Source organism: Winogradskyella vidalii, from assembly GCF_013403955.1.
GTDB classification, from domain to species: domain Bacteria; phylum Bacteroidota; class Bacteroidia; order Flavobacteriales; family Flavobacteriaceae; genus Winogradskyella; species Winogradskyella vidalii.
Map to the genome: position 1 here is coordinate 288,357 of NZ_JABFDG010000003.1, position 57,671 is coordinate 346,027.

Here is a 57,671-nt window from a genome sequence, read left to right on the forward strand (position 1 = left end):
TTCCTTTTTCTTCAACGGCTTTAACTGTAGTGTTTCCAAAGACAGCGATACGCGTTTCATTTTGTTTAAAATCTGGGAAATTATGAAATAAAGATTCTATGCCAGATGGACTAAAGAATACTAAAATATCATAAGTTACATTTGATAAGTCAGATAAATCGCTAATCACCGTTCTGTAAAAAGTAGCTTGTTTCCATTTGACACCTAAAGCATCTAATTTTTCAGGAATAATAGGTTTTACTTTATCTGTGGTTGGTAATAAAAAAGATTCGTCTTTATATTTTTTTATTGAAGGCATTAAGTCTTCAAAGGTTCGTTTACCAACATAAATTTTTCGTTTTCTATAAACGACATATTTTTGTAAGTAATAAGCTACTGCTTCAGATTGGCAGAAATACTTCATAGAATCTGGTACTTTAAAGCGCATTTCATCTGCAACTCTAAAAAAGTGATCTACTGAATTTCTACTGGTAAGAATTATAGCTGTATATTTACTGAGGTCAACTTTTTGTTGTCTAACATCCTTGGACGATACACCCTCAACGTGAATAAAGGGTCTAAAATCCACTTTGACTTTTTGCTTCTCTTGCAAATCAAAGTAAGGAGAGTTTTCTATTTTAGGCTCTGGTTGTGATACTAAAATTGTTTTTACTTTCATAAGTAAACTTTGGTGTTTTAAGCGTTATACTCCCTAATAACCTTATATAAAAGTACATAAGGCCCGATTTCGAGAGCGCAAAGATACAACAAAAAATAGAAAAAATTAGGAATTATTAACTTTTGATAACTTTTAAAAGCACTTAAAAATCCTATAAGGTTTATTATACAAACCATTGAAAACGCTGTGATAAGTATAATATCGGTGTAAGAATTGGTGTATAAAAGAAATAAATTGGCAACTAAGAAAACCAGACCAGAAAAATTCTTAAAAGTTGTTTTTTGAAATAGGTATTCATCAATTAAACTATCCATTTCAAAAAGGCTGCCTATAAGGCGTTCTAAAAGTGTTTTAATAATTATAACGGTAGAAACAACAAGTAATAGCTTTAAAAACGAAGCGAGCTCAAAATTAAGTGGTGTTATAAATGTGGTGTAAGCAAAAAATATAAAAATGCTAAGTGATAGACTTAAGTTAATAAATAGAAAACTATCAAACTGATCTATAAATTTTTGATCCTTTGTATAGATTTTTAAGTACTTAGAATTACCAATGACATACATAAAATCATTAAACCGTAGCGTATTTATATATTTTGCAGCAACAATAGCACATAATCCAATGATTGTGAATATCGTAAACCACTCGTGTGTAATATAATTTCGCATACGGCTAAATTATAAAGAAATTTGAGCTAATACCAAATAAAGTTTAAAATGAAGGCATAATCATATTTATCAAAAAAGTTAATTCAAGCATTTAATCCATTAAAAACTTTATTTTTGCTGAAACTCTAAAATGACTCTATAGGGTCTCCAAATGTGAATTAATGTCTGACGCAATTGTCATTATCCCTACTTACAATGAGATTGAGAACATAGAATCAATCATCAAAGCAGTGTTTTCTCAGGAAAAGAGATTTCATGTGCTTGTTGTTGACGATAATTCTCCTGATAACACTGCCAAATGTGTTAAGAAATTACAAGAAGAATTCAATGACCAACTGTTTTTACTTGAACGCCAAGAGAAAAGTGGTTTAGGAACAGCGTATATTTCTGGTTTTGAGTGGGCTCTTAAAAAATCATATCAATATATATTTGAAATGGATGCCGATTTCTCACACAATCCAGATGATTTAGTTCGGTTGTACAAAGCTTGTGCTTCGGGTGGAGCAGATTTATCAGTGGGCTCTAGGTATGTTAAGGGTATTACGGTTGTTAATTGGCCAATGTCTCGTATTATTCTATCTTACGGAGCTTCTCGTTACGTAAGGCTAATAACACGTATGAAAGTAAAGGATTCTACAGCCGGATTTGTTTGCTATAAGCGCAAAGTATTAGAAGATATTAACCTTAAGAAAATAAGATTTGTTGGTTACGCCTTTCAAATAGAAATGAAATTTAAAGCTTATAAAAAAGGCTTTAATATTACAGAAATACCAGTTATATTTAAAGATAGAACTAAAGGAAAATCTAAAATGAGCGGAAGTATTATTTCTGAAGCTATTTTTGGAGTTATTAGTTTAAAAATTATAAGTTTATTTGCCAAGTAAAAGAACATGAAGCAGCATACTCTCATTAAAAACGCAAAAATTGTCAACGAAGGAAAAATTGTAGAAGGTGATATCCTTATCGAAGATAATATTATAAAAAAAATAGACCTATCTATTAGTGTAAAATCTGCCGAGATGCTTGTTATTGATGCAGAAGGCGGATATGTTTTTCCTGGAATGATTGATGATCAAGTCCATTTTAGAGAACCAGGACTAACGCACAAAGCTGATATTGAATCAGAATCTAAAGCTGCTTTGGCTGGTGGTATTACCTCGTTTATTGAAATGCCTAATACCAATCCGCAGACCACCACTGTAGAAAAGTTAGAAGAAAAATTTGCGATTGCTGCTAATTCATCTTATGCGAATTACTCGTTTATGTTTGGTGGCACCAATGATAATTTAGACGAAATTCTAAAAGTTGACCCTAAAACCGTTGCAGGTTTAAAACTATTTTTAGGTTCTTCCACAGGAAATATGTTAGTTGATGATCCTGAAGTTATTGAGAAAATATTTTCGAGTACTGATATGGTTATTTCAGTACATTGTGAAGATGAAGCAACTATAAAAGAAAACCTAGAAAAGTATAAAGCAGAATATGGTGATGATATTCCTATGGAAAAGCATCCTATTATTAGAAGTGCTGAGGCTTGCTACTTGTCGTCATCTAAAGCTATAGAATTAGCAAAGAAAACCGGCGCAAGATTACATGTGTTTCATGTTTCAACAGGAAAAGAAACCAGTCTGTTTTCAAATAAATTGCCTTTAAAGGATAAGAAAATAACAGCTGAGGTATGTGTGCATCACTTATGGTTTTCTGATGAAGACTATGCCAAAAAAGGAAGTCATATTAAATGGAATCCAGCTGTAAAAACAGCAGATGATAGAGCGAAACTCTGGAAAGCTTTATTAGATGACAAAATAGATGTTATTGCAACCGATCATGCACCGCATACTCTTGAAGAGAAAAACAATCCTTATACTAAAGCACCTTCTGGAGGCCCTTTAGTACAACATGCGTTGATGGCTTTAATGGAAGCGCATCATCAAGGTAAGATTTCAGTTGAGAAGATTGTGGAAAAGGCGTGTCATAATCCTGCTATATTATTTAATGTTGAAAAACGAGGCTATATAAAAGAAGGTTATTTTGCAGATTTGGTGATTATAAATCCGCAAAGTCCTTGGACAGTTAATAAAAGTAATATCCTTTATAAATGTGGATGGTCACCTTTTGAAGGCAGTACGTTTAAAAGTAGAATTACCCATACTTTTGTTAATGGTCGTTTAGCGTATAAGAATTTTAAAGTTTTAGACGTTAAAGCAGGAGAACGATTAACTTTTAATAGATAAGATGTTAAAGCATATAAGTGTTATATTGGTGTTGTGTTTTTTGGTTTTGGCTTGTCATGGTCCTAACCGACCTAAAAAACCAGATAACTTAATTTCTAAAGCTCAGATGTCTGATCTTTTGTATGATTTATATCTCATTAATGCCGCCAAAGGTGTCAATAGAAAAACCTTAGAAACTAATGGTTTTGATCCAGAAAATTACATCTTAGATAAATATAATATTGATAGCATCCAATTTGCAGATAGTAATGCTTATTATACTTTTGATTCTGAAACTTACAATGAGATTGTAGAAACCGTAAAAGCTAGGTTACAAGAAAATAAAAAGGAGTTTGATCTTATAAAAGAAAAAAATAGTGATTCTATCAAAAAACGTCAGGATTCAATTAGAAACTTAAGAATAAAGACGAAAGATAAGATTAAGACTAAAAAAAGATTGGATACTGTTGGTTCTAGTAAACGACCTACACCTAGAGGTCGTTTAGAAATAGCTGACTCACTTCGTTAATAGATTTACGTATCGGTTTAAATTTAAAATTTAAGGTGTTTTTTAACTTTGAAGCATCGTATTTAGTGACACTAATTGCTGTTTTTGAAGCTTGTTTAGATAAACGTCTGCGCTTTCTTAAAAAAATATTCTGTAGCCTATCTAACCTCCAAAATACAGCCAATAACCATGGTTTTGCCTCTTTAGATGGTGGTTTCACATGTAAGGCCTCAGCAGTTTGGGTGAGGAAAGTTTTAAAATTTAGATTTTCAGAAACTAAAATATAACTCTCGTTTTTAATGGTACTGTTCATAAGTTGTTGCATCACACTTACAACATCCCAAACATCAACATAGCCTGTGGCACCTTTAGTATAGTATGGAAATCCATTATAAATACGTTTGAATATGCTGCCGCTGTTGGCACCATTCCAAAAGCCAGCACCTAAAATCACACCTGGATTTACGATAACAGCATCTAGACCTTCTTGTGTACCACGCCAAACTTCAAGTTCGGCACCAAATTTTGTAATCGCATATACACTATTGTCGTCTTCTTGATTCCATTCCGTACGCTCGTCTATTAATTTTTCTGGGTCAATATGGTGCCCAATAGCAGAAATAGAACTGACGTAGCATAATTTTTTAACTTGATGACTAATGGATAAGTTAACAATGTTTGCAGTACCTTTTATGTTTATTTTTCGAATTAGTCTAAACTTATCAGGTTCAAAAGATACCATAGCAGCACAATGATAGACATGTGTAATGCCTTTAAAAGCGTGTTGTAGTTGAGGTATATTATTAAGATCAGCTTCTACCCATTCAATACTGTTAAAAAGGGTATCAGCATCATCTGAAAAATAAGAAAACACATGCTTTACGCGTGCTAATGTTTTTTTACTACGGTATATTGCTCTAATAGGTTCGTTGCTTTTTAAAAGTTGAAAGAGCAAATGCGAACCAACCAAACCTGTGCCTCCTGTGACTAAAATCATAAAGCGAAGTTACGTTTTTTAAGCCTAATTTATAACTAGATTATAGTTTTGTGAATTTCTATCTAAATAATTTTTAACCGTAATAAATTGGTTAAAATTGTCTTTTGTGTTTAGCAAGGGAAACATATCTTTGTGCAAATCAAATTTGAAACTAAAAATACAATGGCAAATACATTTGTAGAAGAATTACGATGGCGAGGAATGGTACATGATATCATGCCTGGAACAGAAGAGCAATTAGATAAGGAGATGACTACAGCCTATATTGGTTTTGATCCTACATCAGACTCGTTGCACATTGGTAGTTTAGTGCCTATAATTTTATTGGTTCACTTAAAAAAAGCAGGTCATAAACCTGTTGCTTTAGTTGGTGGTGCTACCGGAATGATTGGTGATCCATCAGGAAAAAGTGATGAGCGTAATTTGTTAGATGAAGTCGCTCTAGCACATAATGTTGCAGGTATAAAAAGTGTATTATCACGCTTTTTAGATTTTAATTCAGCGGATAAAAATGCGCCGGTTTTAGTGAATAACTATGATTGGATGAAAGATTTCAGCTTTATCGATTTTGCAAGAGATGTTGGTAAACGTATCACTGTAAATTATATGATGGCTAAAGATTCTGTAAAAAAACGTTTTTCTGGTGAAGAAGGGAGTGTTGGAATGTCTTTTACGGAATTTACATACCAATTGATTCAAGGTTACGATTTTCATCATTTGTACAAAACCATGGATTGCAAATTGCAAATGGGAGGAAGTGATCAATGGGGAAACATTACTACTGGTACCGAATTGGTAAGACGTATGCACGATGGTGAAGATCAAGCAAAAGCTTATGCAATGACTTGTCCTTTAATCACCAAAGCAGACGGTTCTAAATTTGGAAAATCTGAAGGTGGAAATATTTGGTTAGATGCAGATAAAACTTCGGTTTATAAATTCTACCAATTTTGGTTAAATTCTAGTGATGAAGATGCTGAGAAATATATTAAGATTTTTACTTTTTTAGATCAGGAAACGATTGAATCTATAATTGCAGAACACAAAGAAACACCACATTTGCGTTTGTTACAAAAACGTTTAGCTGAAGAGATTACGGTATTTGTACATAGTAAGGAGGATTATGATAATGCTGTAAAAGCCTCTGCTATATTGTTTAGCAAAGACTTTAAAAATGAAATTAAGCAGTTGCCAGAATCTTTATTCTTAGATGTTTTTGAAGGAGTAAAAGATGCTGAAATTTCTGAAGCTGAATTTAACGAAGGTGTTGATATGATTGCTGCTTTAGCGGCTAAAACAAATTTTTTAAATTCTAATGGCGATGCACGTAGAGCGTTAAAGGAAAATGCTGTTGCCGTAAATAAAGTAAAAGTGAAAGAGGATTATATATTGTCTTCTGAAGACTTAATACATGATAAGTATATTATTATAAGTAGAGGAAAGAAAACCAATTTTATTTTAAAAGTGGTTTAACTTACTCTATTAAAAATAGATTTGGACCTGTTAAGTTTTAAAAACTTAACAGGTCTTTTTATTTTTTCGGCATAAAAAAAGTGCCCAAACTGTGTTTGAGCACTTCTAACCAATCAATCAACTAATGAAAATCTTCCTTTTTCATAGCAATTGTTAAGTCGTATTAAAATAAAGTTCCTTACAAGGCCATTAAATTACAACCTCTAATATCGGAATTGTCGAATCTTCCAATCACTTCAAACTCCCCGTTAGTATTAACTTTACCTAAATCTTGGGTAGCAATAAATGAACAGGAATTTATATTGGCCAAATCAATAACATTAATGCCACCCGTTTTATTTGGAGCTTGTATTGTTAAGGCATCTTCGGTATCGCGTGTTAAGATTTTCATCCATGGCGGACATTCAAAAACACCATGTCCTTTAGAATACGCCTGACTCAATAATTCGGTCATACCATATTCACTATGAATCTGTTTTACGCCAAAACCTGTTTGTAAAATTTGATGTAATTCTTGACGTATAATTTCTTTACGTCTGCCTTTCATACCACCAGTTTCCATAACTATGGTATGCTTTAATTTAAGTTGATAGGCTTCAACCAAGTCTAATAAAGCAAAGGAGACACCAATAAGTAGTGTTTTTTGCTGTTTAGCTTCAAGTGTTTTTAGTGTATTTGCTAATTCTTCAAGATTATTAAGATAGAAGCCACTTTCTGACTGTTTAGATTGGTTAATTAAATCATCAACCATATAAATCAATGATGAGCCATCGCGTTCTAAATAAGACGGTAATAAAGCTAAGACCACGTAGTCTTCAATGTTTCCATAAAAATGCTTAAAAGCCTTTAAATAACTTTCTTCATAAAGCTTTAAATCGGTCACTAAATGTTTGCTTGTTGTGCTTCCTGTGGTTCCTGAGCTAGAGAATGTTTTTTCAATAGTTTGTGTAGAACTCAAAACGTCTCGTGACTTAAAAAACTGAATAGGTAAAAAAGGAATGTCAGCAATCGTTTTTACATCAGAAGGATGTATGTAAAGTAAGTCGCAAAAGGAGCGATAAACTCTATTGTTTTTAAACTGAAATTTAAAAACTTCCAAAGCTAAAGCATCAAACTCAGCATTAGATTTTATGTTAAAAATGGCGTCTTTAGATATCATGCTGCAAAAATAACATAAAAAAAGACCTGACAGGTTTTTAAAGCCTATCAGGTCTATAATAATTATATCAAAAAGATACTTACTTAATCACTAATTTCTTAGTTGTAGACGTATTGTTTTGAGTAATTTTTACAATATAAACACCAGATTTTAAGTTAGACACATTTAATGTGTTGTTAGTTAAAGTTTGGTTTTTAACTTGCTTACCTAAGATATCAAAAACTTGTACGTTCATTACTTCGTTTGTTGTAGAAGAAATTGAAACAGAACCTGTATTTGTTGGGTTAGGGTATAAGCTAAATGAGTTAGCATTAAAGTTATTTACACTTAAAGCTTCAGCAATATCACTAGCATATCTTACTAGTAATTGGTATTCGCCATAATATTCAGCACCTAAACCAGTAACACTAGAAGCTGATGTAGGGATAGCTGCACCAATTATATCTTCATCGTCAAAAGAAGTTCTAGCATTTGTAACATCAGTTCCGTCTACTAAATCATAGTTTGTAAAAGCTTCAAAAGTTCCTGTTGCAGAAAAAGTAACATTGTTTACTGTAATCAATCTACTTTCGTAAGCTTCACCGTTGTTTATTAAATCAGAAGCACTAACAACGATTGGTGTAACTGTATTTCCTGTTGAAGATGCAGAAGCTACATTTTGAGTTGGTATAAATTGTAAAACGCCAGTATATTCATTAAGTGTTCCAGTAATACCTGTCATACCATCACCAATTGCAAAAGCAGTTGTGATAATTCCATCAGCATCATCAATTAAGATTCCTGCACCATCATCTTGAATGTATTTTTGGTTTCTTGTAGAGTTAGTTACAATATAAGAGATGATAGCTTCACCAGTTAATTCGTATATGTATTCTTCGCCAGTATTTCCTGCTCTTAATTCTGTGATGTTAGCAACTTGTGTTGTTGTTGTAGGGTTAGAAACACTAAAAGTTATTGTACTTGTGCTAATTGTACCAGTACCATCTATTAAATCTGCAGTAACAGTGTAAGATTCACCATCTGTAGTTGTTACTGTAAAAGGGCTAGATGCATTAGTTGTCTCAGTTCCGTTTACAGTAATAGTTACTGACTCTCCGCCTACTAAGTTACCTGTTGAAAATTCTACATCTACAGAAGTTGTACCAGAATCAAAAGTAGTATAATCACTTGGGCTAGTTATTACAACGCTTGGAGTTGTAGCTTCAATAATTTGTGCATTATCAATGTAGAATTGAGTTCCTGATACCCAGTTTGAACTTAAGTCGTAAAAACGAATACCGAAATCAAAATCTTCATCAGCTGCTGGCGTGTATTCAAAAGAAATAGTTTGCCATTCATTTAATATAGTTTCATCAGAATAAACAGAAGGTGTATAACCATCTCCATTAAATATTCTAGCTCTAGATTCATTATTAGTCGCATAAACATCTAAGCTCATAGTGTAAGTAACACCACCTGTTAAAGCTACTGTTTGTTTTATGTCAGTATTTGCTTGCTCAGTAGTTAAAAGATTTACACTTGCAGAACTACTACCTTCAGTAGTAAAAGTTGTATTTTCACTAAGGTCATCTGTGCTAAAATCAACTGTAGTCCAAGAATCTGGTACACCAGCTGTCCAGTTTTCAAAACCACCGTTAGCAGCTAAGTTTTGTCCATAAGTTGTAACACTTATTAAACAAAGTAATAAAAAGTAAATTTTTTTCATAATTATTTTATATAAAAGATTAGAACACAAATATAATAACTAATCCTCAGTTTCAATAATCCCTTTAGTTAATAGTTATCATTTTACAATAAGTTAATCTAGTAGATGTCAGGTGCTTCTAGTGATCAATGATTTATATTTTTAATGTTAGGGAATTGTTATCAATTCGATAAATATACAAGGGGTAATAGAGATATATCCTATATTTACAATCTATAAAATAGAACACCATTGAAAAAGAAAGATATTAAAATATTGTTAGTTGATGATGAGCCAGATATTTTAGAAATAGTTGGTTATAATTTATCTGCGGAAGGTTATCAAGTTTTAAAGGGTGAAAATGGATTAGAAGCTGTTGAATTAGCAAAAAAACATAAACCCCATCTAATTATTTTAGATGTTATGATGCCTAAAATGGACGGTATTGAAGCTTGTGAACGCATCAGAGAAATACCAGAATTAAGCGAAACAATCATTACATTTTTAACGGCACGTGGTGAAGATTACTCCCAAGTAGCCGGTTTTGATGCTGGTGCAGACGACTATATTGCTAAGCCTATAAAGCCAAAGGTTTTAATTAGTAAAGTTAAAGCATTATTAAGACGTTTTAAGGATGTTGAGAGTACTGTAGATAGTATTGTAAAAATTGGCGACTTAGTAATTTACAAAGAAGAATATAAAATTACGATTAAGGGTCAAGAAACAACTTTGCCGAGAAAAGAATTTGAATTATTATCTTTGTTGGCAACCAAACCTGGTAAGGTTTTTAAACGCGATGAAATTTTAGACAAAGTCTGGGGTAATGAAGTTGTTGTTGGTGGTAGAACCATTGATGTACATATTAGAAAACTTCGTGAAAAAATAGGCGATAAATCCTTTAAAACGGTCAAAGGTGTTGGTTACAAGTTTGTAGACTAATGCAAAAAAACAATCTGAGAAAAACATATAAATTCGCCATAAGGACATCGTTATATGTAACGATGTTCTCAACACTCCTTGTGAGTGTTTTTTTAGATTACTACCACACATTTAATTGGCAGGTGATTTTTTTTCCAATAATCTGTTTTCCGCTGTGTTTTTCAATTATACAATATAGAGTTGAGCGATTTATATATAGACGTGTAAAGAAAATTTACGATGATCTTACACTCTTAGAATCTACAAATTTAAGGCAACAACCCATCACTACTGATATGGGGACTTTAACGAGAGAAATTGATAAATATGCCAAAACCAAAAAGATTGAAATTGAAACCTTAAAAATAAGGGAAGAGTATCGTAAAGAGTTTATAGGTAATGTCTCTCATGAGCTAAAAACGCCGCTTTTTACAGTTCAAGGTTATATTTTAACTTTATTAGATGGAGGAATTGAAGATGAAAAGCTCAGAAAAAAATATCTCACTAGAGCAAGTAAAGGGGTCGAACGCTTAACCTATATCATTAAAGATTTAGATATGATTACCCAACTAGAAGTTGGTGTGATGAAGCTCGATAAAGAAAATTTTGATATCGTTCAACTGGTTCAGAGTGTCTTTGATCTTTTTGAAATGAAAGCCGCAAAAAAACGCATTACCTTAACTTTTGATATTAAGTATCATGAGCCTATTATGGTTTTTGCAGATAAAGAACGTATTCAGCAAGTTTTAGCAAATCTAGTAGTTAATTCTATAAAATATGGACGCGAAAAGGGAACCACAGAAATCAGTATAGAAAACCTAATTAAAAATAAAGTTATTGTTAGAGTCACAGATAATGGAGAAGGGGTTCATGAATCTAGCCATCAACGTCTGTTTGAACGTTTTTACCGTGTAGATAAAAGTGGTTCACGCAAAGAAGGCGGTTCGGGATTGGGCTTGTCTATCGTTAAACATATTATTGAAGCGCACGAAGAAAAAATATATATTGAAAGCCAACTAGATGTGGGTAGTGAATTTTCGTTTACCTTAGAAAAGTCTAAATAAGTCTTTGTAGTTACACTCAAAATCTTCAAAAGTAAATCCTTTATAGTCTTTAACTTGTTCTAATAACGCTATTGAAAACTCATCTTGAGTACAATAAGGAACAATGTCTTCTGCTTCTAACTTTTCAGCTAAATACACTTGTTCAAATTGTCCGGGTGTCGGAATAAAAAAGGCTTTCTTTTCTAATTTAGCTAAGTCCATAATCGTGGTATAACCCGATCGGCTCAATACTATTTCACTTTCATTTATTGCGGTTTCTAGTTCTGCACTCGTCATGTAATTGTAAATGCTCATGTTCTGATGTTGAGTGTTTGTTTGCTGCGACTCAACGACACCCTTTACAAAACAGATATTTCCTTTATAGGATTCTAACGCTTTAAATAATTTTTCTTCTAAAAAAGTACGTTGTGGTTCTGGACCAGAAAGCAATACTAAAAGCTGGTGTTTAATGGCTAAGTTTTGTTTTTTAAATCGCGATAAAGGTCCTAAATATTTTAAAGGCGCATCAAAATCTTTGACATGTCCTAAAACACCACTTAGGTTTTTTTCGCCTTCATAATCCGGAATCCAACAAGCATCAAATTTTGAAATGATATTTTGATGAATACTAGTACTTAGCCAAGTGGTGCTTCCGCTTAAAACTTTTAATTGATGTGTTATAAATACAGAAGGTACTTTTTTATGTCTTACACCAAAACGATTATCTGAAATGATGCCAGAAATCGTAGTCGTTTTAATAAAATGAGCAATAGCTTTTTCCTCCTTCTTTATCGTTTTTAAAAGTCTAGGGCTGTCTTTTATAAGCTTCAACTTAAAATGCTTAGATTTTTTTGAGTATTTTATTTTATACGAAGGTAGTTCAAGCGTTTGAAGCGTTGGAAATTCTTTTTTGAGTAATTCTAGCGCAACACCATCGCTGGCGATTATAGGTTCAAAATTAAACCGAATCAATTCATTGACAATCGGAATGCAACGTGTAGCATGACCTAATCCCCAATTTAAAGGCGCCACTAAAATTTTTTTCTTTGTATCCAACTTAGGTTCGTGTTTCTTAATTTTAGATTAGGTTGTATTAAACAAAGGTAAACCTAAAATGTTTGCTTAATTTTACCGAATTATTAATAAATCATAAATTAGTGGGAAGTAAAAACAAACTTAAACGCTTTAGAGAAAACGAAACCTTTCATAATGTGTATCAGCCAACACGAGAAGAATTGGTAGATGCGACTTATAAATTAAAAGGAAAATGGCAGTCAGAAGTTTTTAAAAACAACAACCCTTTGGTTTTAGAACTTGGCTGTGGTAAAGGAGAATATACTGTTGGTTTAGCGAAACGTTATCCTAACAAAAATTTTATAGGTATAGATATTAAAGGCGCACGTTTTTGGAGAGGTGCCAAAACAGCTATCGAAGAAGATATTTCCAATGCGGCTTTTATTAGAACGCAAATTGAACTGGTTGAATATATTTTTGAAGAAAATGAAGTTGATGAAATTTGGATTACTTTTCCTGATCCACAAATAAAATATCAGCGTACAAAACACCGAATGACTAATTTACAGTTTTTAGAGCGCTATAAAAAGGTTTTAAAGCCAGGTGGCTTAATGCATCTAAAAACGGATAGTGAATTCATGCATGGTTATACCTTAGGCTTGCTACATGGTGCCGGTTTAGAAGTGCTTTATGCCAATCATAATGTGTATAAATTAGAAGGTAGTCCAGAAGACGTTACTGAAATTCAAACATTTTACGAAAATCAGTACTTAGAGAAAGACAAAGCAATTACGTATATTAGATTCAAAATCAACTAAAATTTGAATATAACCGTTATTTTCTTTTTAGGGTTTATAGTAGCGCTTATTGGCGTTGTTCCGCCTGGGTTACTTAATATGACCGCTGCTAAAATAAGTCTTAAAGAAGGCGCAGCTCGTGGTATTATGTTTTCTACAGGTGTTTGTATTGTGGTGTTTATACAAACTTATCTAGCGGCTATCTTTGCAAGATATTTGTCTAGTCACCCCGATATTGTAGCGATTTTAAAGCGTGTCGCATTCGTTATTTTTGTGCTTATTACCATCTATTTTTTAGTGTCATCATCTAAGGAAAAAGAGAAAAAAGTACAAGCAGAAATAAAAAGCAAGCACGGCAGATTATTGCATGGTATGTTATTATCTGCGCTAAATGTTTTTCCTATTCCTTATCAAGCCTATATGACCATTACCTTAGTGTCTTTTAGTTGGATGAGTTTTGAGAGATTGAGTATTATTACCTATGTTACAGGAGCAGCAACAGGAACTTTTGTAATGCTTTATTTTTATATTTTCTTTTTTGATAAGATTAAAGACCGAAAATTTACGTCCCAAAAAAGCATGAATTTAAGTATCGGTATTATTACAGGGTTTGTAGCTCTAATTACGTTAATCAATATATTAAGAGATTTATAAATGAAACCTGAAACGCTTAGTTTTTTTGAAAAAGTGTATGATGTTGCCAAACAAATCCCTTATGGACGAGTAACGAGTTATGGTGCTATTGCTAAATATTTGGGTGCTGGCAAAAGCGCCAGGATTGTTGGTTACGCTATGAATGGCTCTCACGGAAAAGACGTACCTGCACACCGCGTTGTTAATAGAAAAGGGCTTTTAACAGGAAAACACCATTTTGAAGGTACTAATCTTATGCAACAACTTTTAGAAAATGAAGGCATAGAAGTAATCGATAATCAAATTCAGAATTTAGAGGTTGTGTATTGGGATCCTGCTAAGGAAATTCGATAGTAATTTAATGTAAAAGTGATGGGTTTACTATCCATTTCTATCCTTTTAAAAACACTATAATTAAGACTTATATACCAATTGCACAATTCAATTTATCTAGTTCTAATTCTAAACTTTTCTAAGTATCTTTGCATTTAGAATTAATCTTAATAAGAGGATGTTGAATCGATATTTTAGCCTCTATTATTCTCAAGTCTTTATTCAATATGAAATTAAACAAACAAGATATATTAAACGCACTAAAAACGATAACAGCACCTGGTGAAGGTGAAAATATGGTGGATAGTGGCGCCGTTACTAATGTGGTTACTTTTGCAGATGAGGTTATTGTAGATATTACTATAAAAAACCCAACACTGCAGGCACGTAAAAAAACAGAAGTAGAAATTTTACAAGCCATTCATAAAAATGTTTATGAAAAAGCAAAAATAAAAGTCAATGTCAAAGTTGATGCACCTGCAGCAGCGCCAAAAAACGAAATTAAAGGTAAAGCAATCCCTGGGATTCAAAATATTGTAGCAGTAGCTTCGGGAAAAGGTGGCGTTGGTAAATCTACAGTGACTGCAAATTTGGCGGTAACCTTATCTAAAATGGGCTTTAAAGTTGGCGTCTTAGATGCTGACATTTATGGACCGTCTATTCCCATCATGTTCGATGTGGCTAATGAACGCCCATTATCGGTAACCATAGAAGGGAAATCTAAAATGAAACCTGTTGAAAATTATGGTGTTAAAGTATTGTCTATAGGTTTCTTCACAAAACCTGATCAAGCGGTTATTTGGAGAGGACCAATGGCGTCTAAAGCTTTAAACCAAATGATTTTTGATGCCGCTTGGGGAGAATTAGACTTTTTGTTACTCGATTTACCTCCCGGAACAGGTGATATTCACTTAAGTATTATGCAGGCATTGCCTATTACAGGTGCTGTAGTGGTTAGTACACCTCAAAATGTAGCTTTAGCAGATGCTAAAAAAGGGGTGGCAATGTTTCAACAAGATAGTATTAATGTGCCTGTTTTAGGAATTATTGAAAACATGGCTTATTTTACACCTGCAGAACTTCCTGAAAATAAATATTATATATTTGGAAACCAGGGTGCTAAGCATTTAGCAGAAGATTTAAAAGTGCCGTTTCTAGGTGAAGTGCCCTTAGTGCAAAGCATTAGAGAGGCAGGCGATTTAGGAAGACCAGCTGCTATGCAAACAGGAACTCCTACTGAAGGTGCTTTTGAAGCCATTACAAGAGAAGTGGTGCAACAAGTGGTGGATAGAAATGAGGCCTTACCAGCAACAGAGGCAATAAAAATTACAACAATGGCAGGTTGTTCTGCTACAAATAAAAAGTAAAATGAATCCAGAAGAACTTAGATTGAATGTTGAAAAGGCATTAGACGAAATCCGACCATTTCTACAAAGTGATGGTGGTGATATTGACTTATTATCTATTGATGATGGTAAATTGGTGAGAGTTCAACTGGTTGGTGCCTGTACCTCATGTAGTGTCAATCAAATGACGTTAAAATCGGGTGTAGAGATGACCATCAAAAAATATGCACCACAAATTGAAAAAGTTATTAATATTGAAAAGGTAATGTGATATTTATCACATTCTGATTGAAATGACATTAGTAGTTTTGTTCCCATAATTAAAATATTGATTGAAATAACCTTATAGGTTTTAATAAAAATTGAAGCAGTAACCCTAGATTTATGCTTTACTAAATTGAAATTCCCATTTCCTTGGGCATTATTATGATTACAACAGACATCCTTATAATTGGCGCAGGTCCAACCGGACTTTTTACTGTTTTTGAAGCAGGACTTTTAAAACTAAAATGCCATTTAATAGACGCACTTCCACAAGCAGGTGGACAATGCACAGAGCTTTATCCTAAAAAACCGATTTATGATATTCCTGCTTATCCAGAAATTTTAGCAGGCGATTTAACGCATAAATTAATGGAGCAATGCAAGCAGTTTGAACCTGGTTTTACTTTGGGAGAACGTGCTGAAACCATAGATAAACAAGAGGACGGCAGTTTTATAGTTACTACAAACAAAGGCATCAAACATCAGGCTCCGGTTGTGGCAATTGCTGGTGGATTAGGAAGTTTTGAACCGCGTAAACCATTATTAGACAATATCGGTGATTTTGAAGATAAAGGCGTGGAGTACATGATTAAAGAACCTGAAATGTATCGCAATAAAAATGTAGTCATTGCAGGAGGAGGAGATTCAGCCTTAGATTGGAGTATCTTTTTAAGTGATATTGCTGCTAGCGTCACTTTAATTCATAGACGAAACGAATTTAGAGGGCATTTAGATTCTGTTGAAAAAGTACAAGAGTTAAAAAACCTTGGAAAGATAAACTTAATTACGCCAGCAGAAATTACCGCTATAAATGGAAACGATAAAGTTGAAAGTGTTGAAGTCACTAAAAAAGATGAAGCGCCATTTGTATTAGAAACCGACCACTTTATTCCGTTATTTGGCTTGTCACCAAAACTTGGTCCAATAGCGAATTGGGGGCTTGAAATTGAGAAAAATGCTATTAAGGTAGATAATTCATTAGATTACCAAACTAATATTCCTGGGATTTTTGCTATTGGAGATGTGAATACTTATCCAGGAAAATTAAAATTAATCCTTTGCGGTTTTCACGAAGCAACATTAATGTGTCAATCCGCCTATAAAATTATTAATCCAGGAAAACGTTATGTTTTAAAATATACAACCGTTGCTGGTGTTAATGGATTTGATGGCTCTAGAAAAGAAGCACCAAAAGCTGTTGTAAAAGCTTTTGATTAGATTCTAGTTTCCGTTCATAGTGTTGTATTTACTCAAAATAAAAAAACAGGACTTAGAGGTTTTAAAATTTGTGAGATCTCAATTAATAACTAATTTTACTCTGAGAATCTCAGTGTAAGCTCTGTGAGTCTCTGTGATATAATAAAATAAACTTCGCATTTTTGTAGAAACTAATCATGGAACAAGACATAAACATAACAATAATAGATCGCGAAGGTGTAAAACATCCAATTGAAGCACCTACAGATATGGCGATGAACTTAATGGAAGTAGTTCGCTCATACGAATTGGCTCCAGAAGGTACTATCGGCGTATGTGGTGGTATGGCGATGTGTGCCTCTTGTCAATGCTATGTGTTAAGTGACACCGAACTACCCGAAATGCAAGATGATGAAGAAGCGATGCTTTCTGAGGCTTTCTATGTAAAAGATAATTCGCGTTTAGGTTGTCAAATTCAAATGACACCAGAAATGGAAGGTTTAGAAGTAGAATTGGCTCCTGAGTCGTAACAAATTCCTGCGAAGGCGGGAGTCTAATCGTCAATTTGGAATTTAGGAGTTTAATATTTATTCATTTTTAAAATTTGAAGCTTCAATAAAATCCAAAGCACTTTTAAATCGATTGGCTTTATGAAGTAGGTCGCCTTTACTATTTACTACTAAATACGTAGGGAAGAACTGTATTTCTAAATCTTTATAGAGTGATTTATCAGTGCCAAATTGGTTGTAATTCGTCCAGTTATAATCATGTGTTTCTAAATAGGCTGCCCATTTGCTTTTGCTTCGATCGATGGATATTCCAATGATTTCAATATTTTGCTTTTTAGCGTAGTCGCTATACTTAGCGATGACTAGATGGTCTTTTATGCAAGGTGCACATTCTAGATACCAAAAGTCTAAGATGTAAATTTTGTCATCTTCTAGGGTTATTGAGGTTTGTTCACCAGTAATCGTATTAAAGGTGTACTCTGAAAAGTTTATCGTTGATTTGGATTGCATGTCAGATGTCATGTTCATAAAACACATTAGAACAACAAGTAAGATGTTATTATAGCTCATAAGATTTTTTTATTTTTTTAATTACTGTTTTTCTTAAAGAGATTACTCCGTTTTATAATCGGCTAACTTTGTTGGTCCTTCTAACAAAAACCGATCAATCTTTAAATTACCATCTTCAGACGTTATTATTTGCCATTTTATTAGCGAAATGGCTCCATTCTCAATTTCAAGACCAGTAATACTTCTTGGGTGAACACAACTTCCATCATTAAAATAAGCAATATCTCCAGGTTCTGGAAAGCGAGGTCGATGTGTATGGCCAACAATGGTGATTAAATTGTTGTTTTCAATAATCCAGCGTTTGGTTCTTTTTTCTATTTTAATGAGTTCTGTATAGTTTTTAGCAGGTGTTGTTGGGTCCGCGATTCCCATCACATTTAACGGTTTCCAAAGGATACGAACTAAAAAACGACTCCATTTCCAACAGTTGTAGTTCCACCAATCCGCTTGATGACCATGAGTTAGAAATAATTCTTGATTGGTTTCTGAATGTTCTAAAACAATCCCTTCATGATATTTAATATCACAAAATAAATCCTCATCATTACCTGTTTTTGGGTCAAAAAAGGAATATAAGTGTTTTTCAACATACTTTGGATCGCGATACACCATATCATGATTACCCCAAATCATGTGTAGACGCTCTTCATCATGAAATTGCTTCATTAGCATATAGACATTCTTATGCGCACTAAATATGGATTCAAAAGATAAATTTTCCCAAAGCTCATCACCATCACCAAGCTCACAATAGCTAAAACCTTCAAGATAATAATGTCTTAAAGCATGATAATAAATGTTACGATTATTGGCAAAATCATCTGCAAAACTATTATCACCCCGATGGCAATCGCTAAATAATATAATTTTAGAAGCGTTGTTAAACTTAAGGCGTTTAGCATGTTTATAAGCGTGATCTAATCTAGAGTTGGTAGACATTTGTTTGTTTTATACAGACACCTAAATTAAACAAAAAATGCCTCTCAAAAAGAGAAGCATTTTTATTTAAATTAACCTTTAGTTTATTTCTTATACAACGGGTCTACACCAATAGTGCCAACCAATCGGTCAATATAATCTGAAGATTTTACGGTCTCACATAATTTATTAGTCGCATGTAAACGAGAATTTAACTCCATTTCATCAACTAAAAGTTCATTTTTAGAATCTTTAATAAAGGCTTCTAGATAACTAATTTGAGATTTATAATAAGCAATATCTTTTTGCTGTTTTAAAACTAATCGTTCTTTGTACCAATCTGAGTTTACAACATAACTTCGGTCAAAATATTGTCTTAATTCTGGGTCGCTAATATCTTTGCCTTCATAATGACCATAAGCCATAATGTTTAACAGAATCTTTAACGGTGGGATAGCCGCTTCAATGCTGCCATCTTCAAAATAGTTTAAGGCTACTTTTTGCTGTGCTTCAACAATATTGTTAATTCCATCGACGTAATCTTCTAAATTCTGTAATTCAGGCTTTAGCATACGCTCATTAAATACAGCTGTAGGTTCATCAAATAGGCGATTTAAACACAGTAAAGAAAATCTTTTCGTAATTCTATAACCTAAACGACTCGCTAATACTTTTTTACCATTATGTTCAAAATCTTCAAGTTTTTCTAAAGATCTATTAGCAATTAAATTTTGAGGATCTCGATCTTCAGGAGCCATTCTTGCCCAAATCTCTGGGATTAGGAGACTAACATCATGATCTATTTTGTTCTCTGCACCAACGTAACCAGCTGCTGTACTAAAGCCGTTAGATTCTGTTAGGATATGTGATAATAAAGCATTGTTTAAATCGGTTGTAGGTGTCAACATATTAAACGGTGCTTTGGTTAGAGCCCCTTCAGTACCTGCTCCTGTAGTCGATGGCGATTTTCCTGTAAGACTACAAATAAAGTCCATAAATAACTCAGGCGTTTCTTGATAGTGAATTGGGTTATAAACCGCTAAAGGTCTAATACCAGCTTCGCGATCTGCTGGGTTATTTCTTCGGCCTGTTAAAACGGCATTGACCACATGAATAACGGGGTCCTCAGGCTTAATTCTTCTACACAAACGCACACCTATATCTGAAATATATGTTGCTTCAGATTCGTCATAGAATACATTAGGTTCTAAATAACGCGGGTTTTTTGTTGGTTCGCCATCTACAATTCTTGGATGAGATGGTAAAACAAACTGAATGTCATCATCATTAGAGTCAATAATTTCTTTGATAAAATCTTTGACCGGTTGTGTGTATTTATCGTAATTAATGGTGTCTTCATAAATCGCAATAGCATCTGCTTTAGTTAGCATTTCGTAATTGGTTAAGAATCTACCATCTGAAATGATATCTAATTCGGCTAGTTTATCATAGCCTCTAACAATAGCCTCGTCGGGTCTTTGAAATAAATGTGCTTCACAGTTGGTTAGCACTTTGACACTTTTATTAGGGTATTCTGGGTTTAAATTTTTAAAGCGTTCATTTGGAAGTGTAATCGATGCTGTAATATCATCTTCCGTTTGAATTTTCTCGCAGGCAGAGAAATCGGAACGTAATTTATTCAACATCCAATTCCCTTTTTGGTTAAAGCCAATTCTTACATAACTACCAACTACTGGTGTATGGTTATAATTTAAGGATGTTCCTTTAACACCGTTGATGAATTCTACAGACATCATGTCTTTCCAGTTAAGGTTAGCACCATGTGCTTGTCTGAATAAACGTTTTACAAACAATACTAAAGAACGAATATGAACCGGAATATTTTTTAGAAATTCATTGAATTCATCTGAATTTTCTTCGTTAGGTGTTAATAGTTTTACGGCAGAACCTAAGGTTCTTTTTTCACTTAAAAACGATCTTGATTTTGGTCTGTTAGGATCTTTAACTTTCCATCGTGTAGAATAATTAAATTCAATAATCTCGTCTGCTTTCTTAAAATCCTCATCGATATTATGAATGTTAAATGCATTATAGGTTATGGCATTTTGCATCGATTTTGAAATCTCTGATTTACCACCACCAGAAACCGTACATGGTTTATGACAAAATACGCCTTCAGGATAAGTTTCTATCATACGCCACAAATCAATAGAATTGTGTTTTTCTAATTTCAACTTATTTCCTGAGGGGTGGATATAGGTTTTAAAAGGTGATAAGGTAAGTTTTTGTTCTTTGCCTTTATGATTCCAGGTAATACTATTAGTTGCAGTATTGAAATAGGAAGATTCTGGAACGTAAATGATATTTGGATAATTTTTATCTATTGCATAATTTTCGGGCTTCACCTCAATGCGATCAGCTATTAAGGTTTTAATATCATCAAATGTATGGTCTAAGCCGTAGTATTTAGAGTAATCATTACAATCTACAGTTTCACCCATTACACGCCTAGCATAAGCAATAGCGCCTCCTGCATGTTCTTCTTCAGCTAGACCAAAAAGGTTAGCAGAGTAACTAATTTGTGTTTTTATTTCTTTTTTAGAATAACCATAGTAGTTGTCAGCAATTAAAGTAATAACCACACCTCTTTCATCTCTACAGGTAATTTTAAAGGCACTACCATTATTGTAAAGCTCGTTTTCATTAGTCCAACACATGCCATCTTTTTTCTGGCGTTCTGTAGCATCGTTATAATGCGGAAGTCCTACATCTTTTTTCTTTAGTGTCAATAATTGTGGTGCTAAAACGATACAACCTGTATGGCCTGTCCAATGTTCTGGGTCTAACGCAGCATCATTATGTGCTAAATTAGGATCGCCAGCATTGCCAAAAATAGATTCTACAAAATCTAAATTACTGACTAAATTACCAGGCGCAAAAAAACGAACCTCTAAGGATTTTTGAGAAAGAATCCCTTTTACTTCCGGGCAAACTACAGGTCGCAATAACATAGAAACCATCGTTTTTGCTTTGTCCTCTTGATTGGATGTAAAAGGTAGTATTTTTAAGTCATCTGAAGGATTGAAAGCCGCATGTAAAAAGTGTGCTAAAACGACCTTAGGAACTTCTTGTTTATCTAACGGAACAGGCAGTGGACCTTCTACGATATGAAAGGTGCCTTTAGTTGTTCTTTTATCGTGTAGTGGATTGTTTAAAATCCCTTGTTTTAGACGTGAGGACGTCACTAAATCACTTTCAAATGATGAGCCATCAGGTGGTAAACTTGCTTCTCTTGCTTGCCCTTTTTTTGATAAAATTAAGGTATCGTTAGGAATAATATACGATTTATCAATATTAACGTCTTTTAAATAGTCGTCTATAAAATTTTGAATTCTTGAATCTACAGGGCTAAGGTGACTAGCCAATAGTCTAGATTTCTCACGAATACTTCTAATTAAGCCATTTGATAATACTTCAAATTTAGGGTCGCAAAACTTTTCTGTGCTATCTTCAGTATCTTTAAAAGTAGGTTGCCCTATTGAGGCTAATTGTAAGTTGATAAATTGAATTAATTCTTTTCTTGCTTCATCCATATGCTTTAAACTATAGAAGTTTGATTAAAATCTAAATTTAAAACAAATTTATGATTCAAAAGAATTTTAAAACATGTCAAATATCATTTAATAGTTAAATATTAAGACTTATGTTGACTTAATATTTTATTTAAAAGCGTTAAGGCCAGTGATATCTAAGCCTGTGATTAATAGGTGAATATCGTGGGTGCCTTCATAAGTAATGACACTTTCTAGGTTCATTGAATGACGCATTATACTGTACTCACCAGTGATTCCCATACCACCTAACATCTGCCTAGCTTCACGTGCAATATTAATCGCCATTTCTACATTGTTTCGTTTTGCCATTGATATTTGTGCTGAAGTTGCCGTACCATTTTCACGCATTACACCGAGTCGCCAAGCTAACAATTGTGCTTTGGTAATTTCAGTAATCATTTCAGCTAATTTCTTTTGTTGTAGTTGAAATTGCCCAATTGGCTTGCCAAACTGCATACGCTCTTTACTGTAGCGCAAAGCGGTATCGTAGCAATCCATTGCAGCACCAATGGCACCCCAGGCGATTCCAAAACGTGCTGAATCTAAACATCCTAAAGGCGCACCTAATCCAGATTTGTTAGGTAATAAATTTTCTTTTGGGATTTTTACATTATCAAAAATAAGCTCACCAGTAGCGCTTGCTCTTAGTGACCACTTATTGTGTGTTTCTGGTGTAGAAAAACCTTCCATACCGCGCTCTACAACTAAGCCATGAATACGTCCATTTTCATCCTTAGCCCATACCACAGCGATTTCACAAAAAGGGGCATTAGAAATCCACATTTTGGCACCATTTAAAAGGTAATGGTCACCCATATCTTTAAAGTTAGTAGTCATGCCTCCCGGATTAGAACCATGGTCGGGTTCGGTTAAGCCAAAAGCACCAATCCATTCACCAGAAGCTAATTTAGGTAAGTATTTTTGTCGTTGTTCTTCATTTCCATATTTCCAAATAGGATACATTACTAGAGAAGATTGAACAGAGGCTGTGCTGCGTACGCCAGAATCACCACGCTCTATCTCTTGCATAATTAATCCATAAGAAATTTGATCTAAACCAGCTCCTCCATATTCTTCAGGGATGTATGGTCCAAAAGCTCCGATGTCAGCTAAACCTTGAATGATTTGTTTAGGAAATTCTGCTTTTTGAGCATACTCTTCAATTATGGGAGAAACGTCACGTTTTACCCATGCTCTTGCTGCATCGCGCACTAATTTATGTTCTTCTGTTAATAATTCGTCAAGGTTATAATAATCTGGTGCTTCAAATAAATCTGGTTTCATGGAATTGATTTTAGATGCTAAAGGCTATCGCCTGCGCTCAAGTTAATGGTAATTATTGATATAATAGGAGTGAAAATGCTTAGCTGTTTTCATTCTCGAATTTATATAAAATGAGTTACAAAAATAACGAAAACGATTGCGGTTTTACAATTTAATAAGTGTTTTTTGACAGCGCTAATTACTAGGATTTGTTCAGCAGAAATAAAAAATTATCGTAGCAATACGGTTAATGTCAATCCATTTTTTTTAATAAATACGCATAAGCTTCCATGCCTTTTGTGTGGTCAAAAACAACTTTTAAAACGCCTATTAAAGGTAAAGAAATAACAGCGCCAACAACACCCCATAACGCTGAGAATACAATGATACCGAAAATGGTAATAAATGGATTTAAATTGATTTCATCACCGATAATCCAAGGTGTTAATACATAATTTTCTACAAGTTGTGTTACTGAAATAACACCAATAACAATTAGTGCAGGTGTTGATCCAGCATATAAGTAGGATAGTAATACAGCAACGCCACCCCCAATGATATTACCAACGTACGGAATTATTGAAAATAGTGATGCAAATAAGGCTAAAAACAAGGCGTAAGGCACAGAGCCAAATAAAAACCCTATGTAATAAATAACAAAAAGGAATCCCATAATTTTTCCTTTACCCACAAAATAATTTTTAATAGTTTGAGCAGACTTCACCATTAGCGAACTTATTGCGGCTTCATTAGAAAATTGTTTTTTAAAGAAATTTATAAATTGCTTTTTTTGCATTAAGAAAAGGATAATATATACAAAGATGATGAGTGATTGCGAGAGTAGACTCATTATAGAGGATAAAAATGTACTCGCTAAACCTTCTGCTTTTTCAACCAATTCTTTATTACCTTCAATATAATCTTTGTAATTCCAATTTAACCGGTCGTTTGTCCATTGAGATAATGAATTGAGTTTTTCGTTTGCTTTATCTTTAATAGTAGACCAATCTTCCGCCATGTTGCTTATTTGTGAATTTAAAAGCCAAAAAATCAACAAAAATAATATCAGCATAAGTAGAACAGCTAAGGTAATTGAAGCCCAATTTGGCAACCCCCAACTTTTAAGTTTTTGAACGGGTATATCTAGTAATATTGCTATAATAGCAGCCACCAATAAGGGAATTACAAGGTCTTTTCCGTAGTAAAATAAAGCTATTATACCTCCACTAAGTAACAGTGTTTTTATTAAATTAAGTCCTGAAATCTCTATTTTTGGGGTGCTCACGAAAGATTTTTTTAAGTTAGATACTTAAAAATACATCAAAATTTTACAATCAACACAATTTTAGTCGTTATATATTGAATGTGGTCATGCTTAAAAACAGTGAGGAATTTTGTCTTTAAGTCAATACTTTATTTTAAAACCAATTACATTTTTAAGTAAAAATCTTTAGTTAAGTTGATATAAGCTTCGGTGTATTGATGACGGGCTGTTTCTATAATCAATTCTGAAGCCTCGGTTTTTGTTTCTTCAAAAGAAAATTCTAATAAACTGCGTTTTACCTCTGTTTCGGGGTTGCCTTTAACATGAAGCAACCGATTAAGCTGTAAACCATTTTTTGATGCTAATTTTATAAATTCGGCTTCCTCTTTATAGGGGATAATCACACAAAATAGGCCTGTATTAGATAATAGGTTGCCTGCAGCATAATTTAAGTGTTCAAAAGGCATAGCGTCATTAAAGCGTGCTAAATCTCTTGCGTCGTTAGCTGTTTTGTAATTTTCGGAATAGAATGGAGGGTTGCAAATAATAAGGTCGTATTTATCATCAATTTCTTCAACAAATTCTAATAGTGAAGCATGATAACAAAACAGGCGGTCTGCCCAAGGCGAGTTTTCAAAATTTTCAGCACATTGTTCGTAAGCATCAGCATCAATTTCTAAAGCTTCAATAGTTTCAGCATGACTTCTTTGTGCTAGCATTAAGCTCAATACACCTGTGCCAGAACCGATATCTAAAACAGAAAATGGATCGTGAGCAACAGAAGCCCATGCGCCAAGTAAAACGCCATCGGTGCCAATTTTCATGGCGCAACGGTCTTGATTGACTGAGAATTGTTTGAATTTGAATGGCTTCATTAAAAATTCCAAATGTTAAACACCAAAATCCAAAACGGATTAAGATTTGTTAATAATTGCAGATAATATTTTCCGAAGTTGTTCCGCTTCATTTATAAGGTTGACTATTTCTTTGTCGTCAGGATTCATGTCTTTTAGTAACTTTAACCATAAGACAGATTCTTTGGCTTCTTTTCTTGAGATTTTTAATCTAAATTTAAAATCTTTATCCTCAAGCTTTTCATTAGCTTCTATATAGTTTGCGGCAACAGACCCAGATGATTTTACTAATTGTTTTCCGTCTTCAATATTAGAAATACTTCTCTAAGCTTGAATCTACAATTGCGTGCAAACAAGTAAGTTCTTTCTTCTAAATCATAAACTTTACCGCCTGCCATAATCCTACTCTTTGGGATTTGTTATTTTCAATTTGGAATTTGTTAATTTTCAATATAAAGCTCAATCAAGCCTTCAGGTGTATTAACTTCAATGGTCTTATTTTCTCGGTCTACTTTAACTATAAACTCATCGTTCATAGGAATTAAAATTTCTGTGCCATTTCGGTCAATTTCGAATAAAGATTGTGCTGTGGTATCATTAATACTTTGTAGAACTCCTACATCTCCAAAATTTGTATCCTTAATGGTGAATCCTATAACTTCATGAAAATAAAATTTATTGCCTTCAAGCTTAGGAAGTAAATCTAACGGTAAATATAATTCGGTTTTTATTAAAGCATCAGCATCAGCTTCATTATCGACGTCTTCAAATTTTAAGCGTAGTAAATCCGATTTATGTAATTGTGATGTTTCAAGAAAGAAAGGGACTAAGTTCCCTCTTAAATCTAAGAATACAGCATCTAAATTATCATATAAATCAGGTTCGTCAGTATCTAGCTTTGCAAGGAGCTCTCCTTTGAAGCTGTATTTTGATACAATTTTTCCTAAATAAAAACAGTCTTCTTTTTTCATGACAAATGTATTGGTCATCCTGAACTTGTTTCAGGATCTCTTTCTAAGATAAATGAGATTCCGCTTTTCAGCGGAATTTGTTCAATGACGTATTTTGGAAAAAGCCAAAATACTATTTCACAAAAAAACCCAGACTAAACTAGTCTGGGTTAAAAGTATAAAAAAATTATTTTTTATTCTTCTTCGTTAGCTGCTGTTTCTTCAGTTGCAACATCTTCTGCTACTTCTTCTTCAACAACTGGTGCAGCTGCAGCGATACGTGCTTCATTTACTGCTTTCTCAGCTTCATGTGCTTTAGCTTTAGCTTCTGCATCGGCTTTAGATAAACCTTCAGTTTTTGCTTCAACTTTAGCCGCTTTTTCTTCTAACCAAGCGTTGAATTTTTCTTCAGCTTGCTCTTCAGTTAATGCACCTTTTCTAACACCACCAGCTAAATGGTTTTTTAACATCGCTCCTTTATAAGATAAAATAGCTTTTGCTGTGTCAGTTGGTTGTGCACCGTTTTGTAACCATTGTACAGCTCCGTTAACATCTAATTCGATAGTTGCAGGATTTGTGTTTGGATTGTAAGCACCTAATTTCTCTAAGTATTTACCATCTCTTTTAGAGCGTGAATCCGCTGCTACGATCCAGTAATAAGGTTTTCCTTTTTTACCGTGTCTTTGTAATCTAATTTTTACAGGCATAATAATTAATTAGTGAGGTTCTCGACCTCTGTTATTAATAATAACCTTCGCGACAAAATCATCTATGTCGTTTAGGCGGGCGCAAATATACTCTTTTTTTTTAATATAGAGGCTATTCATATCTTTTGTTTTTAACTGAAAATGAGACGAAAGGTGTAGGTGTAATATGCTTTGTATAGAGATATTTTAATGCTGTAATCTATGAAATAGCTGAATTATGACAAATATGAATGATTTCATGTGAAAAAAATGTAAATAAAATGAGTTATTATAGGGTTTTATTGCGTTTAAACGAAAAGAAAAATTCAAGATAGCGGCAATATGAAAAAAAATTATACTTTTGGCATTCTTGTTTCGTTATCATTGGAGCATAGATAAAATTTCTTTTTATTTTAAAATATGAAAAAACTAATACTCTTATCTCTTGTTTTTTTCACTGTTTTCAGTTGCGGTGATGAAGTCCAATTTAGTTCACCTGCATTTCAAGGGTCATATAATAATCAATTATGGAGAGCTCAAGCTTTTTCAGCAAGTATTAGTGAAACTGGTATTTTAACACTTACAGGAACAAATAATGTAGAGACTTTAGAGTTGATTCTGCCTACAGCAACCGTTGGAACTTATGTTTTAGGTGATGTTGAATCTATTGAGGCCAAATTTACCGCCGTAGATGGAACAGTTTATTCTACTAATAACCCAAGTAATTCTTTGTATCCTGATTATGGTGAAATAAGATTAAATGAAATTTTAAATAACACCTTTACAGGAACGTTTCGTTTTAATGCTTTTGATGCAACAGGAACCAATGTCGTTAATTTTACAGGAATAACAGAAGAAATAGATAGTGCAACGGATGAACCAATTTATGGAGGTATATTCTTTAAAGTTCCTTTGGTATCTGGTGCCATTCCTTCGGACCCTGTGGTTTGTGAGGATGTAGAGGATCTTGCTAATGTAGCTTTAGCCGCTTACGAAGCTTCAAATTCACCAGATTTAGAATTTATAATTAGAGCAGATGTAGAAGCGGCATGCCAAAACTATATCGCTGCACTTATTAATCAACGTAATTATTGTGGTGATGTTGATGGCGCCATACAAACAATAATAGATGGTTTAGGTAGTTGTGATATGTCTTGCGACGATGCAATCGCTAATGTAGAGGAAGCACAAACCCAATTAATTGTCGCTACTATCGGAAATTATTTTGAAAAATGTGCACAATACCAGTTTCATTTAGAAGAGCAAATTGATATTTGTGGTGATGACGATGGAAGTATCCAAGCCTTAATTGATACTCTAGACTGTGGTGATGATGATAATGATAGCATACCAAATGTTTTTGAAGACTTTAATGGTAATGGCGATTTTGAAGATGATGATACAGATAGTGATGGTATTCCAAACTATTTAGATAACGATGATGATGGTGATGGTGTCTTGTCACAATATGAAGCTGTAGATGAAAATGGTAACCCTGCGGATACAGATGGTGATGGCCAAGTAGATTATTTAGATAATGATGATGATGGTGATGGTATTTTAACCATAGACGAAAGTGCTGATCCAAATGCTGATGGTAATCCTGACGATGCTGTTGATACTGATGGTGATGGTGTCCCAGATTATTTACAGGCTTAAAAAAATAAAATTTTTATAAAAAAAAGCGTTGCTCTTCTGAGTGACGCTTTTTTTTTGTTAAATACACTTAAGTCTTTGTTAAGGGTGTTAATTTTCTTGATTTGTTCTGCTTTGAGCACTATATTAAAGCTGATGTGAAACAATACACATCCTAAAAGAATATATTGAAACGGATAAAATGATAAAAGATAAAATGAAGTTTTCAAAAGACATATCAAATAAATTAAACGAATTACTAGTCAAAAATTACGATGCAGAAAAAGGCTATATTAACGCTATAGAAAATATAGAGAGTGATAAATTAAAAATGTATTTTAAGCGAAGAGCCTCGGAACGTAGTGAATTTGCAAAAGAATTAAGAACTGAGATTTTGCAATACGGTGAAATACCAGAAGATTCAGGAAGTTTTAAAGGCGTCGTACACAGAAACTGGACAAGTTTAAAAGCCACATTTTCTTCCAATAATGAAGAAATGGTTCTTGAAGAAGCTATTAAAGGTGAAGAAGCTAGTTTAGAAGAGTACAATGAGTTACTCAAAGAGCGTAACTTGCCACCGAGTATTGATGCCTTATTGTTGAAGCATAAAAATGCAATTCAGTCGGCAATCAATACTGAAAAAGTTCACGAAGAACTCGTATCGTAAATATCATATTAAATAGATTTGAAAAGTCAGTCTAAATAGATTGACTTTTTTTATGTTCAAAACTCTTTTAAAGTTCACTTTAATAAGGTGCAAATTCTATGTAATTTTATAAGCTAATTTTTTTTGTCACACTGAGTGTAGTCAAATTGCTATTAACAACTTGGTTTTGAATGGCTTCGACTGCGTTCAGCATGACATTAATTTTTCAGTTTGCGCTTATGCGCCTTCGAGAGAAAAACCAATGCAACAATTTATGCTGAACTTATTTCAGTATTTGGTTTATAGTTCAGATTATAACTTTGAACTTTAAACTCTAAACTTTTGAACCTTAACGTATGTACTTAATATTCGATACCGAAACCACAGGATTACCAAAACGTTGGGATGCACCAATCACAGATACCGATAATTGGCCGAGGTGTATTCAAATTGCATGGCAATTGCATGATGGCATGGGGAATTGTATTGAACATCAAGATTATTTGGTGAAACCAGAAGGTTTTAATATTCCTTATGATGCTGAAAAAATACACGGAATTTCTACAGGATTAGCCGAAGAACAAGGCGTACCATTGGCAGAAGTTTTAGAGAAGTTTAATGCAGCTTTAGCGAAAACCAAATTTGTAGTCGGACAAAATGTAAAGTTCGATTTAAATATTATGGGGGCGGAATTTGTTCGTGAAGACGTCACAAATTCACTTCAAGAATTACCAGTTTTAGATACTTGTACCGAACATACCGCAAGTTTATGCCAAATTCCTGGTGGACGCTATGGGAAATTTAAGTTACCAACCTTAACGGAGTTACACGAATATTTATTCAACAAACCATTTTCGGAAGCACACAACGCTACGGCCGATGTTGAAGCAACAACACGTTGTTTTTTAGAATTAATTCGTCGTAAGCAATACACCAAGGAACAGCTTGATGTAGAGCCTGATTATTTTGAGAATTTTACGCAAGAAAATCCTGCTGAAATTCAGCTTATTGGTTTAAAACATATCAACCTTAAGAAAGAAAGTGCAAAGATTAATGCACGTCTTCAAAAAGAACAGGCCAACAAAGCCACACCAACAGAAGTAAATAAAGAGGCCGCTTCACAAATAAAGGATGTAGACTTTGCGCATTTGCATAACCATTCGCAATATTCCATTCTTCAATCAACCATTAGTGTAAAAGATTTAGTAGCAGCAGCAGCCAAAAAGAATATGCCTGCGGTTGCAATGACTGACCATGGAAATATGATGGGAGCTTTTCACTTTGTGAGTGCTGTTTCTGGTCATAATAAAAAGGTAAAGGCACAGCATGCAGAGGCCGAAGCAGCCGGATTAGAAAAGAAAGGAAAACTTATAAAACCAATTATTGGTTGTGAATTCTTTGTGTGTGAAAACCACGAAGACAAAACCCGAAAAGACAACGGTTACCAAATTGTGTTAATGGCAAAGAATAAAAAAGGCTATCACAATTTAGCAAAACTGTCGTCTGCAGCCTTTACCAATGGGTTTTATTATGTACCGAGAATTGATAAAAAACTGATTGAGAAATACAAAGAAAATTTAATCTGTCTAACAGGAAACCTTTATGGAGAAGTACCAAGTAAGGTATTAAATGTTGGTGAAAATCAGGCGGAAGAAGCCTTGTTATGGTGGAAAGAGACCTTTCAAGATGATTTGTATATTGAGTTAATGCGTCACAATCAGGAAGATGAAAACCGTGTGAATCCGGTGTTAATTCAATTTTCTAAAAAACATGATATAAAATTAGTCGCTACTAATAATACGTATTATGTTGACCAAGAAAATGCCAATGCACACGATATTTTATTGTGTGTAAAAGATGGTGAAAAACAAGCGACACCAATTGGTCGTGGTCGAGGCTATCGCTATGGTCTACCAAACCAAGAATATTATTTTAAGTCTTCTGAAGAAATGAAGGCTTTATTTAAAGATGTACCTGAAGCCATTGTGAACATCCAAGAGGTTGTTGATAAAATTGAACCTTACGAGTTGGCTCGTGATGTCTTATTGCCTGCCTTTGATATACCCGATGAATTTAAGCACAAAGATGATGAGGCTGATGGCGGTAAGCGTGGAGAAAATGCCTTTTTAAAACATCTAACTTATCAAGGTGCAAAAAAACGCTATGGTGAAATTACACCAAAAATAAAAGAGCGTCTCGATTTTGAGCTAAGCGTTATTGAAAATACAGGGTATCCAGGTTATTTCTTGATTGTAGAAGATTTTATTCGCGAAGCCCGTAAAATGGATGTTTCCGTAGGTCCTGGTCGTGGTTCCGCAGCAGGTTCAGTGGTCGCATATTGTTTATGGATTACTAATATAGACCCCATAAAGTACGATTTACTTTTTGAGCGTTTCTTAAATCCAGACCGTGTAAGTATGCCCGATATTGATATCGATTTTGATGATGAAGGTCGTGGTCGAGTGATGGATTATGTTATTGATAAATATGGTGCCAATCAGGTAGCGCAGATTATTACTTATGGTACCATGGCTGCAAAATCATCGATTAGAGATACTGCTAGAGTTTTGGACTTACCCTTAAACGAAGCCGACCATATTGCGAAATTAATTCCGTTGATGTCTAAACTCGGGAAAATTTTCGGTTTAGATGAAAAGGAACTCGCTAAGAAATTTAGAGCCGAAGATTTAGAGAAAATTAATGAATTGCTCAATATTTCCGATGGTGATGATTTACAAGCTGAAACTATTAACCAAGCTCGAATCTTAGAAGGTTCGGTTAGAAATACAGGAATTCACGCTTGTGGTGTTATTATCACACCAGGTGATATAACTAATTATGTTCCCGTTTCCTTAGCTAAGGATTCCGATTTATACGTCACACAATTTGATAACTCGGTTGTAGAAAGTGCTGGCCTGTTGAAGATGGATTTCTTGGGCTTAAAAACCTTGACTTTAATTAAGGATACGGTTAAGATTGTAAAGGCGAAGCACGATATTGATTTAGACCCCGATAGTTTTCCGCTCGATGATGTAAAAACATACGAATTGTTCCAACGTGGTGAAACCGTAGGAGTGTTTCAGTATGAATCGCCAGGCATGCAAAAACACATGAAGAACTTAAAGCCAACGGTCTTCGATGATTTAATTGCGATGAATGCTCTGTATCGCCCCGGACCAATGGAATATATTCCGAGTTTTATTGCGCGTAAACATGGTGATGAAGAGATTGATTACGATTTACCAGAGATGGAAGAGTACCTTCAGGAAACCTACGGCATTACAGTTTACCAAGAGCAAGTAATGCTTCTGTCTCAAAAATTAGCAGATTTTACTAAGGGTGAAGCCGATGTCTTGCGTAAGGCGATGGGTAAGAAACAAATTGCGGTTTTGGACAAGATGAAGCCAAAATTTATTGAGCAGGCAAGTTCTAAAGGCTTAGATGCCAAAAAGCTTGAAAAAATTTGGAAGGATTGGGAAGCTTTTGCAAGTTATGCTTTTAACAAATCGCACTCTACCTGTTATGCTTGGATTGCTTATCAAACCGCGTATTTAAAGGCGCATTACCCAGCAGAATATATGGCTGCGGTACTGTCTAATAATATGAATGATATTAAATCCGTGACCTTCTTTATGGAAGAGTGTAAACGGATGCGTTTGCCCGTTTTAGGACCCGATGTTAATGAGAGTTTTTATAAATTTTCGGTAAACAAAGATAATGCCGTGCGTTTTGGAATGGGCGCCATAAAAGGGGTTGGCCATGGCGCTGTACAGACCATTGTGGACAACCGACAAGAGGGCGGAAACTACAAATCTATTTTTGATTTTGCTAAACGTATCGATTTACGTGCTGCCAATAAAAGAGCATTCGAAGGTTTAGCCAATGCTGGCGGATTTGATTGCTGGTCAGACACGCACAGAGCACAGTATTTTGCTCATGATGGTGATGGTATCAGCTTCTTAGAAAAAGCCGTAAAGTATGGCGCAAAACATCAAGAAAATGAAAACTCAGCACAAGTTAGTTTGTTTGGTGAGGCAAGTGATGTGCAGATTGCAGAACCTGTAGTTCCACCTTGTGAGGATTGGGGTACTATGGAAAAATTATCGCGAGAACGTGAAGTTGTTGGGATTTATATTTCGGGCCACCCACTAGATGATTTTTCAATTGAAATGAAAACATTTTGTAATGGTGTCGTTGCGCATTTTAATAATTTAGAAGCCATTGTTAATAAAGAAGTCACCTTTGGTGGTGTCGTCACTGATGTGCAACATCGTGTTAGTAAACAGGGTAAAGGTTGGGCCATTTTTACGATTGAAGATTATACCGATAGTTTTGAATTCAGGATTTTTGGAGAAGATTATTTAAAGTTCAGACACTTTTTTGTCATCAATTCTTTTGTCTATGTGCGCGCTTTTGTTCGCGAAGGTTGGGTAAATAGAGATACAGGTAAAAAAGGCGAACCAAGAATTCAGTTTAATAGTTTCCAGTTGCTACATGATGTGATGGATACTTATGCAAAAAAACTATCGATACAACTTAATATTAGAGATTTAGAAAAAGATAAAATTAATGTGTTGTACGACTTAATTAAGTTTCATGAAGGCAATCAGACCTTAACTTTTGTGGTCTATGATAATGCTGAAAAAATAAAGGTCCAAATGCCTAGCCGAAAGAATAAAATTAAAATTTCTCAAGGCTTACTGAATAGTTTGAAAGAGAACGATGTGATGTATAAGTTGAATTAGATGTTTAGAGCGTAATAATTTAGACGGGTAAGTTAGTATGTTTTACAAGCTTAATTGATTTTAGTTTAAAATAATAGACAGACCTGTCTGTTTTTAAAAAATACTTTATATATTTGCATCATGAAACATGCCGAAGTAAAAAATAGAATTACAGAAACGGCCTCATTTTTATTTTATAAGAATGGGTATAATTCTACAGGTATCAATCAAATTATTGCGGAAGCAGGAATTGCTAAGGCAACGTTGTATAATCATTTTAAATCTAAAGAAGAGATTTGTCTGGCATATCTTCAGCACAAGAATATTAATTTTCTAGGTGATTTTGAAACTTTTACAATGTCTAAACCAAAAGGAAAAGAGCAAATCCTAGCAATATTCGATTTCCTTCAACTGTTTTATCAAGATAAAGATTTTAATGGGTGTTGGTGTATTAAAACGGTTTCGGAAATTCCAAAAGATAATGAGATGATCCGTAATGAAATTCAATCTCAAAAAAATGATTTTATTGCCATCATAGAAAATTTGATTACTAATAACTTAGAACAAGTAAAAAGTGAACAAGTAAATTCACTCGCAAGACAAATCTATTTACTTTACGAAAGTGCCGTTGGAGAAAGTCACTTGCATCAAGAGGATTGGCCTATTGTTGAGTCTAAAAATTTATGTGAAATAATAATAGCTTAAAAAAATTTGCATAAACTAAGACAGACTTGTCTGTCTACAATTAAAAATTAAAGAAAATTATAATGAAAGAATTTGAAAACAAAGTAGCCTTAGTCATTGGTGGAACAAGCGGAATAGGTAACGCCACTACAAACGCCTTATTAGAAGGAGGAGCAACCGTACATGTTGTAGGTAGAGATACTGATAAAATTGCAGACGCACCAAACTTAGCAAAACACACAGCAAATATCTCTAGTACAACAGAAGTGGATGCTTTAATCGCTAAAATTGATGGTTTAGATAACTTAGATTATTTAGTAAATGCTTCTGGGATTTTTGGTCCTAAACCTTTTTTAGATCATACGATGGAAGACTACAATTCGTATTTAGATTTAAATAGAGGCTTCTTTTTTATCACACAAAGTGCTGCTAAAAAAATGAAAGCGACTCAAGGTGGCTCTATTGTAAATGTGGGCTCTATGTGGGCAAAACAAGCTGTTAAAGCAACACCTTCTACAGCCTATTCTATGCAGAAAGCAGGTTTACATTCGCTAACACAACATTTGGCTATGGAATTAGCAGACGATAACATTCGTGTTAATGCAGTGTCTCCTGCCTTAGTGAATACACCTGTTTATCATGGTGTTTTTGGAGGTGAAGAAGCGGCTAAAGAAGCCTTAGTTGGTTTTAATGGTTTTCATCCTATCGGTCGTTTTGGAGAGTCGGAAGATGTAGCTAATAGTATTATCTTTTTATTGTCAGACAAGGCTGCTTGGGTAACAGGTGCCATTTGGGATACCGATGGTGGAGTTATGGCTGGTAGAAATTAAAAACTAAAAATAATTATGGAGCCATAATCGTAACTAATTTCGGTTATGGCTTTTCTATTTTATAAGTTTTAAAATTATTTTGAGACTTAAATTTGAATTTAAACTATGAAAAATCCAGTCCTAATCTTAAGTTTTGTTTTACTGTTTATATCTTGTAAAGACGAGGTAACATCAGAAATAGATCGTGTTTCTAAAACAACAACATCAAAGGTAACAAGTGAAGAATCAGCATTAAAATATAAAATATTAGAGGTTAATGGAATTAACATTGCCTACAGGGAAGCCGGAAATGTGAATAACCCAACCATCGTTTTACTACATGGTTTTCCTGCATCATCATTTCAATACCGAAAAGTGTTAGCACAATTATCTGACGAGTTTCATTTAATTGCACCTGATTATCCTGGTTTTGGTAATAGTGATTTTCCAGATGTTGAAACGTTTACTTATACGTTTGATAATATTGCGATTACTATGGAGTCCTTTTTAGAGCAAAAAAATATTAATTCTTATGCCATAATGATTCAAGATTATGGCGCACCTATTGGATTTCGTTTAGCCACAGAGCATCCTGAACATATCACAGCAATCATCAACCAAAACGGAAATGCTTACGAAGAAGGTCTAGGAGAGGCTTGGGCCGGCATAAAAGCGCTTTGGAAACATAGAACTAAAGAAACCGAAGAGGCGCTATTATCTGCTTTTTCTTTAGAAGGATTAAAGTGGCAATACACACATGGTGTTAGAGATATCGAGACAGTAGACCCTGATAGTTATAACTTAGATTTCTTAAGATTGTCTAGACCAAACGCACATGCTGTAAATTTAAATTTGTTTTATGATTATCAAAATAACGTGAAGCTTTACCCAAAATGGCAGCAATATTTAAGAGACTATCAGCCACCATTATTAATAGTTTGGGGTAAAAATGATGCTTTCTTTCCTGAAAGTGGTGCCGAAGCGTTTAAAAAAGATGTAAAAGACATTGATTATAACATTTACGATACGGGACATTTTGCGTTAGAAGAAGATGGTGATGCTATTATTGAAAACATTAGAATCTTCATGAGAAATCAGAATAAATAAGCCTTTATAATGAAACAGTTTGTACTAATTTTAGTGATTTCAATTTCTTTATTTGGGTGTCAGAATACATCAGAAAAACAGGAGAAACAATTCTTTTTACCGCCAGCAACGACATATAATTATATAGAAATTGATAGTGTAAAACTGTTTTATAGAGAAGCAGGCGATAAAAGCAAACCAACAATTGTATTGCTTCATGGGTATCCGTCGTCCTCGCATTCGTACAGAAATTTAATTCCTATGTTGGCGACGTATTACCATGTGATAGCACCAGATAATTTAGGTTCTGGTTACAGTACGCATATAGATCCAGCAACGACGACGTATACTTTTGATTTGTTAGCAGATTATACAGAGAAGCTAATCCATACACTTCAAATTAAGAACTATGTAATGTACATGCAAGATTTTGGTGCTCCTGTGGGTTTCCGAATGATGATGAAAAATCCAAAACGGATTGAAGCTTTAATTGTTCAAAACGCAAATGCTTATTTAGATGGTTTAACACCTAAACGGCAAGATTTTTTTAGAACGGCACAAACCGATACGTCGCAAGTTAAGCACGATTTTTTATATAGCTTAACAGGCGAAGATGCTATAATAAATAAACAGTATTTGTTTGATTTGGATGCTACAAATATTAATATACAAAGTCCGGATGCATGGACGCATGATTTAGCATTTCTAAGCTCTGAGAAAGATAGAGAAATTCAGGTTCAGTTATTTCAAGATTATAATACCAATTTAATTCAGTATCCAAAATGGCAAAAAATGTTGAGAGAGACCCAACCAAAAACCTTAATTACTTGGGGTAAAAAGGACCTGAAATTCAATTATAAAGGAGCGGAAGCTTATTTAAGAGATGTGCCAAATGCAGAGCTACACTTATTAGATGCAGGCCATTTTGCAGCAGAAGAAAAAACAAGAGAAATAGGAAAACTCATTATAGAGTTTTTGTTTCATAACGGTATAGAATAATAGACCTAAAAAAGTAAATAGTATTTGGAGCTTATAATTAAGTTTAAAGGCTTGTAGTTATCCTGAATTTGCGCAAAGGATGGAAGCAGCATCCTTTTTTGCCATTAAAAGCAAAAAAGATATAGCGGACAGCCTGGTTTAATGCGCCCAAAATCTTATATATAAGTCGTCTATTTAGCTATAACCAAAACATATACAGGCTTTGTAAGGTTTCATAAATATTTTGACTAATTTTGTAATTCCATTTAACGATGGAATAAAAGAGAAGTACAATATTAAAAAATAAATATTATGGCATTAGAAATAACAGATGCAAATTTTGAAGAAACAGTATTAAAAAGTGAGAAGCCAGTAATGGTTGATTTTTGGGCTGCATGGTGTGGACCTTGTCGTATGGTTGGACCAATCATTGACGAAATCAGTACAGAATACGATGGTAAAGCTGTAGTTGGTAAGGTTGATGTAGATGCAAACCAAGAATTTGCTGCTAAATATGGTGTTAGAAACATCCCTACAGTATTAATTTTTAAAGATGGTGAAGTTGTAGGTCGCCAAGTTGGTGTAGCTCCAAAGAATGCGTATTCAGACGCTATTGACGAGCTTTTGTAATAGCTACAATACAAGATGTTTAATCCTAAAAATAGACCTTAATATTTTTAGGATTAAGCATTAATTTTTTTTCTCTTCTTCGTAGGATTTTTTATAATTCATTATTTTTATAAAATTATACCTAATCCTACCTTATGATTTATAAAATCACTTTCTTTAAACTCCTTTTTTTAGCTTTTTTTTCGATTGGTAATGCTCAAATATCTTCAGTCGAAGCCATTCAAAATGCATTAAGCTCAGCCACAGAAGGTTCAATAATCACGATTGAAAATGGTACCTATAGTAATGGCGATTTTTCAATTGAAGCGAATGGGACTTTTACGAATCGTATAACTATTCAGGCACAAACACCAGGCGGAGTTATTTTTGACAACTGCCGTATAAAAATGGGAGGGACTTATATAACTCTGACAGGGGTTGTTTTTTCGGGTACTTATAATTTTAGCGAGTTTGGTGCTAATTCTTATGTAATTTCATTTAAAAATATTTCAGAGTGTTCCAATTGTAAAGTGTCTCAGGTTAAAATTGAAGACTATAATCCGCCTTCTAATACCAGTGATTTACGTTGGATTAGAGTTTATGGTCAGGATAACGAGATTAGTTACAATACCTTTATCAATAAAGACTGTCTGGGGTCTATGATTTTTAATCAGCGAAGTTCTGGTATTGAAGACCGCATGAAAATTCATCATAATTATTTTGCCTTCAGAAATCAGGTGGGTATTGCCGATGAATATAATGATGTTGACGTAATTAGAATTGGTGATAGTAGCCAGTCGTTATCTGATTCGTCTTCCGAAGTTTATGATAATTATTTTTACGAAGTTAAAGGTGGTGAACCTGAAATTATCGCCAATAAAAGTGGTAATAACCAATACTACAGAAACACATTTGAAAATTATTTAGGCGCCTTATCGCTTAGACATGGCAATGGATGTTCAGTTTATAATAACTTCTTTCTAAACGATGGTAAAGATGAATCTTACTTTAATGGTGGTATTCGAATTATTGGTGAAAATCATAAAATTTATAATAATTATATTCAAGGAACAAACGCTACAAAACAAAATTCGTCTAGCAAAGGTGGTGGACTAGGAGCTATAAATATTTCAGCAACGCAATCAAATAATGACCAACTTAGCGGTTATGGGCCAATTCACAATGTAATGGTCGTTAATAACACTATTGTTGATTGTGATTTAGGCATAAGAATAGGCGTAGATACTGGAGGTTCTGGTCAGAATGTAGCTCCCAATGATATTATTGTCGCTAATAATCTCATTGTAGATTGTGAGGTGTATGTAGAGACTGAGCGACCTGCAACCAATTCAGTTTTTGAAGGTAATTTGTATGATACAGGTATTGGAGATGCAGCAATAGGTTTTGCAATTGGCTCAGGGTTTTTGGAAAGTGAATTAAATACCGATGGCATTTATGCGATTGCTAATTCTAGTCCTGCAATAGATGGTTCTATAGGAACGCATGGTCAGGCTATTTTTAATGATGATGTTTTTGGCGGATTACGGTCAGGTGTATTTGATGTCGGTGCTCAAGAATATGGCGCTACAATAACAAACACCCCATACAAGCAAAGTGATGTTGGTGTGTCTGTAGGTTTCGGTGCTGCTGAAGGTCCAGTTTTAATGGCATCTGAATCTTTGTTGGTGTATGCAGGTCTTGGAGGCGATTTAAATGTTGAAATTATTACAGAGTCAGATACCAACTGGAATTTTGTGGATAATTTATCTTGGATTTCTTTAAGCAGTAATAACGGTGTAGGAGGAGACAATATTACCATTACAGCAACAGATAATTCTGATGGAACTGATAGAGAAGGAGCCATTACATTAACAGCAGACAATGGAGCAGCGCCTATTGTGATAAATATTACACAATCTACAGAAGCTTTTATTCCAGAAGAAATAGTTGTAGATGCTTCAGTTGGTGTAGGTACGGAAGAAGGTAAGGATAATGTAGCTACCGATTTTGCTCATGATGATGTTTATCCAATTACAAATGCCTATTATTGGTCTGCTAACCCAGAAGATGGGGAGGCTTCAATTACTTTCGATTTATCCTGTAACCACACTTTAACTGAAATAGGAATTCATTTTTTAAAATCTGATGAAAGAACAACTAATTTCGATTTGGCTGTTGCCGCAGATGGAAGTGACACATTTACGACAATTCTAGCGAATCAAGATTCTAGTATTGCGCCTCTAAGTGAGGAGCAATTGTTTAGCTTAGATAATAGCATTGCGCGCTATGTGAAAATCACAGGTTATGGTAATAGTTCTTCATCTTCAAACTGGGTAAGTATTGCAGAGGTTAATGTTTATGGTGATATAGCCTGTGATGATAGCTTAAGTAGTTCTGAATTTGAATTGCGTACAGCGAATCATATTCGTGTTTTCCCAGTGCCAGTTCATGGTGATGCATTAACGATTACTTCTTCAAAAATTGCCATTGGAGCTTTTGAAATATTTAACAGTTTAGGGCAAAATGTGATGACAATGCATGCAAATTATTCAAAAAATATAAGTGTAAATGTCGAGCAATTAAAACAAGGTATGTATTTTGTCGTTCTAGAAGGGCTTGGTACAGCAAAGTTTGTAAAGTATTAAGTCTAAATTTGAATAAGCACTATATAAAGCGCAATGAATTTACAACAAGAACTCAATAAAACAGGTGGATTTAAAAATCTTGAATTGTTAGCAAAACAAGTCGTAGAAGGTTTTATTGCCGGCATGCATAAAAGTCCTTTTCATGGATTTTCTGCCGAATTTGCTGAACATAAAATATACAATCCAGGAGAAAGCACTAAGCATATCGATTGGAAACTTTACGCTAAAACAGATCGTTTGTATACTAAGCGTTATGATGAAGAAACCAATTTGCGTTGCCATCTAATACTAGATAATAGTACATCGATGCATTATCCTGAAACGGCAGGAACTCAAGTTGATAATTTAAATAAAATTGCTTTTTCAGCTTTAGCCAGTGCCTCGTTGATGCATATTTTAAAAAAACAACGCGATGCGGTTGGTCTAAGTATTTATAGTGATAATTATGATTTTTATGCGCCAGAAAAGGGGAGCGAACGGCATCACCAGATGTTATTGCATAAATTAAGTGAGGCTGTAATTTCTAAACCTGAGACTAAAACTACTGAAACCTATCAATATTTACATCAGATTGCAGAAAAAATGCATCGTAGGTCTTTAATTTTTGTCTTTACTGATATGTTTCAAACCTCAGAAGATGACGAAAAACTCTTTGAAGCATTACGACATTTAAAGCATAATAAACATGAAGTAGTCTTATTTCATGTGTTTGATAAAGAAAAAGAACTTTCTTTTGATTTTGACAATCGACCTAAACGTTTCATAGATGTAGAGACCGGTGAGTATATTAATTTGTATGCAGATAATATAAAAAATAATTACCAAAAATCTGTAAAAGAATACTTTACGGACTTAAAAATAAAATGTGGTCAATACAGAATTAAGTATGTTGAGGCTGATATTAATGCTGGTTTTAATAGCATATTAACGACGTACATGATAGAGCGACAAAAATTTATTTAATTTTTTTACTTTTTTGTTTGTCAAATTGAAAATGCGGTGTATATTTGCACTCGCAATTATGCAACGGTCTGGTAGTTCAGCTGGTTAGAATGTCGCCCTGTCACGGCGAAGGTCGCGGGTTCGAGTCCCGTCCAGACCGCTAAAATTGCAAAAAGAAGCTTCAAGAAATTGAGGCTTTTTTTAAGCATTATTCCCACTTCAGGTGGTGGTATGAAGATGTTGTGTTGTTCTAGGAGGAATCCTAGAGTAGTTGTAAGATTCTTAACGATTGTTGAGGACTTACCAATGAAAGGCTTTCCTTTTTTCTGAATAAGAAGATTGGGATGCTTTTTTGTTTTATAGCCTTTTTTTTAATCATCACACACGACTTTTGGGAGTGATTCTTGTACAAAACAAAAGCAGAACATATTTTAATATAATTAAGGTTAGGGCCTTAGTATATTAAATGTCCTGCTTTTTCAATATTCAGAAACTATGTTTCTTAGAGCTAACACAGTTGTTTTGTATTTATGGTGCTATTAGTCTAATAGGCATCGGCATGAGAATTTAAATTCTGTATTAGGAGAGGCTGTCGCAACGTTTTCATCTGTAGCACTTAGAACAACGTTGTTTTGGTCAGAGGTCCACCAGTATCCTAAGCCTGGAGAATTTCCATAAGAACCAGATGGCGGAGGGTAGGTCGTCCAAGAGCCTCCAGGTAATGCTGAAAAACCAGATTCGTTTGTTGCTCCAGTGTTTGGCGAGCTCCATAGGGTTGTAGATTTCATTTTGCCTCCAGCGATGTCGCTTCCGCCAAGATTAGTCACTAGTTCCTCCCATTCAAAGCTACTTGGTAAGTGTGTGCCATCAGGACAGGCACTGTTTGCAGCTGACCAACTGTATAATCGACCGTAAGTATCACAATTTTCAGTATTATTGTCATAACATGCGCCGCTTCCAGAATCATAATTTAAATTTTCAGCAAACCAAGTTTGATTTCCAATGGTGACTAAATTATATTCTTTTCCGTCTCTTGGGTCAATAAAAATGGTGCTTTCAGAAGTGGCATTAAAAGTTACAGGAGTTTGAATGTCTGCGCCATTAGCTTTTTTAACGGTAACTTCAACCGTTTGTGAAGGTGATGCATTACCCAGAGTCCAAATAGCTTGCGCTAGACCATTGCCATCAGTCATTACAGATGTTACACTTTCGTTTTCTACGGTTCCGTCACCTTCAGTTATTGTATAATATACAGGAACATTACTAATTGGGTTTCCTAATAAATCAGTTACTTTAACAACTAAAGGGTTGGTTAATGCTTCTTCTTGAGTTCCGTTTTGGCCATTTCCAGAAATAATTTCTAATGTTTTAGGTGCACTCCAAATCGTATCTTCAAAATTGTCAGTTCTAGAATATGGGGTAATATTATGATCCATAATAGTGATTATAAAGCCTGTTGTTAAGTCTAAGCCAACCTTTAACTCTGAATCCCAATCTAAAGAGGGTGAAGCAACATTTAAAGTGAAATCTTCAGTCATTTTAGGTTCGCAATAGGGACCAATAACACTGTATAATTTTACAGTGACTTTAGGAGTGATAGTTAAATTTTGTGCCAGGTTAACTTCTCCATTAAAATTGATGTCTTTTGGGGTGAGGTCTGAGTCTAAATCAAAATTTGCAGTCCAAATATCATCTTCGTGTTTAATACTAGATGTAAATGAGTAATTGTTTGTAAAGCCAGAAGTCACTGAAGCACTAGCATCGATTCCGGCATTTAGTTCAGCAATAAGTTCAGTGTTTATGGTAACAATCACTGGAGCACCACCTAATAATATGGTGATTTTTTTGTCAAAATCAATTAATGTGGTGCTAAATTCAGGTAGATTTACACTTCCGCTTGCATTTAACAATAAGTCACAATCAATTTCAAGTGTTGCATTATCTGTTTCAAAATTAAAGTAATCTAAACCACCGAATAATGTGTAATCTGCTTTAAAGTGTAGGCTAGGATTAAATTTAGCAGTACCACTTGTTATTTTAAACGTTAAACCACTATTGTCGTAAAGTGTTGTATTTGAGAAGTTATAATCGACACCATCGTCCATTACAGTTACTCCATTTTTAGCGTAATTGATTGTGATTTCTGAGTCTCTTCTATTGCCTGATCTAGAGCTTTCAGAAATATCTGATGTAAACTCTAAGGAGGCATTGTTAAAAAGATCATCTAATGTGGCTTGAGTTGTCTCAAGTGTTAAACTATTTCCGTTAGTGTCTATAGAAACAATTTTCCTCAGGAAACCTTCGCCTTCATCACCAACTATAATGTCATCGATATTGACTTCTGGTGGGTCATTTTCAAATTCTAAGATATAAATACCGTTAGATAAGTCTGTTTCGGAACTTATAAGGTCAGAATTTTCATTAGAAATTACCACTACATTTTCTGCAACTTCGGCGTCCTGTTGATTGGGATTTTCGTCAGAGGTGGTATTGTTGTCATCTTTTGAGCATCCAAAAAACAACAGTAAACTAAAAAAAATAGCAAGATTTTTCATAAACTAATAAGGTGTTGGTTAATAAAGGGTTAAATTTAGTAAGGGGAGTCTTTGTATAAAATACCCAATAGTAGGTATATTTTGAATCGTTTAAAATTCACTAATATGAAGATGTAGTATTTATTGGACACTAAGTTAGTCTCAAAACAGAAAGTGCTTTTATAGTATGAGTTACTATTGGGCGTGTGTTGTAATTAGTTTATGGGGGCTTAATTGTTGATTATTAGTTATTTGATTTCGTATAAAATCAAACTAAAATCAAGGGTTTTATGAAAAAAAATGCCTGACTATTTTTAAAATAATCAGGCTGTATAATTAAAAACAATTAAAATTAATTAGATTTTAAAAGTAATCACAGGTCGATTAGCGTGATTTACCAAATCTTCACTTATACTGCCATTAAAGAAATGAGCAATACCTTGTCTTCCGTGAGTGCTAATACCAATGAGGTCGGCATTAATATCTTTAGAAAAATTTAAAATTCCTTGTTCTACAAAATTATCATTGTGTATAGTAATGGTATAATTGTCATAAGTCTCTCCAGAAATAAAATCATCAATTTTAGATTTTGCTTCGTAGGATGTCATAAAATTGCTAGAGGTGATGACTAATAGCAAATGTATTTTAGATCCAAAAGCTTTTGCAAATTTTACGGCTTGCTTGTAAGTTTCTTTGTTGTCGTGCTCAAAATCTGAAGCAAATACAAAATCAGAGACTTCAAAACTTTGGTGTTCATTTTTTATAACTAAAACAGGGACTTCGGAGTTACGAACTACTTTTTCGGCATTAGACCCTACAAACATCTCCATCATGCCTGTTGCACCGTGAGACCCCATTATTATGATATCAATATTAAATTCCTTACAGGATTCGTTGATTTCGTTAAAGGTTATGTCTGCTTTAACAATATCATGTACGGTAATACCTTGCAAATAATCTTGTTCTATTAGCGTTTTAAATCGTTTTTGCGCTAACTGCATAAAGAATAAAGCTTCTGGGATATCGCTTCTTACTTTTCCTTGATCAGTTTGTTGTAAAGGAATTTCCATCATGTGTAATAAGTATATCTCAGCACCATGTTTTTTGGCAAGCATGGCAGCTACTTTTAGGGCGTTTTCAGCTTGATCCGAAAAATCGGTGGGGACTAATATTCTATTCATTGGTATTGGTTTATGTTAGTTCTTTAAATTTAAGAAAATTATTCCACATTACATAGCTTGTATAAAAAATTAAAATATTGTACATTTGCACCGTTGTTTACTAAAAATAAATAAGCGAGAGGACGAAAAGTCCTCTCTTTTTATATTAAAAAATGTTTAAGAAAACAGTAGAAAACTTACTTCAAACGGCCTTAGACGAAAGACAAGATTTGTTTTTAATAGATTTTAGTCTCTCGGCAGATAACGCAATAAAGATTATTATTGATGGTGATAATGGTGTTTTAGTAGAGGATTGTATGTTTATTAGCAGAGCTATTGAACACAATATAGATAGAGATGAACACGATTTTTCTTTAGAGGTATTATCCTCTGGAGCATCAACACCTCTAGTTATGCCAAGACAATATCATAAACACATTGGTAGAAATTTAGAAATAAAGACTTTAGATAGTCAAAATTTTGAAGGTGAGCTTACTGAAGTAAACAACGAAGACGTGGTTTTAAGCTGGAAAGCCAGAGAACCAAAACCTGTCGGAAAAGGAAAAGTAACTGTGGCTAAAACAGCAACGGTTGCTTTCAGTAATATTAAAGAAGCAAAAGTTAAAATAAAATTTTAATTCATATCAATTATGGAAAATGTAGCGTTAATTGAATCATTTTCAGAATTTAAGGACGACAAACTAATAGATAGAGTTACCCTAATGGCGATTCTTGAAGATGTATTACGTAATGCCTTAAAGAAGAAGTATGGTGATGACGATAACTTTGATATCATTATAAACCCAGATAAAGGTGATTTAGAAATTTGGAGAAACCGTATCGTTGTTGCAGATGGTGAGGTTGAAGAACCAAATCAAGAAATCGAATTATCTGAAGCTCAAAAAATAGAGCCAGATTTTGAAGTTGGTGAAGACGTTGCAGAAGAAGTGAAGTTAATCGATTTGGGAAGACGTTCCATTTTAGCTTTAAGACAAAACTTAATTTCTAAGATTCACGAACACGATAACACAAACATTTACAAGCACTTTAAAGAGCTTGAAGGTGATATTTACACGGCAGAAGTACACCATATCCGTCACAGAGCAATTATTTTGTTAGATGACGACGGTAATGAAATTATACTTCCTAAAGACAAACAGATTCCTTCAGATTTTTTCAGAAAAGGAGAAAATGTAAGAGGAATTATTGAAAGTGTTGAATTAAAAGGAAGTAAGCCGGCAATTGTAATGTCTAGAACGTCACCTATATTTCTTGAGAAATTATTTGAACAAGAAATACCCGAAGTGTTCGATGGTTTAATTACCGTTAAAAAAGTGGTGCGTATTCCAGGTGAAAAAGCAAAAGTAGCAGTAGATTCTTATGATGATAGAATTGACCCTGTTGGAGCTTGTGTAGGTATGAAAGGTTCTAGAATTCACGGTATTGTACGTGAGTTAGGAAATGAAAATATAGACGTTATTAACTATACCAATAATATTCAACTTTTTGTAACCAGAGCGTTAAGCCCAGCAAGAGTTACTTCATTAAAATTAGATGAAGAAAATATGCGCGCTGAGGTTTTATTAAAGCCAGAAGAAGTTTCTAAAGCCATCGGTAGAGGTGGTCACAACATTCGTTTAGCAGGCCAATTAACCGGTTATGAAATTGATGTCTTTAGAGAAGGTGCAGAAGAAGATGTAGAGTTAAAAGAATTCTCTGATGAAATTGAAGGTTGGGTAATTTCTGAATTTAGTAAAGCAGGTTTAGATACCGCAAAAAGTATTCTAGAACAAGACGTTGCAGATTTAGTGAAGCGTACTGATTTAGAAGAAGAAACCATCTTAGATGTCATTAGGATTCTAAGAGAAGAATTTGAAGAATAATAGCCTTATAACTTTAAAATGGTTTTAACACTTTTAAAGTTGTAATGGTATCATCCTAATTTTAATTAAAATTGGCTTTGAATAAAATGATGATTTTTTATCTTTATACAAAGCATAACTATAAAGCATAGTATCATTAGGTTTTTTTTATGCTGAACTAGAAATAAAAAATGTTTTTATTTAAGCTTATTTTAAATTAAAATTAGTATATAATATATTTAAGTATTTTACAGGCAATTTATGGCTCAAACAACAAGATTAAATAAAGTACTAAGGGAATTGAATATTTCAATTGATCGTGCTGTGGATTTTTTAGAATCCAAAGGTGTAGAGATTGAGAAAAGCCCTAATACTAAAATTTCGCAAGAGGTTTATAACACGCTATCTGATGAATTTCAGACGGATGCATCTAAGCGTGAAAAAGCTCAAGAAGTAAGTGAAGCAAAACTTAAGGAAAAAGAAGAGCTTCGCGAACAAAGAGAACGCGAAATTGAAGAAAAGCAAAAGCAAAAAGCAGACAGAGAAGCTGTGGTTAAGGCTAAAGCTGAGTTAAGTGGGCCAAAACAAGTTGGTAAAATTGACTTAGATAATAAACCAAAGGCTCCAGAGGTTGAAACTCCAAAAACTCCAGAAGTTAAAGAAGAAGTCCCTAAAGCTGAAGAAGCACCAGTAGCTAAAAAAGAGGAAACTCCTAAAGCTGTTGAACCTACTAAAAAACCTATTGAAGCTAAAAAGACTGAAAAGGTTGAAAAGACTGAAAAAGTTGAAAAGGCAGAAACGGTTAAAAAAGTAGAAAAAGCTGAAACGGAAATGAAAACGGTAAAACCAACCGAAGAAAAAACCAAGGAAGCTCCTAAAGAAGAAAAGACTGAAAAAACGTCTAGTGCACCTGTTGAAGAAACATTAAAAACAAAGTACCAAAAGCTTTCTGGTCCAAATATCACAGGTAAAAAAATTGACTTATCGCAATTTAATAAGCCTAAGAAGAAAAAAGAGGACAAACCCAAAGGTGCTGGTGATGCTAATAAACGTAAAAGACGTAGAATTAGTAAAGGCGGAAATGATTCTAGACCAAACTTTGACAATAAGAAAGGAGGCCATAAAGGCAGAGGTGGCAATTCTAGGCCTAAAGTCGTTAAGGAAGAGCCAAGTGAAGAAGATGTTCAAAAACAAATCCGTGAAACTTTAGAAAAGCTTCAAGGAAAATCAAATAAAGGTAAAGGCGCAAAATACCGTAGAGATAAACGAGATCAACACCGTCAACAGACTGAGATTGATCAAGAAATTGCTGCAGCAGAAAGTAAAACACTTAAGGTGACAGAATTTGTTACTGTAAGTGAAGTTGCTACTATGATGGAAGTTAGTGTAACGCAAGTCATTTCAGCATGTATGTCTCTAGGAATGATGGTTACGATGAATCAGCGTTTAGATGCAGAAACATTAACTATCGTTGCCGAAGAGTTTGGTTACGATGTAGAATTCATCAAAGCAGATATTGAAGAATCTATTGAGGTTGTAGAAGATGATCCAAAAGATTTAATATCTAGAGCTCCAATTGTAACCGTAATGGGTCACGTAGATCACGGTAAAACATCGTTATTAGACTATATACGTAAAGAAAATGTAATTGCAGGAGAGTCTGGTGGTATTACACAGCACATTGGTGCTTATGGTGTACAATTAGAGAACGGACAAAAAATAGCCTTCTTAGATACACCAGGTCACGAAGCCTTTACAGCGATGCGTGCTCGTGGTGCTCAAGTTACAGATATTGCTATTATTGTTGTTGCAGCAGATGATGCTATAATGCCTCAAACAAAAGAAGCGATTTCTCATGCACAAGCGGCAGGTGTACCAATCGTTTTTGCGATTAATAAAATAGATAAGCCAGATGCAAATCCTGAAAAGGTAAAAGAGCAATTGGCACAAATGAATCTCTTAGTTGAAGACTGGGGTGGAAAAATTCAATCTCACGACATTTCTGCTAAGAAAGGTACAGGTGTACAAGAATTGCTTGAAAAAGTATTGCTTGAAGCTGAGTTATTAGAATTAAAAGCGAATCCAAATAAAGCTGCAAGCGGAACTGTTGTAGAAGCTTATTTAGATAAAGGTAGAGGTTACGTATCAACTATTTTGGTACAAGCCGGTACATTAAAAGTAGGTGATTACGTATTAGCAGGGAAAAATAGTGGTAAAGTAAAAGCCATGCAAGATGAGCGTGGACAAGATGTTGCTGAGGCAGGTCCTGCAACGCCAGTATCTATTCTAGGCTTAGATGGTGCGCCGCAAGCAGGTGACAAGTTTAATGTCTTTTCTGATGAACGTGAAGCGAAACAAATTGCGACTAAGCGTACACAATTACAACGTGAGCAATCGGTTAGAACACAACGTCATATTACATTAGATGAAATTGGAAGACGTATTGCACTTGGTGACTTCCAAGAGCTTAATATTATTCTTAAAGGTGACGTTGATGGTTCTGTTGAAGCTTTAACAGATTCTTTCCAAAAGTTATCTACAGAAGAAATACAAGTCAATATTATACATAAAGGAGTTGGTGCCATTACAGAAAGTGATGTATTGTTAGCAACGGCTTCAGATGCTATTATTGTCGGCTTTAATGTGCGTCCTGTTGGAAATGCAAGACTGATTGCAGACAAAGAAGAAATTGATATTAGAACTTACTCTATTATTTATGCGGCTATTAACGATCTTAAAGATGCCATGGAAGGTATGTTATCTCCAGAGGTTAAAGAAGAAGTTACAGGAACAGCCGAAATAAGAGAAATATTTAAAGTTTCTAAAGTTGGAAACATTGCTGGTTGTATGGTGATGAATGGTAAAATCTTTAGAAATTCTAACATTAGAATCATTAGAGATGGTGTGGTAGTTCATACAGGTACATTAGAAGCTCTAAAACGATTTAAAGACGATGTTAGAGAAGTATCTAAAGGCTACGATTGTGGTATGCAAATTAAAAACTACAACGACATTGCAATTGGAGATGTAATTGAAGCTTTCCAAGAAGTACAAGTGAAGAAAAAGTTAAAATAATAACTTTTAGAAATAAAAAAAACCGACAAGAAATTGTCGGTTTTTTTATGGGTTTTAAATGTGATATTTAGTCCTCCGTTTTAGGTTGAAAAGGAAAAGCATTCATATACTCTTTTTTAATTTTAGCTAAAGCACGATCCGCTTCTAATTGTGTTGCAAAATTGCCTACCCATACCTTATAATTAGGTGTGTTCCAAACAATCTCTACAGGCCAATCTTCATAGAGGTTTAAAAAATTTGATTTTTCTCGTTGCGCCTTGTCAGGATCGACATTCTGATACACTTGAATCTTATATACTTTTGATGTTTTAATATCTTTTTTATATTCTAGTAAAGTGTCAATATCACTATCTTGAGTGATTTTAACTTCACCTTGCTGTGCTTGCATTGATAATGTAAAAGCAAAACTTAATGCAATTAAGTAAACGGACTTATTATTTAATTTCATAAATTTAAAATTTTTAAGGCAAAGGTATAGTATTCATCGAAACAAGTGTAATTTTTTTTTAGCGCAAATTTTGTGGTAACCAATTGCACTTCAATCTGTCGATAAAATTAGAATGAAAATTCATTCCTATAATTTCAAATAGATTATTTAGAATTGGTATAAATTAGATGCTAACACTTCTTTATGATTTTCAAAATCGACTTTAAATGTTACTTTTGCCAGAGTTTTTATAAAGATCTTTTTTTACATTTTTAATGAAAAAATCGTACCAAAGTTTAGAAGATAATCCAACTTATAATATGAAACAAGTGATTTACTGTAGTTTAACCTCAAAGATATTTCGTCTTTGCCTTGTTCTGTTGCTTACGTTTACAACCTCACTTACCGCCCAAGAAGGTGATCCAGCAAAAGGGAAATCACTATACAATACCAACTGTGCTGCTTGTCATAGATTAGATACGCCACTAACAGGTCCTGCGTTACGTAACGTTGAGACTAGGTTGGCAGAAAACGAAGGTTTAGATAGAGACTGGTTGCAAGCATGGATAAGAAATAGTTCAGCGCTCATTAATTCTGGTGATGCGTATGCGAATAAAGTATACAATGAATGGAATAATGTAACAATGACTCCATTTCCACAATTGAGTGATCAGGATATTTCAGATATTTTAGCTTACACAGCACAGGAAAAGCCAGCACCAGTTGTTGCAGAGGCTACTTCAGAAGGTGCAGCTACGCAACAAGGCGGCGTGTCAAATGATTTAATTCTTGGGGCATTAGCTCTTTTATTTGCGTTGTTAGCCATGGCGTTAATTTTGGTGAAGCGTACGTTAAATCGTTTTGCTGAAGCTAAAGGTATTGATGTTCAAGTAGACAGTAAAAGAACACCATTATGGAAAGCATTTGCTCAAAATCAATTTTTGGTTTTAATGACTACAATATTATTTCTGTTAGCAAGTGGGTATTTTGTTTATGGCTATTTTATGCAGGTTGGTGTTGATCAAGGTTACGAACCCGTGCAGCCAATTCATTTCTCACATAGAATTCATGCTGGTGATAATGGTGTCGATTGTAAATTTTGTCACTCTTCAGCAAGAGTGAGTAAAACATCAGGTATTCCATCTTTAAATGTTTGTATGAATTGTCATAAATCAATTTTAGAGGTTGCACCTGAAACGTTAGCAGAAGGTAATGAGCATGGTGTAGATTATAATGCTGAAATTCAAAAATTATACGATGCTGTTGGTTGGGATGGTATGGCTTACACTGGAGAAGCGAAACCTGTAAAATGGATTCGTATTCATAATTTACCAGACTTTGCTTATTTTAATCACTCTCAACACGTAGAGGTTGGAGGTATTGAATGTCAAACGTGTCATGGTCCAGTAGAAGAAATGGAAATCATGTATCAACATGAGCCATTAACTATGGGATGGTGTATTAACTGTCACAGAGAAACTGATGTTAAAGTGAAGGACAATGAATATTATACTAAGATTCATGAAGAATTATCTAAAAAGTATGGTGTTGAGAAATTAACAGCAGCACAAATGGGTGGCTTAGAATGTGGTAAATGTCACTATTAAAATATTGAATTTTAATAGTTTTCGTGAAGACGAAAATCTCAAAAAAACAAAACAATAAAAAATTAAATATTTAGATAGATTTGGTTTTAGAATTCAAAATCGTAAATCAATAATCGTAAATCATAAATAAACACTATGTCATCAAACAAGAAATACTGGAAAAGTGTTGAAGAGCTAAACGAAAACAGCTCTATTGTTGAGGCGCTTCAACAAAATGAGTTTGTGGATGAAATTCCTACAGATGAATTTTTAGGAGATAAAGAGTCTTTAGAGTCTTCATCTACGTCGCGTCGTGATTTCTTAAAATACGTTGGTTTTAGTACTGCAGCTGCTTCTTTAGCAGCATGTGAAGGGCCAGTTGTTAAGTCCATTCCTTATATCGTGCAACCAACAGAAATTGTTCCTGGTGTTGCCAATTATTATGCAACTACAATTGCAGATGGTTTTGATTTTGCAAGTGTTTTAGTAAAAACAAGAGAAGGGCGTCCAATTAAAATAGAGAACAATACAGATGCCAGTACTAATGGTGTTGCTAATGCTAGAGTTAATGCTTCAGTTTTAGGTTTATATGATAGCTTAAGAGTAAAGTCGCCAATGAAAGATGGTTCTGCTATCTCTTGGGACACTTTTATGTCTGAGACGACTTCAAAATTAAATGGACTTAATGGTAAATCTATTGTGTTATTAACGCAATCTATGCCAAGTCCATCAACAAATAAATTAATTGCAGAATTCAAATCTAAGTATGGTAATGTACAGCATGTTGCTTATGATGCGGTTTCTGAATCTGCAACATTAGATGCTTACCAAGCAAAGTATGGAGTTAGGGGGATGGCTAATTACGATTTCTCTAAAGCTACAACCATTGTTTCTATTGGTGCTGATTTCTTAGGCGATTGGCAAGGTGGAGGTTTTGAGTCTGAATATGGTAAAAAACGTATTCCTGTTAACGGTAAAATGTCTAGACATATTCAGTTTGAATCAAATATGTCATTATCTGGTGCTAATGCCGATAAACGTGTGCCATTAACACCAAGTCAACAAAAATTAGCTTTAGCTAAATTATACAGTAGTATTACAGGTAATGCTGTAGGTAGTGTTAGTCTTCCTGAAGGTTTAGATAAAGCCGTTCAAGCAGCAGCGAATGAATTAAGCAAAGCGGGTAGTAACGGTGTTGTTGTATCTGGAATTCAAGATGTAAATGCACAATCGACCATATTAGAAATCAATACTTTTTTAAGAAGTAAAGCTTTTGATCCAAGTACAACTATAAATACGAGACAAGGTAGTGATGCAGCAGTGACACAACTAGTAGCTGATATGAAGGCTGGTAAGGTTGGTGCAGTGATTATGAATGGAGTTAATCCAATTTATACACTTCCAAATGCTTCAGATTTTAAAGAAGGTTTAGCTAAAACAGAATTGTCAGTTGCGTTTTCTATGAAACAAGATGAAACGTCATCTAACTGTCAATATATTGCTGCAGCACCTCATAACTTAGAATCTTGGGGGGATTTTGAAATAAAATCGGGGCATTACTCAATGATGCAACCAACTATTCGTCCTTTATTTGATACGAAGCAGTTTCAGGATGTCTTAATGGGTTGGACAAATACAACAGGAACTTACAGAGATTATATCAAATCTGTCTGGACACAAAGTGTATTGAATGGTGCTTCTTTTAACAAAGCAATTCAAGATGGCTTTTTTGTATCAGGTTCATCGGCTAGTGGTTCTAATGGGGCAACAACCATTAACGCTACTTCTACAACATTAAAAGATAAAAAAGATAGAACATTTTTAGGTGGTGTTATACATGACGTTGCCGTAGGTGTCGGAATCAAAGAAGAAGATAAAGACGAATTTGTAACGACCACAACGTCTACAACAGTAAACAATTCTAGCACAAATGCTGGTATTGCTTCAGTATTAACAGGAGGCGCAGCAGCTAGAGCATTAGCAAAAGAAGCCTTAACTGATGGTATGGAATTATCATTTTATACCAAAACAGGAATGGGCGATGGCCAACAAGCTAATAACCCTTGGTTACAAGAATTTCCTGATCCAATTACAAGAACAACGTGGGATAACTATTTAACCGTTTCTCAAGCTGATGCAGATCGTTTAGAGTTGAAAAACTGGAACGTTGCTAATGGTGGTTTAAATGGTAGTTATGCTAAAGTTTCGGTTAACGGTGCAGAAGCTATTACAGTGCCAGTGATTATTCAGCCAGGACAAGCAAAAGGTTCTGTAGGATTATCATTTGGTTATGGTAGAACTTCAGCGGCTTTAAAAGAAGAAATGAAAACGGGTGTTAATGCATATCCGTTATATCAAAACTTCAATAAGGTACAAAACGTAACGATTGAAAAAGCTTCTGGTGAACATGAGTTTGCTTGTGTACAGTTGCATAATACGTTGATGGGGCGTGGCGACATTATTAAAGAAACTAGTTTAGAGATATTCAATACTAAGGATAAGGAACACTGGAATGCAGTGCCTCAAGTATCCTTAAATCATATAGAAACGCCTGTAACATCTCCTGATGTAGACTTATGGGATGAGTTTGATCGCTCTATAGGTCATCACTTTAACTTATCAATAGACTTAAATGCTTGTACAGGTTGTGGTGCATGTGTAATTGCATGTCACGCAGAAAACAATGTGCCAGTTGTTGGTAAGTCTGAAATGAGACGTAGTAGAGATATGCACTGGTTGCGTATTGACCGTTATTATTCTTCTGAAGATAGCTTCGAGCAAGATTTAGAGAAGAAAACTAACATTTCAGGATTAAGCAGTTCATTAAGTGAATTTGGAGAATTAGAGAATCCAGCAGATAACCCACAAGTGGTTTTCCAACCGGTAATGTGTCAGCATTGTAATCATGCGCCATGTGAAACAGTATGTCCTGTGGCAGCAACTGTACACGGACGCCAAGGTCAAAACCAAATGGCTTATAACCGTTGTGTAGGTACACGTTATTGTGCAAACAACTGTCCGTATAAAGTACGTCGTTTTAACTGGTTCTTATATAACAAGAATGATGAGTTTGATTACTATATGAATGATGATTTAGGTCGTATGGTATTAAATCCAGATGTTGTTGTAAGATCTCGTGGTGTTATGGAGAAATGTTCTTTCTGTATTCAAAAAACACAGAAAACAATTCTTGATGCTAAACGTGATGGTCGCTTAGTTAAAGATGGTGAGTTTGAAACAGCTTGTTCAGCAGCTTGTGGAAACGGTGCTATGATTTTTGGTGACGTTAATGACAAAGAAAGTAAAGTTGCTGAATTAAAAGAAGACGATCGTATGTATCATATGTTAGAATATGTAGGCACAAAACCTAATGTATTTTATCATACTAAAGTGAGAAATACGTAAGTAATTCTAGTTAAGATTTGCATATAGAATAAAGGAACAATAGAGATTAAGTTTGAAACTGGAATAACGATAATTGCAAGTGAGCAGCTTCAAGCTTCCTACTTCTAGCTTCAAACTAATAAAACAATTAAAGAAACAAGTATATAATTATGGCGTCTCATTACGAAGCACCTATTAGAAGACCTTTAGTAACCGGAGAAAAATCGTATCACGATGTTACTGTTGATGTCGCAAGACCGGTAGAAGGCAAAGCCAACAAATCTTGGTGGATTGCTTTCAGTATTGCTTTGGTTGCATTCCTTTGGGGAATAGGTTGTATTATTTATACCGTATCGACTGGTATTGGAGTTTGGGGTCTTAATAAGACTGTAAACTGGGCCTGGGATATTACTAACTTCGTTTGGTGGGTTGGTATTGGTCACGCAGGAACTTTGATTTCTGCGGTACTATTATTATTCCGTCAAAAATGGAGAATGGCAATTAACCGTTCGGCGGAAGCCATGACCATTTTTGCTGTATTCCAAGCAGGTTTATTCCCAATTATTCACATGGGTCGTCCGTGGTTAGCTTATTGGGTACTCCCAATTCCTAACCAATTTGGATCTCTGTGGGTTAACTTTAACTCACCTCTACTTTGGGATGTATTTGCAATTTCTACGTATTTGTCAGTATCATTAGTATTCTGGTGGACTGGTTTATTACCCGATTTTGCAATGCTTAGAGATAGAGCTGTACGTCCGTTTCAAAAGAAAATTTATGCTTTAGTAAGTTTCGGTTGGTCTGGTAGAGCTAAAGATTGGCAACGTTTTGAAGAAGTATCTTTAGTACTTGCAGGTTTAGCTACACCGTTAGTACTTTCTGTACACACTATTGTATCTTTTGACTTTGCTACCTCGGTAATTCCAGGTTGGCATACAACAATTTTTCCACCGTACTTCGTTGCAGGTGCAATTTTCTCAGGATTTGCGATGGTAAACACACTTCTTATTATTATGAGAAAAGTGTGTAACCTTGAAGATTATATCACAGTTCAACATATCGAATTAATGAATATTGTAATCATGCTTACAGGTACAATTGTAGGTGTAGCATATATTACAGAGTTATTTATTGCTTGGTATTCTGGTGTAGAATACGAACAGTTTGCGTTCTTAAACAGAGCAACAGGTCCTTACTGGTGGGCATACTGGTGTATGATGTCTTTTAACGTATTCTCTCCACAATTTATGTGGTTTAAGAAACTAAGAACTAGTATTATGTTTTCGTTCTTTATTTCTATAGTTGTAAACATCGGAATGTGGTTTGAACGTTTTGTAATTATTGTAACATCATTACATAGAGATTACTTACCATCATCTTGGACAATGTTT

47 protein-coding genes and 1 tRNA gene (2 of these 48 cut by a window edge) are annotated in these 57,671 nt (G+C 34.2%); 30 read left to right on the plus strand and 18 right to left on the minus strand.

The window, feature by feature from the left end; translation table 11 throughout:
• A protein-coding gene (locus HM982_RS10105) for a uroporphyrinogen-III synthase (protein WP_179353037.1) crosses the window boundary here: on the minus strand, nucleotides 1–658 show its 5' portion. It extends 92 nt beyond the left edge of the window; only the first 658 of its 750 coding nucleotides appear in the window; it begins with the start codon at nucleotides 656–658; its stop codon lies off the left edge, out of view.
• 17 nt (nucleotides 659–675) lie between these two features.
• On the minus strand, nucleotides 676–1,326 hold the full coding sequence (locus tag HM982_RS10110) for a DUF4271 domain-containing protein (RefSeq protein ID WP_179353038.1): 651 nt from the start codon (nucleotides 1,324–1,326) through the stop codon (nucleotides 676–678).
• Nucleotides 1,327–1,487: 161 nt separating this feature from the next.
• Here HM982_RS10110 and HM982_RS10115 point away from each other — a divergent pair, with 161 nt between their 5' ends.
• From HM982_RS10115 to HM982_RS10125, 3 genes are read left to right on the plus strand one after another with little or no spacing between them, the layout of a single operon-like run.
• Complete coding sequence (locus HM982_RS10115; RefSeq protein ID WP_179353039.1) at nucleotides 1,488–2,210, plus strand: polyprenol monophosphomannose synthase; 723 nt, start codon at nucleotides 1,488–1,490, stop codon at nucleotides 2,208–2,210.
• Between the two features lie 6 nt (nucleotides 2,211–2,216).
• Complete coding sequence (locus tag HM982_RS10120) at nucleotides 2,217–3,560, plus strand: dihydroorotase (protein WP_179353040.1); 1,344 nt, start codon at nucleotides 2,217–2,219, stop codon at nucleotides 3,558–3,560.
• 1 nt (nucleotide 3,561) lies between these two features.
• Nucleotides 3,562–4,068 carry a DUF4296 domain-containing protein gene (locus HM982_RS10125; protein ID WP_179353041.1) on the plus strand — a complete coding sequence of 169 codons (507 nt, stop codon included), beginning with the start codon at nucleotides 3,562–3,564 and terminating at the stop codon, nucleotides 4,066–4,068.
• Here the strand turns inward: HM982_RS10125 and HM982_RS10130 are convergent.
• Nucleotides 4,031–5,044, minus strand: a complete 1,014-nt coding sequence (locus HM982_RS10130) for an NAD-dependent epimerase/dehydratase family protein (RefSeq protein ID WP_179353042.1) — start codon at nucleotides 5,042–5,044, stop codon at nucleotides 4,031–4,033. The two genes, HM982_RS10125 and HM982_RS10130, sit on opposite strands and share 38 nt — an antisense overlap.
• Nucleotides 5,045–5,206: 162 nt before the next feature.
• On the opposite strand from HM982_RS10130, the gene tyrS reads away from it, so the two are divergent.
• Nucleotides 5,207–6,517: a tyrosine--tRNA ligase gene (gene tyrS / locus HM982_RS10135; RefSeq protein ID WP_179353043.1), complete on the plus strand. Its 1,311-nt coding sequence runs from the start codon at nucleotides 5,207–5,209 to the stop codon at nucleotides 6,515–6,517.
• A 178-nt stretch (nucleotides 6,518–6,695) separates the two neighbouring features.
• Here the strand turns inward: tyrS and HM982_RS10140 are convergent, their stop codons facing one another.
• Nucleotides 6,696–7,676: a LuxE/PaaK family acyltransferase gene (locus HM982_RS10140; protein ID WP_179353044.1), complete on the minus strand. Its 981-nt coding sequence runs from the start codon at nucleotides 7,674–7,676 to the stop codon at nucleotides 6,696–6,698.
• 79 nt (nucleotides 7,677–7,755) lie between these two features.
• The gene (locus HM982_RS10145) at nucleotides 7,756–9,381 is read right to left on the minus strand and encodes a T9SS type A sorting domain-containing protein (protein ID WP_179353045.1); all 1,626 of its coding nucleotides are present in this window, start codon (nucleotides 9,379–9,381) and stop codon (nucleotides 7,756–7,758) included.
• A gap of 231 nt (nucleotides 9,382–9,612) precedes the next feature.
• Between HM982_RS10145 and HM982_RS10150 the strand changes: the two genes are divergently transcribed.
• Together HM982_RS10150 and HM982_RS10155 are read left to right on the plus strand one after the other, a co-directional pair.
• Nucleotides 9,613–10,299 carry a response regulator transcription factor gene (locus HM982_RS10150; protein WP_179353046.1) on the plus strand — a complete coding sequence of 229 codons (687 nt, stop codon included), beginning with the start codon at nucleotides 9,613–9,615 and terminating at the stop codon, nucleotides 10,297–10,299.
• Nucleotides 10,299–11,342, plus strand: coding sequence for a sensor histidine kinase (locus tag HM982_RS10155; RefSeq protein ID WP_179353047.1), 1,044 nt, complete (start codon nucleotides 10,299–10,301; stop codon nucleotides 11,340–11,342). The genes HM982_RS10150 and HM982_RS10155 overlap by 1 nt, the downstream gene beginning before the upstream one ends.
• Here the strand turns inward: HM982_RS10155 and HM982_RS10160 are convergent.
• On the minus strand, nucleotides 11,325–12,377 hold the full coding sequence (locus HM982_RS10160; protein WP_179353048.1) for a glycosyltransferase: 1,053 nt from the start codon (nucleotides 12,375–12,377) through the stop codon (nucleotides 11,325–11,327). The two genes, HM982_RS10155 and HM982_RS10160, sit on opposite strands and share 18 nt — an antisense overlap.
• 101 nt (nucleotides 12,378–12,478) lie before the next feature.
• On the opposite strand from HM982_RS10160, the gene trmB reads away from it, so the two are divergent.
• The 7 genes from trmB to HM982_RS10195 all read left to right on the plus strand — a co-directional run bounded on the left by trmB (nucleotide 12,479) and on the right by HM982_RS10195 (nucleotide 17,435).
• Entirely contained in the window at nucleotides 12,479–13,153 is a 675-nt protein-coding gene (gene trmB / locus HM982_RS10165) for a tRNA (guanosine(46)-N7)-methyltransferase TrmB (protein WP_179353120.1), read from the plus strand.
• Nucleotides 13,154–13,156: 3 nt separating this feature from the next.
• Nucleotides 13,157–13,786, plus strand: coding sequence for a LysE family transporter (locus HM982_RS10170; RefSeq protein ID WP_179353049.1), 630 nt, complete (start codon nucleotides 13,157–13,159; stop codon nucleotides 13,784–13,786).
• The gene (locus tag HM982_RS10175) at nucleotides 13,787–14,119 is read left to right on the plus strand and encodes an MGMT family protein (protein WP_179353050.1); all 333 of its coding nucleotides are present in this window, start codon (nucleotides 13,787–13,789) and stop codon (nucleotides 14,117–14,119) included.
• Between the two features lie 206 nt (nucleotides 14,120–14,325).
• The gene (locus HM982_RS10180; RefSeq protein WP_179353051.1) at nucleotides 14,326–15,465 is read left to right on the plus strand and encodes an Mrp/NBP35 family ATP-binding protein; all 1,140 of its coding nucleotides are present in this window, start codon (nucleotides 14,326–14,328) and stop codon (nucleotides 15,463–15,465) included.
• 1 nt (nucleotide 15,466) lies between these two features.
• On the plus strand, nucleotides 15,467–15,715 hold the full coding sequence (locus HM982_RS10185) for a NifU family protein (RefSeq protein ID WP_179353052.1): 249 nt from the start codon (nucleotides 15,467–15,469) through the stop codon (nucleotides 15,713–15,715).
• Nucleotides 15,716–15,870: 155 nt separating this feature from the next.
• Entirely contained in the window at nucleotides 15,871–16,926 is a 1,056-nt protein-coding gene (locus tag HM982_RS10190) for an NAD(P)/FAD-dependent oxidoreductase (protein WP_179353053.1), read from the plus strand.
• Between the two features lie 176 nt (nucleotides 16,927–17,102).
• On the plus strand, nucleotides 17,103–17,435 hold the full coding sequence (locus HM982_RS10195) for a 2Fe-2S iron-sulfur cluster-binding family protein (RefSeq protein ID WP_179353054.1): 333 nt from the start codon (nucleotides 17,103–17,105) through the stop codon (nucleotides 17,433–17,435).
• A gap of 57 nt (nucleotides 17,436–17,492) precedes the next feature.
• Here HM982_RS10195 and HM982_RS10200 read toward each other — a convergent pair whose 3' ends face one another.
• The 9 genes from HM982_RS10200 to HM982_RS10240 all read right to left on the minus strand — a co-directional run bounded on the left by HM982_RS10200 (nucleotide 17,493) and on the right by HM982_RS10240 (nucleotide 27,515).
• The gene (locus tag HM982_RS10200; protein WP_179353055.1) at nucleotides 17,493–17,984 is read right to left on the minus strand and encodes a TlpA disulfide reductase family protein; all 492 of its coding nucleotides are present in this window, start codon (nucleotides 17,982–17,984) and stop codon (nucleotides 17,493–17,495) included.
• Between the two features lie 42 nt (nucleotides 17,985–18,026).
• Nucleotides 18,027–18,923, minus strand: coding sequence for a metallophosphoesterase family protein (locus HM982_RS10205; protein ID WP_179353056.1), 897 nt, complete (start codon nucleotides 18,921–18,923; stop codon nucleotides 18,027–18,029).
• Between the two features lie 83 nt (nucleotides 18,924–19,006).
• Nucleotides 19,007–22,456: a hypothetical protein gene (locus HM982_RS10210; protein ID WP_179353057.1), complete on the minus strand. Its 3,450-nt coding sequence runs from the start codon at nucleotides 22,454–22,456 to the stop codon at nucleotides 19,007–19,009.
• A 126-nt stretch (nucleotides 22,457–22,582) separates the two neighbouring features.
• Complete coding sequence (locus HM982_RS10215; protein WP_179353058.1) at nucleotides 22,583–23,761, minus strand: acyl-CoA dehydrogenase family protein; 1,179 nt, start codon at nucleotides 23,759–23,761, stop codon at nucleotides 22,583–22,585.
• Between the two features lie 232 nt (nucleotides 23,762–23,993).
• Nucleotides 23,994–25,025 carry an AI-2E family transporter gene (locus tag HM982_RS10220; RefSeq protein ID WP_179353059.1) on the minus strand — a complete coding sequence of 344 codons (1,032 nt, stop codon included), beginning with the start codon at nucleotides 25,023–25,025 and terminating at the stop codon, nucleotides 23,994–23,996.
• 143 nt (nucleotides 25,026–25,168) lie between these two features.
• On the minus strand, nucleotides 25,169–25,879 hold the full coding sequence (locus HM982_RS10225) for a tRNA1(Val) (adenine(37)-N6)-methyltransferase (protein WP_179353060.1): 711 nt from the start codon (nucleotides 25,877–25,879) through the stop codon (nucleotides 25,169–25,171).
• Between the two features lie 39 nt (nucleotides 25,880–25,918).
• Nucleotides 25,919–26,176 carry a four helix bundle protein gene (locus HM982_RS18525; protein WP_317167426.1) on the minus strand — a complete coding sequence of 86 codons (258 nt, stop codon included), beginning with the start codon at nucleotides 26,174–26,176 and terminating at the stop codon, nucleotides 25,919–25,921.
• Nucleotides 26,177–26,298: 122 nt separating this feature from the next.
• The gene (gene rimM, locus HM982_RS10235; protein WP_179353061.1) at nucleotides 26,299–26,829 is read right to left on the minus strand and encodes a ribosome maturation factor RimM; all 531 of its coding nucleotides are present in this window, start codon (nucleotides 26,827–26,829) and stop codon (nucleotides 26,299–26,301) included.
• Nucleotides 26,830–27,002: 173 nt separating this feature from the next.
• Nucleotides 27,003–27,515 carry a 30S ribosomal protein S16 gene (locus HM982_RS10240; RefSeq protein WP_179353062.1) on the minus strand — a complete coding sequence of 171 codons (513 nt, stop codon included), beginning with the start codon at nucleotides 27,513–27,515 and terminating at the stop codon, nucleotides 27,003–27,005.
• Between the two features lie 399 nt (nucleotides 27,516–27,914).
• Here HM982_RS10240 and HM982_RS10245 point away from each other — a divergent pair, with 399 nt between their 5' ends.
• From HM982_RS10245 to HM982_RS10295, 11 genes are all read left to right on the plus strand, one after another.
• On the plus strand, nucleotides 27,915–29,153 hold the full coding sequence (locus tag HM982_RS10245) for a DUF6252 family protein (protein ID WP_179353063.1): 1,239 nt from the start codon (nucleotides 27,915–27,917) through the stop codon (nucleotides 29,151–29,153).
• Nucleotides 29,154–29,331: 178 nt separating this feature from the next.
• Nucleotides 29,332–29,796 (plus strand): ferritin-like domain-containing protein, encoded by a 465-nt coding sequence (locus tag HM982_RS10250; RefSeq protein WP_246296708.1) that lies wholly within the window; start codon nucleotides 29,332–29,334, stop codon nucleotides 29,794–29,796.
• Between the two features lie 335 nt (nucleotides 29,797–30,131).
• Nucleotides 30,132–34,520: a DNA polymerase III subunit alpha gene (gene dnaE, locus HM982_RS10255; protein WP_179353064.1), complete on the plus strand. Its 4,389-nt coding sequence runs from the start codon at nucleotides 30,132–30,134 to the stop codon at nucleotides 34,518–34,520.
• A gap of 120 nt (nucleotides 34,521–34,640) precedes the next feature.
• The gene (locus tag HM982_RS10260; protein ID WP_179353065.1) at nucleotides 34,641–35,204 is read left to right on the plus strand and encodes a TetR/AcrR family transcriptional regulator; all 564 of its coding nucleotides are present in this window, start codon (nucleotides 34,641–34,643) and stop codon (nucleotides 35,202–35,204) included.
• A 62-nt stretch (nucleotides 35,205–35,266) separates the two neighbouring features.
• On the plus strand, nucleotides 35,267–36,013 hold the full coding sequence (locus HM982_RS10265) for an SDR family NAD(P)-dependent oxidoreductase (protein WP_179353066.1): 747 nt from the start codon (nucleotides 35,267–35,269) through the stop codon (nucleotides 36,011–36,013).
• A 105-nt stretch (nucleotides 36,014–36,118) separates the two neighbouring features.
• Nucleotides 36,119–37,099 (plus strand): alpha/beta fold hydrolase, encoded by a 981-nt coding sequence (locus HM982_RS10270; protein WP_179353067.1) that lies wholly within the window; start codon nucleotides 36,119–36,121, stop codon nucleotides 37,097–37,099.
• A 9-nt stretch (nucleotides 37,100–37,108) separates the two neighbouring features.
• The gene (locus tag HM982_RS10275) at nucleotides 37,109–38,077 is read left to right on the plus strand and encodes an alpha/beta fold hydrolase (protein ID WP_179353068.1); all 969 of its coding nucleotides are present in this window, start codon (nucleotides 37,109–37,111) and stop codon (nucleotides 38,075–38,077) included.
• A gap of 291 nt (nucleotides 38,078–38,368) precedes the next feature.
• Nucleotides 38,369–38,686, plus strand: a complete 318-nt coding sequence (trxA, locus tag HM982_RS10280) for a thioredoxin (RefSeq protein ID WP_179353069.1) — start codon at nucleotides 38,369–38,371, stop codon at nucleotides 38,684–38,686.
• A gap of 134 nt (nucleotides 38,687–38,820) precedes the next feature.
• Nucleotides 38,821–41,310 carry a chondroitinase-B domain-containing protein gene (locus HM982_RS10285; RefSeq protein WP_179353070.1) on the plus strand — a complete coding sequence of 830 codons (2,490 nt, stop codon included), beginning with the start codon at nucleotides 38,821–38,823 and terminating at the stop codon, nucleotides 41,308–41,310.
• Nucleotides 41,311–41,343: 33 nt separating this feature from the next.
• On the plus strand, nucleotides 41,344–42,273 hold the full coding sequence (locus tag HM982_RS10290; protein WP_179353071.1) for a DUF58 domain-containing protein: 930 nt from the start codon (nucleotides 41,344–41,346) through the stop codon (nucleotides 42,271–42,273).
• 65 nt (nucleotides 42,274–42,338) lie between these two features.
• Nucleotides 42,339–42,412 (plus strand) — tRNA-Asp (locus HM982_RS10295).
• Nucleotides 42,413–42,791: 379 nt separating this feature from the next.
• Here the strand turns inward: HM982_RS10295 and HM982_RS10300 are convergent.
• Nucleotides 42,792–44,807: an FISUMP domain-containing protein gene (locus tag HM982_RS10300; RefSeq protein WP_179353072.1), complete on the minus strand. Its 2,016-nt coding sequence runs from the start codon at nucleotides 44,805–44,807 to the stop codon at nucleotides 42,792–42,794.
• A 335-nt stretch (nucleotides 44,808–45,142) separates the two neighbouring features.
• Nucleotides 45,143–45,967: a universal stress protein gene (locus tag HM982_RS10305; RefSeq protein WP_179353073.1), complete on the minus strand. Its 825-nt coding sequence runs from the start codon at nucleotides 45,965–45,967 to the stop codon at nucleotides 45,143–45,145.
• Between the two features lie 152 nt (nucleotides 45,968–46,119).
• Between HM982_RS10305 and rimP the strand changes: the two genes are divergently transcribed.
• From rimP to infB, 3 genes are all read left to right on the plus strand, one after another.
• The gene (gene rimP / locus HM982_RS10310; protein WP_179353074.1) at nucleotides 46,120–46,584 is read left to right on the plus strand and encodes a ribosome assembly cofactor RimP; all 465 of its coding nucleotides are present in this window, start codon (nucleotides 46,120–46,122) and stop codon (nucleotides 46,582–46,584) included.
• 12 nt (nucleotides 46,585–46,596) lie between these two features.
• Complete coding sequence (gene nusA / locus HM982_RS10315) at nucleotides 46,597–47,829, plus strand: transcription termination factor NusA (RefSeq protein ID WP_179353075.1); 1,233 nt, start codon at nucleotides 46,597–46,599, stop codon at nucleotides 47,827–47,829.
• A gap of 240 nt (nucleotides 47,830–48,069) precedes the next feature.
• Nucleotides 48,070–50,883 carry a translation initiation factor IF-2 gene (gene infB, locus HM982_RS10320; RefSeq protein ID WP_179353076.1) on the plus strand — a complete coding sequence of 938 codons (2,814 nt, stop codon included), beginning with the start codon at nucleotides 48,070–48,072 and terminating at the stop codon, nucleotides 50,881–50,883.
• A gap of 67 nt (nucleotides 50,884–50,950) precedes the next feature.
• On the opposite strand, the gene HM982_RS10325 is transcribed toward infB, so the two are convergent.
• Nucleotides 50,951–51,331: an SPOR domain-containing protein gene (locus tag HM982_RS10325; RefSeq protein ID WP_179353077.1), complete on the minus strand. Its 381-nt coding sequence runs from the start codon at nucleotides 51,329–51,331 to the stop codon at nucleotides 50,951–50,953.
• Nucleotides 51,332–51,630: 299 nt separating this feature from the next.
• On the opposite strand from HM982_RS10325, the gene HM982_RS10330 reads away from it, so the two are divergent.
• The 3 genes from HM982_RS10330 to nrfD form a co-directional block, all read left to right on the plus strand.
• Nucleotides 51,631–52,917, plus strand: a complete 1,287-nt coding sequence (locus HM982_RS10330; protein ID WP_179353122.1) for a c-type cytochrome — start codon at nucleotides 51,631–51,633, stop codon at nucleotides 52,915–52,917.
• A 135-nt stretch (nucleotides 52,918–53,052) separates the two neighbouring features.
• The gene (locus HM982_RS10335) at nucleotides 53,053–56,301 is read left to right on the plus strand and encodes a TAT-variant-translocated molybdopterin oxidoreductase (protein WP_179353078.1); all 3,249 of its coding nucleotides are present in this window, start codon (nucleotides 53,053–53,055) and stop codon (nucleotides 56,299–56,301) included.
• 149 nt (nucleotides 56,302–56,450) lie between these two features.
• On the plus strand, nucleotides 56,451–57,671 hold the 5' portion of the coding sequence (gene nrfD / locus HM982_RS10340) for an NrfD/PsrC family molybdoenzyme membrane anchor subunit (RefSeq protein WP_179353079.1). 513 nt of this gene lie beyond the right edge of the window; only the first 1,221 of its 1,734 coding nucleotides appear in the window; its start codon is at nucleotides 56,451–56,453; the stop codon falls past the right edge of the window.

What these genes read in the sequence shown, in the direction of transcription:
- HM982_RS10250 (WP_246296708.1), top strand. Translation starts at nt 29,332, where the DNA reads ATGATAAAAGATAAAATGAAGTTTTCAAAAGACATATCAAATAAATTA.
- HM982_RS10125 (WP_179353041.1), top strand. Translation starts at nt 3,562, where the DNA reads ATGTTAAAGCATATAAGTGTTATATTGGTGTTGTGTTTTTTGGTTTTG.
- HM982_RS10300 (WP_179353072.1), bottom strand. Translation starts at nt 44,807, where the DNA reads ATGAAAAATCTTGCTATTTTTTTTAGTTTACTGTTGTTTTTTGGATGC.
- HM982_RS10175 (WP_179353050.1), top strand. Translation starts at nt 13,787, where the DNA reads ATGAAACCTGAAACGCTTAGTTTTTTTGAAAAAGTGTATGATGTTGCC.
- HM982_RS10110 (WP_179353038.1), bottom strand. Translation starts at nt 1,326, where the DNA reads ATGCGAAATTATATTACACACGAGTGGTTTACGATATTCACAATCATT.
- HM982_RS10200 (WP_179353055.1), bottom strand. Translation starts at nt 17,984, where the DNA reads ATGAGCTATAATAACATCTTACTTGTTGTTCTAATGTGTTTTATGAAC.
- HM982_RS10325 (WP_179353077.1), bottom strand. Translation starts at nt 51,331, where the DNA reads ATGAAATTAAATAATAAGTCCGTTTACTTAATTGCATTAAGTTTTGCT.
- HM982_RS10145 (WP_179353045.1), bottom strand. Translation starts at nt 9,381, where the DNA reads ATGAAAAAAATTTACTTTTTATTACTTTGTTTAATAAGTGTTACAACT.
- HM982_RS10210 (WP_179353057.1), bottom strand. Translation starts at nt 22,456, where the DNA reads ATGGATGAAGCAAGAAAAGAATTAATTCAATTTATCAACTTACAATTA.
- trxA (WP_179353069.1), top strand. Translation starts at nt 38,369, where the DNA reads ATGGCATTAGAAATAACAGATGCAAATTTTGAAGAAACAGTATTAAAA.
- rimM (WP_179353061.1), bottom strand. Translation starts at nt 26,829, where the DNA reads ATGAAAAAAGAAGACTGTTTTTATTTAGGAAAAATTGTATCAAAATAC.
- HM982_RS10120 (WP_179353040.1), top strand. Translation starts at nt 2,217, where the DNA reads ATGAAGCAGCATACTCTCATTAAAAACGCAAAAATTGTCAACGAAGGA.
- dnaE (WP_179353064.1), top strand. Translation starts at nt 30,132, where the DNA reads ATGTACTTAATATTCGATACCGAAACCACAGGATTACCAAAACGTTGG.
- HM982_RS10225 (WP_179353060.1), bottom strand. Translation starts at nt 25,879, where the DNA reads ATGAAGCCATTCAAATTCAAACAATTCTCAGTCAATCAAGACCGTTGC.
- HM982_RS10185 (WP_179353052.1), top strand. Translation starts at nt 15,467, where the DNA reads ATGAATCCAGAAGAACTTAGATTGAATGTTGAAAAGGCATTAGACGAA.
- HM982_RS10215 (WP_179353058.1), bottom strand. Translation starts at nt 23,761, where the DNA reads ATGAAACCAGATTTATTTGAAGCACCAGATTATTATAACCTTGACGAA.
- HM982_RS10140 (WP_179353044.1), bottom strand. Translation starts at nt 7,676, where the DNA reads ATGATATCTAAAGACGCCATTTTTAACATAAAATCTAATGCTGAGTTT.
- HM982_RS10265 (WP_179353066.1), top strand. Translation starts at nt 35,267, where the DNA reads ATGAAAGAATTTGAAAACAAAGTAGCCTTAGTCATTGGTGGAACAAGC.
- nusA (WP_179353075.1), top strand. Translation starts at nt 46,597, where the DNA reads ATGGAAAATGTAGCGTTAATTGAATCATTTTCAGAATTTAAGGACGAC.
- HM982_RS10245 (WP_179353063.1), top strand. Translation starts at nt 27,915, where the DNA reads ATGAAAAAACTAATACTCTTATCTCTTGTTTTTTTCACTGTTTTCAGT.
- HM982_RS10195 (WP_179353054.1), top strand. Translation starts at nt 17,103, where the DNA reads ATGGAACAAGACATAAACATAACAATAATAGATCGCGAAGGTGTAAAA.
- HM982_RS10275 (WP_179353068.1), top strand. Translation starts at nt 37,109, where the DNA reads ATGAAACAGTTTGTACTAATTTTAGTGATTTCAATTTCTTTATTTGGG.
- HM982_RS10330 (WP_179353122.1), top strand. Translation starts at nt 51,631, where the DNA reads ATGAAACAAGTGATTTACTGTAGTTTAACCTCAAAGATATTTCGTCTT.
- HM982_RS10205 (WP_179353056.1), bottom strand. Translation starts at nt 18,923, where the DNA reads ATGTCTACCAACTCTAGATTAGATCACGCTTATAAACATGCTAAACGC.
- HM982_RS10260 (WP_179353065.1), top strand. Translation starts at nt 34,641, where the DNA reads ATGAAACATGCCGAAGTAAAAAATAGAATTACAGAAACGGCCTCATTT.
- HM982_RS10155 (WP_179353047.1), top strand. Translation starts at nt 10,299, where the DNA reads ATGCAAAAAAACAATCTGAGAAAAACATATAAATTCGCCATAAGGACA.
- HM982_RS10190 (WP_179353053.1), top strand. Translation starts at nt 15,871, where the DNA reads ATGATTACAACAGACATCCTTATAATTGGCGCAGGTCCAACCGGACTT.
- rimP (WP_179353074.1), top strand. Translation starts at nt 46,120, where the DNA reads ATGTTTAAGAAAACAGTAGAAAACTTACTTCAAACGGCCTTAGACGAA.
- HM982_RS10305 (WP_179353073.1), bottom strand. Translation starts at nt 45,967, where the DNA reads ATGAATAGAATATTAGTCCCCACCGATTTTTCGGATCAAGCTGAAAAC.
- HM982_RS10180 (WP_179353051.1), top strand. Translation starts at nt 14,326, where the DNA reads ATGAAATTAAACAAACAAGATATATTAAACGCACTAAAAACGATAACA.
- HM982_RS10130 (WP_179353042.1), bottom strand. Translation starts at nt 5,044, where the DNA reads ATGATTTTAGTCACAGGAGGCACAGGTTTGGTTGGTTCGCATTTGCTC.
- HM982_RS10240 (WP_179353062.1), bottom strand. Translation starts at nt 27,515, where the DNA reads ATGCCTGTAAAAATTAGATTACAAAGACACGGTAAAAAAGGAAAACCT.
- HM982_RS10115 (WP_179353039.1), top strand. Translation starts at nt 1,488, where the DNA reads ATGTCTGACGCAATTGTCATTATCCCTACTTACAATGAGATTGAGAAC.
- infB (WP_179353076.1), top strand. Translation starts at nt 48,070, where the DNA reads ATGGCTCAAACAACAAGATTAAATAAAGTACTAAGGGAATTGAATATT.
- HM982_RS10290 (WP_179353071.1), top strand. Translation starts at nt 41,344, where the DNA reads ATGAATTTACAACAAGAACTCAATAAAACAGGTGGATTTAAAAATCTT.
- HM982_RS10335 (WP_179353078.1), top strand. Translation starts at nt 53,053, where the DNA reads ATGTCATCAAACAAGAAATACTGGAAAAGTGTTGAAGAGCTAAACGAA.
- tyrS (WP_179353043.1), top strand. Translation starts at nt 5,207, where the DNA reads ATGGCAAATACATTTGTAGAAGAATTACGATGGCGAGGAATGGTACAT.
- HM982_RS10285 (WP_179353070.1), top strand. Translation starts at nt 38,821, where the DNA reads ATGATTTATAAAATCACTTTCTTTAAACTCCTTTTTTTAGCTTTTTTT.
- HM982_RS10270 (WP_179353067.1), top strand. Translation starts at nt 36,119, where the DNA reads ATGAAAAATCCAGTCCTAATCTTAAGTTTTGTTTTACTGTTTATATCT.